At 62.6% G+C, this 44549-nt stretch carries 47 protein-coding genes, 1 tRNA gene and 5 pseudogenes; 19 read left to right on the top strand and 34 right to left on the bottom strand.

Annotated elements, in window-relative coordinates; translation table 11 throughout:
• The 3 genes and pseudogenes from Q8N40_RS19505 to trxA all read left to right on the top strand — a co-directional run.
• On the top strand, nt 1-798 hold a 798-nt coding region (locus Q8N40_RS19505), incomplete at its 5' end, for a PD-(D/E)XK nuclease family protein (RefSeq protein ID WP_305712960.1).
• A pseudogene (gene addA, locus Q8N40_RS19510) lies at nt 792-4323 on the top strand (double-strand break repair helicase AddA). The gene Q8N40_RS19505 and the pseudogene addA, both read left to right, overlap by 7 nt.
• Nucleotides 4324-4388: 65 nt before the next feature.
• Nucleotides 4389-4709: a thioredoxin gene (trxA, locus tag Q8N40_RS19515; protein ID WP_016847387.1), complete on the top strand. Its 321-nt coding sequence runs from the start codon at nt 4389-4391 to the stop codon at nt 4707-4709.
• Between the two features lie 179 nt (nt 4710-4888).
• On the opposite strand, the gene Q8N40_RS19520 is transcribed toward trxA, so the two are convergent.
• Nucleotides 4889-5107, bottom strand: coding sequence for a hypothetical protein (locus Q8N40_RS19520; protein WP_305319962.1), 219 nt, complete (start codon nt 5105-5107; stop codon nt 4889-4891).
• A gap of 149 nt (nt 5108-5256) precedes the next feature.
• Here Q8N40_RS19520 and Q8N40_RS19525 point away from each other — a divergent pair, with 149 nt between their 5' ends.
• Both Q8N40_RS19525 and Q8N40_RS19530 read left to right on the top strand, forming a co-directional pair.
• The gene (locus tag Q8N40_RS19525; protein WP_305319961.1) at nt 5257-5718 is read left to right on the top strand and encodes a mobile mystery protein A; all 462 of its coding nucleotides are present in this window, start codon (nt 5257-5259) and stop codon (nt 5716-5718) included.
• The gene (locus Q8N40_RS19530) at nt 5715-6308 is read left to right on the top strand and encodes a mobile mystery protein B (protein WP_305712961.1); all 594 of its coding nucleotides are present in this window, start codon (nt 5715-5717) and stop codon (nt 6306-6308) included. The genes Q8N40_RS19525 and Q8N40_RS19530 overlap by 4 nt, the downstream gene beginning before the upstream one ends.
• Before the next feature lie 20 nt (nt 6309-6328).
• On the opposite strand, the gene Q8N40_RS19535 is transcribed toward Q8N40_RS19530, so the two are convergent.
• From Q8N40_RS19535 to aroA, 12 genes and pseudogenes are all read right to left on the bottom strand, one after another.
• Nucleotides 6329-7075: a metallophosphoesterase gene (locus tag Q8N40_RS19535; protein ID WP_305712962.1), complete on the bottom strand. Its 747-nt coding sequence runs from the start codon at nt 7073-7075 to the stop codon at nt 6329-6331.
• An 18-nt stretch (nt 7076-7093) separates the two neighbouring features.
• On the bottom strand, nt 7094-8437 hold the full coding sequence (locus tag Q8N40_RS19540) for a folylpolyglutamate synthase/dihydrofolate synthase family protein (protein ID WP_305319958.1): 1344 nt from the start codon (nt 8435-8437) through the stop codon (nt 7094-7096).
• Nucleotides 8434-9375 carry an acetyl-CoA carboxylase, carboxyltransferase subunit beta gene (gene accD / locus Q8N40_RS19545; protein WP_305712963.1) on the bottom strand — a complete coding sequence of 314 codons (942 nt, stop codon included), beginning with the start codon at nt 9373-9375 and terminating at the stop codon, nt 8434-8436. Before accD ends, Q8N40_RS19540 begins: the two co-directional genes overlap by 4 nt.
• A gap of 166 nt (nt 9376-9541) precedes the next feature.
• Nucleotides 9542-10378 (bottom strand): tryptophan synthase subunit alpha, encoded by an 837-nt coding sequence (gene trpA, locus Q8N40_RS19550; protein WP_305712964.1) that lies wholly within the window; start codon nt 10376-10378, stop codon nt 9542-9544.
• Nucleotides 10379-10433: 55 nt separating this feature from the next.
• Nucleotides 10434-11651 (bottom strand): tryptophan synthase subunit beta, encoded by a 1218-nt coding sequence (trpB, locus tag Q8N40_RS19555; protein WP_305712965.1) that lies wholly within the window; start codon nt 11649-11651, stop codon nt 10434-10436.
• Between the two features lie 187 nt (nt 11652-11838).
• Nucleotides 11839-12480: pseudogene (locus Q8N40_RS19560) on the bottom strand (phosphoribosylanthranilate isomerase); the annotation flags it as partial.
• Between the two features lie 80 nt (nt 12481-12560).
• Complete coding sequence (locus Q8N40_RS19565; protein WP_305318039.1) at nt 12561-12953, bottom strand: LapA family protein; 393 nt, start codon at nt 12951-12953, stop codon at nt 12561-12563.
• A gap of 74 nt (nt 12954-13027) precedes the next feature.
• Nucleotides 13028-13333, bottom strand: a complete 306-nt coding sequence (locus Q8N40_RS19570; RefSeq protein WP_305318040.1) for an integration host factor subunit beta — start codon at nt 13331-13333, stop codon at nt 13028-13030.
• Nucleotides 13334-13504: 171 nt separating this feature from the next.
• Nucleotides 13505-14485: a signal peptide peptidase SppA gene (gene sppA / locus Q8N40_RS19575; protein WP_305318041.1), complete on the bottom strand. Its 981-nt coding sequence runs from the start codon at nt 14483-14485 to the stop codon at nt 13505-13507.
• A 325-nt stretch (nt 14486-14810) separates the two neighbouring features.
• Complete coding sequence (gene rpsA, locus Q8N40_RS19580; protein ID WP_305712966.1) at nt 14811-16514, bottom strand: 30S ribosomal protein S1; 1704 nt, start codon at nt 16512-16514, stop codon at nt 14811-14813.
• Between the two features lie 247 nt (nt 16515-16761).
• A complete protein-coding gene (gene cmk, locus Q8N40_RS19585; protein WP_305319816.1) occupies nt 16762-17400 on the bottom strand; it encodes a (d)CMP kinase in 639 nt (212 codons plus the stop codon).
• The gene (gene aroA / locus Q8N40_RS19590; protein WP_305319817.1) at nt 17397-18734 is read right to left on the bottom strand and encodes a 3-phosphoshikimate 1-carboxyvinyltransferase; all 1338 of its coding nucleotides are present in this window, start codon (nt 18732-18734) and stop codon (nt 17397-17399) included. The genes cmk and aroA overlap by 4 nt, the downstream gene beginning before the upstream one ends.
• Before the next feature lie 146 nt (nt 18735-18880).
• Between aroA and Q8N40_RS19595 the strand changes: the two genes are divergently transcribed.
• The 3 genes from Q8N40_RS19595 to Q8N40_RS19605 all read left to right on the top strand — a co-directional run bounded on the left by Q8N40_RS19595 (nt 18881) and on the right by Q8N40_RS19605 (nt 19876).
• A complete protein-coding gene (locus tag Q8N40_RS19595; protein ID WP_305319818.1) occupies nt 18881-19306 on the top strand; it encodes a TIGR02300 family protein in 426 nt (141 codons plus the stop codon).
• 65 nt (nt 19307-19371) lie between these two features.
• Nucleotides 19372-19447: transfer RNA gene (locus Q8N40_RS19600), tRNA-Ala, on the top strand.
• 150 nt (nt 19448-19597) lie between these two features.
• Nucleotides 19598-19876: a GIY-YIG nuclease family protein gene (locus Q8N40_RS19605; RefSeq protein WP_305712967.1), complete on the top strand. Its 279-nt coding sequence runs from the start codon at nt 19598-19600 to the stop codon at nt 19874-19876.
• 31 nt (nt 19877-19907) lie between these two features.
• On the opposite strand, the pseudogene Q8N40_RS19610 reads toward Q8N40_RS19605, so the two are convergent.
• Nucleotides 19908-20207 (bottom strand): annotated as a pseudogene (locus Q8N40_RS19610) (MarR family transcriptional regulator); the annotation flags it as partial.
• Between Q8N40_RS19610 and Q8N40_RS19615 the strand changes: the two are divergent.
• The 8 genes from Q8N40_RS19615 (at nt 20157) to Q8N40_RS19650 (ending at nt 27491) form a co-directional block, all read left to right on the top strand.
• On the top strand, nt 20157-20561 hold the full coding sequence (locus tag Q8N40_RS19615) for an organic hydroperoxide resistance protein (RefSeq protein ID WP_305712981.1): 405 nt from the start codon (nt 20157-20159) through the stop codon (nt 20559-20561). The pseudogene Q8N40_RS19610 and the gene Q8N40_RS19615 sit on opposite strands and share 51 nt — an antisense overlap.
• Nucleotides 20562-20732: 171 nt before the next feature.
• A complete protein-coding gene (locus Q8N40_RS19620) occupies nt 20733-21938 on the top strand; it encodes a CaiB/BaiF CoA-transferase family protein (protein WP_305712968.1) in 1206 nt (401 codons plus the stop codon).
• A 300-nt stretch (nt 21939-22238) separates the two neighbouring features.
• Nucleotides 22239-23552, top strand: coding sequence for a sn-glycerol-3-phosphate ABC transporter substrate-binding protein UgpB (gene ugpB / locus Q8N40_RS19625; protein ID WP_305712969.1), 1314 nt, complete (start codon nt 22239-22241; stop codon nt 23550-23552).
• A gap of 110 nt (nt 23553-23662) precedes the next feature.
• Nucleotides 23663-24547, top strand: a complete 885-nt coding sequence (ugpA, locus tag Q8N40_RS19630; RefSeq protein ID WP_305712970.1) for a sn-glycerol-3-phosphate ABC transporter permease UgpA — start codon at nt 23663-23665, stop codon at nt 24545-24547.
• A complete protein-coding gene (ugpE, locus tag Q8N40_RS19635) occupies nt 24547-25395 on the top strand; it encodes a sn-glycerol-3-phosphate ABC transporter permease UgpE (protein WP_305318047.1) in 849 nt (282 codons plus the stop codon). The genes ugpA and ugpE overlap by 1 nt, the downstream gene beginning before the upstream one ends.
• Before the next feature lie 7 nt (nt 25396-25402).
• Nucleotides 25403-26497, top strand: a complete 1095-nt coding sequence (locus tag Q8N40_RS19640; protein WP_305712971.1) for a sn-glycerol-3-phosphate import ATP-binding protein UgpC — start codon at nt 25403-25405, stop codon at nt 26495-26497.
• 251 nt (nt 26498-26748) lie between these two features.
• Nucleotides 26749-27174: an Hsp20 family protein gene (locus Q8N40_RS19645; RefSeq protein ID WP_304741791.1), complete on the top strand. Its 426-nt coding sequence runs from the start codon at nt 26749-26751 to the stop codon at nt 27172-27174.
• Between the two features lie 50 nt (nt 27175-27224).
• Complete coding sequence (locus tag Q8N40_RS19650) at nt 27225-27491, top strand: DUF1150 domain-containing protein (protein WP_304741789.1); 267 nt, start codon at nt 27225-27227, stop codon at nt 27489-27491.
• Between the two features lie 187 nt (nt 27492-27678).
• Here Q8N40_RS19650 and Q8N40_RS19655 read toward each other — a convergent pair whose 3' ends face one another.
• The 8 genes from Q8N40_RS19655 to Q8N40_RS19690 all read right to left on the bottom strand — a co-directional run bounded on the left by Q8N40_RS19655 (nt 27679) and on the right by Q8N40_RS19690 (nt 34726).
• On the bottom strand, nt 27679-27975 hold the full coding sequence (locus Q8N40_RS19655) for a nucleotidyltransferase family protein (RefSeq protein WP_305712972.1): 297 nt from the start codon (nt 27973-27975) through the stop codon (nt 27679-27681).
• A 56-nt stretch (nt 27976-28031) separates the two neighbouring features.
• Nucleotides 28032-28493 carry a PTS IIA-like nitrogen regulatory protein PtsN gene (gene ptsN, locus Q8N40_RS19660; RefSeq protein ID WP_305318043.1) on the bottom strand — a complete coding sequence of 154 codons (462 nt, stop codon included), beginning with the start codon at nt 28491-28493 and terminating at the stop codon, nt 28032-28034.
• A 262-nt stretch (nt 28494-28755) separates the two neighbouring features.
• Nucleotides 28756-29367, bottom strand: a complete 612-nt coding sequence (gene hpf, locus Q8N40_RS19665; RefSeq protein WP_305318263.1) for a ribosome hibernation-promoting factor, HPF/YfiA family — start codon at nt 29365-29367, stop codon at nt 28756-28758.
• A 59-nt stretch (nt 29368-29426) separates the two neighbouring features.
• Entirely contained in the window at nt 29427-31088 is a 1662-nt protein-coding gene (gene rpoN, locus Q8N40_RS19670; protein ID WP_305712973.1) for an RNA polymerase factor sigma-54, read from the bottom strand.
• A gap of 156 nt (nt 31089-31244) precedes the next feature.
• The gene (gene lptB / locus Q8N40_RS19675) at nt 31245-32261 is read right to left on the bottom strand and encodes an LPS export ABC transporter ATP-binding protein (protein ID WP_305712974.1); all 1017 of its coding nucleotides are present in this window, start codon (nt 32259-32261) and stop codon (nt 31245-31247) included.
• A gap of 208 nt (nt 32262-32469) precedes the next feature.
• Complete coding sequence (locus tag Q8N40_RS19680; protein WP_371135753.1) at nt 32470-33195, bottom strand: LptA/OstA family protein; 726 nt, start codon at nt 33193-33195, stop codon at nt 32470-32472.
• 8 nt (nt 33196-33203) lie between these two features.
• The gene (gene lptC / locus Q8N40_RS19685) at nt 33204-33974 is read right to left on the bottom strand and encodes an LPS export ABC transporter periplasmic protein LptC (RefSeq protein WP_305712975.1); all 771 of its coding nucleotides are present in this window, start codon (nt 33972-33974) and stop codon (nt 33204-33206) included.
• A 125-nt stretch (nt 33975-34099) separates the two neighbouring features.
• Nucleotides 34100-34726: a ribonuclease D gene (locus tag Q8N40_RS19690; RefSeq protein ID WP_305318833.1), complete on the bottom strand. Its 627-nt coding sequence runs from the start codon at nt 34724-34726 to the stop codon at nt 34100-34102.
• A gap of 377 nt (nt 34727-35103) precedes the next feature.
• Between Q8N40_RS19690 and Q8N40_RS19695 the strand changes: the two are divergent.
• Nucleotides 35104-35331 (top strand): annotated as a pseudogene (locus tag Q8N40_RS19695) (type II toxin-antitoxin system ParD family antitoxin); the annotation flags it as partial.
• 23 nt (nt 35332-35354) lie between these two features.
• Here the strand turns inward: Q8N40_RS19695 and Q8N40_RS19700 are convergent.
• The 12 genes and pseudogenes from Q8N40_RS19700 to dps all read right to left on the bottom strand — a co-directional run.
• Nucleotides 35355-35522: pseudogene (locus tag Q8N40_RS19700) on the bottom strand (sigma factor); the annotation flags it as partial.
• A gap of 32 nt (nt 35523-35554) precedes the next feature.
• On the bottom strand, nt 35555-35875 hold the full coding sequence (locus Q8N40_RS19705; protein WP_305318834.1) for a hypothetical protein: 321 nt from the start codon (nt 35873-35875) through the stop codon (nt 35555-35557).
• Between the two features lie 370 nt (nt 35876-36245).
• Nucleotides 36246-36920: a sigma-70 family RNA polymerase sigma factor gene (locus Q8N40_RS19710; protein WP_305712976.1), complete on the bottom strand. Its 675-nt coding sequence runs from the start codon at nt 36918-36920 to the stop codon at nt 36246-36248.
• 88 nt (nt 36921-37008) lie between these two features.
• Nucleotides 37009-37416, bottom strand: a complete 408-nt coding sequence (locus Q8N40_RS19715; protein ID WP_305318836.1) for a DUF2177 family protein — start codon at nt 37414-37416, stop codon at nt 37009-37011.
• Between the two features lie 33 nt (nt 37417-37449).
• The gene (locus Q8N40_RS19720; RefSeq protein ID WP_305318837.1) at nt 37450-38106 is read right to left on the bottom strand and encodes a ChrR family anti-sigma-E factor; all 657 of its coding nucleotides are present in this window, start codon (nt 38104-38106) and stop codon (nt 37450-37452) included.
• Nucleotides 38103-38882 carry a sigma-70 family RNA polymerase sigma factor gene (locus Q8N40_RS19725; protein ID WP_371135751.1) on the bottom strand — a complete coding sequence of 260 codons (780 nt, stop codon included), beginning with the start codon at nt 38880-38882 and terminating at the stop codon, nt 38103-38105. Before Q8N40_RS19725 ends, Q8N40_RS19720 begins: the two co-directional genes overlap by 4 nt.
• A complete protein-coding gene (folE, locus tag Q8N40_RS19730; protein ID WP_305712984.1) occupies nt 38879-39442 on the bottom strand; it encodes a GTP cyclohydrolase I FolE in 564 nt (187 codons plus the stop codon). Before folE ends, Q8N40_RS19725 begins: the two co-directional genes overlap by 4 nt.
• A gap of 313 nt (nt 39443-39755) precedes the next feature.
• The gene (locus Q8N40_RS19735; RefSeq protein ID WP_305712977.1) at nt 39756-40118 is read right to left on the bottom strand and encodes a helix-turn-helix transcriptional regulator; all 363 of its coding nucleotides are present in this window, start codon (nt 40116-40118) and stop codon (nt 39756-39758) included.
• Between the two features lie 81 nt (nt 40119-40199).
• Entirely contained in the window at nt 40200-40667 is a 468-nt protein-coding gene (locus Q8N40_RS19740) for a DUF3429 domain-containing protein (protein WP_305712978.1), read from the bottom strand.
• A gap of 64 nt (nt 40668-40731) precedes the next feature.
• Nucleotides 40732-41952, bottom strand: coding sequence for a tryptophan synthase subunit beta (gene trpB, locus Q8N40_RS19745; protein WP_305712979.1), 1221 nt, complete (start codon nt 41950-41952; stop codon nt 40732-40734).
• 150 nt (nt 41953-42102) lie between these two features.
• Complete coding sequence (locus Q8N40_RS19750) at nt 42103-42819, bottom strand: SDR family NAD(P)-dependent oxidoreductase (protein ID WP_305712985.1); 717 nt, start codon at nt 42817-42819, stop codon at nt 42103-42105.
• A gap of 66 nt (nt 42820-42885) precedes the next feature.
• Complete coding sequence (gene dps / locus Q8N40_RS19755) at nt 42886-43365, bottom strand: DNA starvation/stationary phase protection protein Dps (RefSeq protein ID WP_305320459.1); 480 nt, start codon at nt 43363-43365, stop codon at nt 42886-42888.
• Nucleotides 43366-43764: 399 nt separating this feature from the next.
• Between dps and Q8N40_RS19760 the strand changes: the two genes are divergently transcribed.
• Together Q8N40_RS19760 and Q8N40_RS19765 are read left to right on the top strand one after the other, a co-directional pair.
• A complete protein-coding gene (locus Q8N40_RS19760; RefSeq protein WP_371135752.1) occupies nt 43765-44283 on the top strand; it encodes a thiol-disulfide oxidoreductase DCC family protein in 519 nt (172 codons plus the stop codon).
• 84 nt (nt 44284-44367) lie between these two features.
• The coding region (locus Q8N40_RS19765; protein WP_305712980.1) for a DUF4149 domain-containing protein at nt 44368-44549 on the top strand (182 nt) is incomplete at its 3' end.

A 44549-nucleotide genomic window follows, 5' to 3' on the forward strand; every position in this document is an offset into this window, starting at 1 on the left:
ATTCTGAAACTGGCGCCACTCGATCCCGTCGACATGCCGCTGTCGGCCGCCGACCGCGGTTCGGCGATTCACGACGCGCTCGGCGAATTCACGCAAGTGTACGCCACCGCGCTGCCACCCGACCCCGCGGGCGCGCTGCGCGTCATTGGCGAGAAATATTTTGCGCCGCTGATGGAGCCGCCGGAAGCCCGCGCGCTGTGGTGGCCGCGCTTCAACCGGATCGCCGGATGGTTCGCGGCCTGGGAACTCGTGCGGCGCGGCGATGTCAGCGCCATCGAGGCCGAGATCCGCGGCGAAATCCCGATTCCGCTCGACAATGCGCGCATCTTTTACCTGTCGGCCCGCGCCGACCGGATCGAACGCCACCATGACGGCAGTTTTGCCATTCTCGACTACAAGACGGGTCAGCCGCCGACCGGCAAGCAGGTCCGCATGGGGCTGTCGCCGCAACTGACGCTGGAGGCGGCGATCCTGCGCGAAGGCGGTTTTGCTGGCATTGCGGCGGGCGCCTCGGTCAGCGAACTCGGCTATGTCAGGCTCAGCGGAAATAATCCGCCGGGCGAAGCGAAGCCGCTGGAGTTGAAGATCAACAAGAGCGATCAGGCACAATCGCCCGATGTGGCCGCGGACTATGCGCGGCAAGAGCTGGAGAAATTAATCCTCAAATTCGAGAACGAGAACGAGCCCTATAGATCGCTCAATCTGCCAATGTGGACGCGCCGCTATGGCTCTTACGACGATCTCGCCCGCATCAAGGAATGGTCCGCGGCGGGCGGCATGGAGATCGAGGAATGGTGACCGCGCTGCGCCCCATTCCCGACGCCGTCCGTGCCACGCAGGAGCGTGCCTCGGATCCCACGGCGTCCGCCTTCGTCTCGGCCAATGCCGGCTCGGGCAAGACCCATGTGCTGGTACAGCGGGTGATCCGGCTGTTGCTCGGCAATGTGCCGCCGGAAAAAATCCTCTGCATCACCTTCACCAAGGCCGCCGCCGCCAACATGGCGGAGCGGGTGTTCTCCACCCTCGGCCACTGGGTCACGCTCGATGACAGGGCGCTCGATGCCGCGATCGCCGAGGCGGGCATCGGGCGCGTCGATGCCAAACTGCGCATGCGTGCCCGCGAACTGTTCGCCTCCGCGCTGGAGACGCCGGGCGGGCTGAAGGTGCAGACCATTCACGCGCTGTGCACCCGGCTGCTGCAGCAATTCCCGTTCGAGGCCAATGTGCCGGCGCGCTTCGCCGTGCTCGACGACCGCGACCAGACCGCGATGATGGAGCGCGCCAACCTCGCGGTGCTGCTCGACGCCTCCAGCGATCCCGACAGCCCGACCGGGCGCGCGTTGACGGTGGCGATGGCCAGTGCGGCCGACGTCACCTTCAAGGATGTCGTGCGCGAGGCCTGTCTCAGCCGCGACCATTTCATGGCCTGGACCGACGACGCCGGCTCGGCCGTTACAGCGGCGGCGCAGGTGTCCGACGCGCTCGGCGTCGATCCCGACGACGATATCGAGAGCGTCGAGCGCGAAATTGTCGACGGGCCGCATCTGCCGCGATCGCGGTGGCAAGAGGTCGCCGCCATTCTTGGCGCCAGCAGCAACGCCGATCAGGCTCAGGCCGGGCGGCTGCGTGAAGCGCTGCTGCTGTCCGGCATCGAGCGGGTGAACCGGTATCTCGACGTGTTCCTCACCGACGCCAGCACGCCGCGCAAATCGGTGCTAACCAAAAAACTTTGCGACGCCAGGCCGCAGCTCGCCCAATGGTTCGACGCCGAAGCCGGCCGGCTCGAAGCCCTGATCGAGCGGCGCCGCGCGCTGACCACCCGCGACCGAACAACAGCGCTGCTCCATATCGCCACCGCGGCGGCGGCGAATTACCGCCGCGAGAAGCAGGAACGCGGCCTGCTCGATTATGACGATCTGATCGACAAGACGCTGGAAATGCTGGACCGGGTGTCCTCCGGCTGGGTGCATTACAAGCTCGACCGCGGCGTCGACCATGTGCTGATCGACGAGGCACAGGACACCAGCCCGCGGCAATGGGACATCGTCGACCACATCATTTCCGAATTCACCTCCGGCGAGGGCGCGCGCGACGGCGTCTTGCGCACCGTGTTCGCGGTCGGTGACGAGAAACAGTCGATCTTTTCGTTTCAGGGCGCAGCACCCCGCGAATTCGACGCCCGCCGCAGATCGCTGCACCGGAAGTTCGTGGATGCCGGCCTGAAATTCGATCCGATCTCGTTCACCTATTCGTTCCGCTCCGGGCCGTCGATCCTGCAATCGGTCGATCATGTGTTCCGCGACCCGGAGATTTACGGCAGCATTCATGCGGTCGAAACTGGCTATCCGATCCACCATTCGCTCGACGACGCCGGGCCGAGTCTGATCGATCTCTGGGAACTGGCGGAAGCCGACGACCGCCAGGACATCGAAGGCTGGCGCGCGCCGTTCGACGGAGTGTCGGCGACATCGCCGGAAGTGAAGCTTTCGAAGCGCATCCAGGCCGAGATCAAGTCGCTGGTCGAAGGCGGCACCATGACCGGCCACACCGGCAAGCGCCGGCCCTTGCGTTACGGCGACGTGCTGGTGCTGGTGCGGCGGCGCGGCAACGCCTTTGATGCCGTGATCCAGGCGCTGAAGCACGCCAATGTCCCGGTCGCCGGCGCCGACCGGCTGAAATTGACCGAGCATATCGCGATCATCGACCTGATGAATCTGGCGGACGCGCTGCTGCTGCCGCAGGACGACCTGGCGCTGGCGGTGGCGCTGAAGAGCCCGCTGTTCGGACTTGACGACGACGACCTGTTCACGCTGGCGTGGCAGCGCAAGGGATCGCTGCGCAACGCGCTGAGCCTTCATGCCGCGGCGGACGGGAAGTTCGGCGACGCGTTGAAGCGCCTCGAAGCCTGCGAGCGCCGGTTTGCCACCGAGCCCCCGTTTGCCTTCTATGGCTGGCTGCTTGGCGGCGACGGCGGCCGCAAACGGATCCTGAAGCGGCTCGGCCATGAGGCCAACGACGCGCTCGACGAATTTCTCGAACTGGCACTGGGCTATGAGCGCAAGGCGCCGGCCTCGCTGCAGGGCTTTATGGCCTGGCTGCGCGCCGCCGACACCGAAGTGAAGCGTGATATGGAAATTTCGCGCGACGAAGTCCGCGTCATGACCGTGCACGGCGCCAAGGGGCTGGAAGCGCCGGTGGTGTTCCTGGTCGACACCACCTCGTCACCGGCGGATACCCAGCGCCTCAAGCTGATCCATCTGCCGCGCGGCAATGCGCAACCTCACGCGCCCGGCGTCGTGGTCTGGGCCGGCAGGAAGGCCGACGATCCCGCTGCGGTCGCCGCCGCCCGCGCGACGATGCTTGACGAGACCGAGGACGAGTATCGCCGGCTGCTGTACGTGGCGATGACGCGGGCGGCCGACCGCCTGATCGTCGGCGGCTGCATGCCGGGCAACATGAAGAGCGTGCGCGAATTCTCCTGGTACGATCTGATCGTCAAGGGCCTCGGCAATTCCGGATTGCAGCTGCAGGAGTTCGAGAACGCCGACGGCCTGGTGGTGAAGCGCTATTCGCGGCCCGAGGATGCCACGGCTCCCATCGCCGGGGCCGCCGCTCCGGCGACCAGTCCACGGGCTGAACTGCCATCATGGCTGTATGGAGCCGCGCCCGCGGAACCCGCCGCCGACAATCTGCTGCGGCCGTCCGATCCCGCCACGGGCGAGGGCCATCCGGTCCGATCAGGCGAATCGGTCCAGTTGCGGGCGCGGGCGCGGTTGCGCGGCACGCTGGTGCACCGGCTGCTGCAATCCCTGCCTGACGTTGCCGCCCAAGGCCGCCGCGACGCAGCGCTGCGGTATCTCGCCCGCAACGCCGGAGGCTGGAGCGAAGGTGAGCGCGAGGCCCTCGCGAAAAGCATGCTGGCCCTGATCGAGGATCTGCGCTTTGCCCCGGTATTCGCGCCCGGCAGCCGGACCGAGGTCTCGATTGCCGGAAGGCTGGAGCGGCCTGGACGGCCGCCGGCGCTGGTTTCGGGGCAGATCGACCGGCTGGTGGTGACCCCGGCCGAGGTCCTGATCGTCGATTACAAGACGAATCACGCCCCGCCGGCAGCCTTGGCCGGAGCTCCCGCCGGCTATGTCAGGCAGCTTGCGCTCTACCGGGCGGTATTGCAGAAGCTTTATCCCCGGTTGCCGGTCCGCGCGGCGCTGCTTTGGACCGAAACCCCTGAATTGATGGAGATTTCTACTCCTGCGCTGGACGCGCAACTGGCAACCGTAATCCAAAGGGATGAGCGAGCTTGACCCGGCAAGACCGCGTTCATAGGTTGACTGCATGATCCGGCGGCGATTCTTATCCCGCATCTTCCCCAACCCGAACGAGGTATTCCCATGGCCGTTGGCAAGGTTTCTGACGCCGATTTCGAAGCCGAAGTGCTCAAGGCGACCGGACCGGTCGTGGTCGATTTCTGGGCCGAATGGTGCGGTCCCTGTCGCATGATCGCGCCCGCGCTCGACGAGATTTCCGGCGCGATGGGCGACAAGGTCAAGATCGTCAAGCTGAACGTCGACGAGAGCCCGAAGACGGCCTCGAAATACGGCGTGATGTCGATCCCGACCTTGATGATCTTCAAGGGCGGCGAGATGGCCTCGCGCCAGGTCGGCGCCGCGCCGAAGGCCAAGCTGCAGCAGTGGATCACGGCTGCGGTCTGAGCTGCGTCTTACGCATTCATCTGATTTTGACGGCCGGCGCCTCGCCGGCCGTTTGCGTTTTGCCGCGTGCCATCCGGCGGTCATGGTCACGTGATCCCACCTTGGATTGATGTTGAGGCGGGTGTCTCGCACGTCGAAGCCTGCATCGGTCAACTCACGCGCCAGATCATCCAGCGGCTTCAGCGTCCGATGGGGCCGGCCATCCAGTACGACGACGACGACATGCCATTGCCGCAACCGAGTTCGAGCACCCGTGCCGGCGGCTTGGGAAAGTGATCGCGTTCCAGCCGCTCCAGCGTCGCGGCCGGGCGCGCAAAATTGCGTTCGTGCTGATCTCCCGCCCAGCCCTGCGACCCCGCCGTTTTCAGGCGGCGGTCATGTGCGTCATAGTCATACATTGGCAGATCGGCTGTCGCTTCGCCTTTCACGGCCCCCAGAATCATATTATAGCATGTTTCTAGTATAGGAATAATCATATTGAAGCATGATAATATAAATGGTACTGAAGTCTATGAGCTGAGCACCCAACCTCTGATCAGGCTGAACCATGAAAGATGATGCCCGCCAACGTGGCCGTAAACGCCTCGATGAACGCTTGTCGGCGCTCAAGCCCGCAGACAGATTTGGCGTCCCCCCGAAAGGCTGGGTCCGCGCTATCCGCGATGCTCTCGGCATGACAGGTGTCCAGTTCGCCCAGCGGCTCCAAATCCGGCCCCAAAGCGTCAGCGCACTGGAAAAATCCGAAGCGAACGGTTCAATCCAGCTCAAGACGTTACGCCGCGCGGCGGAAGCGCTCGATTGCACGCTGGTCTACGCCCTCGTACCGAACACGTCGCTTGACGACGTCATGCGTGCACGCGCGCGCAAGATTGCCATTCGCGAACTGGGGCGTGTCGCCCATACGATGAAGCTGGAAGCGCAAGGCACCGACGGCGCCAATCTCGAAGCGCGCATCGAGACGCATGTCCGCGACGTGCTTAGGGATCGCGATCTGTGGAACGAGCCGTGACGGATCTCTTCCAGGAGCCTGACGATGCAACGCCGCTCGATCCCGCACTGCGCGGCGACCTGCTGCAAAGCTGGATCACCAGCCGCGCCGACCTGAACGAAGCCGAAGAGGAAAATATCGTAAGGGGCGCGACCTGGGGCCGCCGTCGTCGCGGCGAGGCCGCCGATCTTCTGACCGAGCATTTCGTCAAGACGCTGCACAAGCAAATGTTCGGCGAGGTCTGGAAATGGGCGGGAGCCTACCGGAAGGGCGAACTCAATATCGGCATAGCGCCACACCTTATCGTCGCACAGATACCGGCGATGCTCGACGACGCGCGCTATTGGGTCGAGCACAATACCTATGCGCCCGACGAAATCGCGGCCCGCCTGCATCACCGCCTGACGCAGATACACGCTTTTCCAAATGGCAATGGCCGTCACGCGCGCATGATGGCGGATCTGTTCATCGAACGGCTCGGCGGCACAGCCTTTAGCTGGGGAGGCGGAACTCTCGCAGACGCAGGAACATTGCGGGATCGGTATGTAGCGGCTCTTCAAGGAGCGGATCATCACAACATCGAGCCGCTACTGGCTTTCATGCGGTCATAACGAAGGATGCGCCGAGCGCGTTAGCGGGCTCGTACCCACCCCGTCGCCAGCGCGGAGGCGAATTCGGGATAGCCGTTGCGGCGCGCCAGCGCGGCCATCGCTTCGTGATCGTAGGGCACATGCCGGAAGGTGACGTGCCATGCGCCGTCGACCAGTTCCAGCACCGCGTAGCGCGCATCCGGCGTGCCGGCCTCGATCAGATGCGGATAGGGCACGTTGTAGGAAAAGCCGGGAACGCCGACACTGCCGGGATTGACCACCATGCGGCCGTCGCTGAGCCGGACCGCGCGCGCGATATGGGTATGGGCGCACAGAACAAGCGACTGCGAAATGCCTTCCGCTTCCTTCTCGATGGCATCCAGCGCCGACAGCGTGACCGAGCCGTCGGGCATTACCGTCTCCAGCCAGTAGAGATCGTCATTGCCGGGCGTGGCGTGGCAGAGAAACACCTGATCGCGGAAGATTCGCGTCGGTGGGATGGTCCGCAACCAGGCGAGATGTTTCTCGTTAAGCTGCGCGTAGGCGGGCCGGTCCCACGATCCCATCCGCTCCGGCGGCCGGTCGATCAGACAGCGGTCGTGATTGCCCAGCACATGGACGGCGTCGAGCGCCATCAGCGCATCCATCGTCCGCCCCGCTTCGAGCGGGCTGCTGGCCATGTCGCCGAGGTTGACGATCGCATCGATGCCCTGGACGCGGATATCGGCGATGACAGCTTCGAGGGCGAGATGGTTTCCGTGCACATCGGCGATCGCGGCAAAGCGCATGGCTGCTCCTGTTCGGGTCTAGCCCGGCGGGGTGCCGTTGGCCTCAAGCACGTGTCCTGCCAGATACAGCGATCCCGTGATCAGGATACGCGGCGGCACCTCATAGGCCAGCCGCGCCAGCGAGCGCAAGGCGGCCTCGACACCGCCCAGAGTTTCCACCCGCATCCCGAGCGCGCGGGCGGCGTCCGCCAGCCGGTCAGGCGACATCGCGTTGTCGACACCCGGAATCGGCACCGCGATGATGTGGCGGGTGAGGCCGGCGAAATTGGCGAGAAACGCGCCGGCATCCTTGTTGGCCATCATGCCTGTTATCACCACCAGCGGCCGCGATACCCGCTCTTCGAGATCGCCGAGCGCATCAGCGACCACGCGTCCGCCCTCGGCATTGTGTCCGCCGTCGAGCCAGACCTCGCAGCCCGGCGGCGCCTGGTCGACCAGCGCGCCGGACGCCAGCCGCTGCATCCGCGCCGGCCATTCGGCGCTGACGATGCCGGCCTCGAACGCTGCGCTGTCGACCTTCAATGTATCCAGCGCGCGCAACGTGGCGATGGCGAGCCCGGCATTGTCGAACTGATGCCGTCCGAACAATTTTGGCGCCGCCAAATCCATCAACCCGCGTTCATCCTGATAGACCAGTCGCCCGCGCTCGACCCCGACATGCCACTCCTGCCCCGCGCTATACAGCGGCGCGTGCATGCGCCTGGCCTGCGCCTCGATGATGGTGGCGGCGTCGGGCGATTGCTCCGCGCAGATCACCGGCACGTGGCGCTTGATGATGGCGGCCTTTTCCCCGGCGATCGTCGTCAGCGTGTCGCCGAGAAACTCGGTGTGGTCCAGGCTGACAGGCGCGATCACGGTCACCAGCGGCGACTCGATCACATTGGTGGCGTCGAGCCGGCCGCCGAGGCCGACTTCCAGCAGCACCAAATCGGCCGGATGCTGCGCGAACAGGCAGAACGCCGCCGCGGTTTGGATTTCGAAAAAGGTGATGGGCGCGCCGGCATTGGCCTGCTCGCAATGCTCCAGCACCGCGCGCAGTTCTTCGTCGCCGACCAGCGCGCCCCCGCCGGCTGCGCCGAGGCGAAAGCATTCGTTGATCCGCACCAGGGAGGGCGAAGTGTAGACGTGAACGCGCAGGTGGGCGGCTTCCAGGATCGCGCGCAAATAGGCGATCGTCGAACCCTTGCCATTGGTGCCGGCGACATGAATCACCGGCGGCAGATTGCGTTCGGGATGGCCGAGCCGCTGCAGCAGCAGCTGCATCCGCTCCAGACCAAGATCGATGCGGTTGGGATGCAGTGCGGACAGCCGCGCGATCAATTCGCCGAGCGGCTGACCCCGTCTGGCCGCTTGTGCGTTCACGCCTGGGGTGCTGCCGGCGCCGCATCCGCACCGGAGGCGATCTGGGCGGGCTCGATCACGGGGGTTGCGGGCCTCGCGGCGGTTTCCACCGCCGGCGCTTTCGTCAGCAGCCGGCACAGCCGCGCCAGCGTCGGGCGAAGGTCATGGCGATGCACCACCATGTCGACCATGCCGTGGTCTTTCAGATATTCGGCGCGCTGAAACCCTTCCGGCAATTTCTCGCGGATGGTCTGCTCGATCACGCGCGCGCCGGCAAAGCCGATCAGCGCGCCGGGCTCGGCGATCTGCACGTCGCCCAGCATGGCATAGGAGGCGGTGACGCCGCCGGTGGTCGGGTTGGTCAACACCACGATATAGGGCTGTTTGGTTTCGCGCAGCATCTGCACGCCGACGGTGGTGCGCGGCATCTGCATCAGCGACAGGATGCCTTCCTGCATGCGGGCGCCGCCGGAGGCCGCGAACACGATGAACGGCGATTTCTTTTCGACCGCGAGTTCGAGCCCGCGCACGATCGCCTCTCCCGCGGCCATGCCGAGCGAGCCGCCCATGAAATCGAAATCCTGCACCGCGATCACGACACCGGCGCCCTCGAGCTTGCCGTAGCCGACCTTGATGGCGTCGTTCAGGCCGGTCCGGGCGCGCGCATCCTTGATGCGGTCGGCATATTTGCGCTCGTCGCGGAATTTCAGGGGATCGGCCGTCACCTCGGGCAGCGCCACGTCGAACCAGGTCTCGTTGTCGAACACCGATTTCAGCCGCGCCACCGCGCCCATGCGCATGTGGTAGTTCGAGCCGGGGATCACGAACTGGTTGGCCTCGACGTCCTTGTAGAACACCAGCTGGCCGGAATCCGGGCACTTGATCCACAGATTCTCCGGCGTCTCGCGACGCAGGATGTTGCGGATCTTCGGCCGGACGACGTTGGTGAGCCAATTCATGCTTCGCTCCGAAATGCGGTCTCTATCGTTTTGACGCGTTTTCTTGACGCGAACCGGTACCCACTTCGCTTGAAAACGCTATGGGACGCACTGCCTGGATTATATGGCGGTGCGGGCATTCCCCGGCAAGCCGCCGCTAAAGGTCTATCTCCACCGCAATTGTGGCTTATTCGGCGGCCTGCTTGGCTCCCCGGACCCCTTGGGCCAGAGCGGACACCAGATCGGCTACCGCCCGAACGGTTTTCGCGGTCGCCTTGCCCTCGGCATCGAGGCTGCCGGCCAGGGCATCGACCAGCGCGGTGCCGACCACGGCGCCATCGGCGGTCTCCGCGATGCCGCGGGCGGCCTCCGGGGTTCGGATGCCGAAGCCGACGCAAACCGGCAATTTGGTGTGCCGCTTGATGCGGGCGACGGCTTCGCCGACCACGGCGGTATCGGCGCTGGCGCTGCCGGTGATGCCCGTGATCGAGACGTAATAGACAAAGCCGGAAGTGTTGGCGAGCACCGCGGGCAGCCGCCTGTCATCGGTGGTCGGCGTCGCCAGCCGGATGAAATTCAGTCCCGCCTTCATCGCCGGCAGGCACAATTCGGCGTCTTCCTCCGGCGGCAGGTCGACGATGATCAGCCCGTCGACCCCGGCGGATTTCGCGTCGACGAGAAACTTGTCGACGCCGTAGATGTAGATCGGATTGTAGTAACCCATCAGCACCAGCGGCGTCGCGTTGTCGCCTTTGCGAAACTCGCCGACCATCGCCAGCGTTTTCTTCAGCGTCATGCCGGCCTTCAGCGCACGCAGGCCCGCCGCCTGAATCGACGGACCATCCGCCATCGGATCGGTAAAGGGCATGCCGATCTCGATGATGTCGGCGCCGGCTTTCGGCAGCGCCGTGATGATCTCGAGCGCGGTCGCGGGATCGGGATCGCCGGCCATCAGGAAGGTGACAAAGGCCGAACGGCCCTGCCTTTTCAGCTCGGCGAAGCGGGTGTCGATGCGGGTGGTCATGATCGAGTTCCAAAACCGCGCAGCGCGCCGTGTGAGAGACCGATGCAAGAAGCGATCATATCTTCTGGCCCTTCAAAATCTCCGCCACTTGCGGAATGTCCTTGTCGCCGCGGCCGGAGAGGTTGACCACCATCAGGTGATCCCGAGGCCGCTTCGGCGCGAGCTCCATCACCTTGGCGATGGCGTGCGCCGTTTCCAGCGCGGGGATGATACCTTCCTGCCGCGACAGCAGCTGGAACGCGGCCAGCGCCTCGTCGTCGGTGGCGCTGAGATAGGTGACGCGCTTGGTCTCGTAGAGCCAGGAATGCTCCGGGCCGATGCCGGGATAGTCCAGTCCCGCCGAAATCGAATGCGCGTCCTGGATCTGGCCGTCATCGTCCATCAGCAAATAAGTGCGGTTGCCGTGCAGCACGCCGGCCCTGCCGCCCGCGATCGAGGCCGCGTGCAGCTGCGTCAGGCCGTGACCCGCCGCCTCCACGCCGAAGATCTCGACGCCGGGATCATCGAGAAACGGATGAAACAAGCCGATGGCATTGGAGCCGCCGCCGATGCAGGCGACCAGCGAATCCGGCAGCCGGCCCTCGGCTTCCTGCATCTGGGCGCGGGTCTCGACGCCGATGATCGACTGGAAGTCGCGCACCATCATCGGATAGGGATGCGGGCCGGCGACGGTGCCGATGCAGTAAAACGTATCATGCACGTTGGTGACCCAGTCGCGCAGCGCCTCATTCATCGCGTCCTTCAGCGTGCGCGTGCCCGACTGCACCGGGATGACCCTGGCGCCCAGCGTCTCCATCCGGAATACGTTGGGCGCCTGACGCGCGACGTCGACCGCGCCCATATAGACGATGCATTCGAGCCCGAACCGCGCGCACAAAGTGGCGGTGGCGACACCGTGCTGGCCGGCGCCGGTCTCGGCGATGATGCGCTTCTTGCCCATCCGCCGCGCCACCATGATCTGGCCGAGCACATTGTTGACCTTGTGCGAGCCGGTGTGGTTGAGCTCCTCGCGCTTGAAATAGATCTTGGCGCCGCCAAGATGCCCGGTCAGGCGCTCGGCGAAGTAAAGCGGCGACGGCCGCCCGACATAATGCTTGAGGTAGCCGTTCATTTCGGCGTGGAAGGCCGGATCGGCCTTGGCCGCGGCATAGGCCTTTTCCAGCTCGAGGATCAGCGGCATCAGCGTTTCCGCGACGAAGCGGCCGCCGAAATTGCCGAAATGCCCGGTGTCGTCAGGGCCGCTGCGGAAGGAATTCGGAAGATTGGGATTCATCGGACCATCAACTCTTGTTGGCGCGTCGCGCTGCCTCTGCTCCCTCTCCCCGCCCTTGCGGGGAGAGGGTTGGGGTGAGGGGCTCTTTCGGCAAATTCGGTGACAGATGTGAACGCTGTGAGTCCCCCTCACCCGGATCGCAAGCGCGATCCGACCTCTCCCCGTAAACGGGGAGAGGTGAAGTAAGTTCGGTGGCGCGCGCGGCGCGAATGAAATGGCGGATCATCTCGGGATCCTTGATGCCGGAGGCGCGCTCGACGCCGGAGGACACATCGACGCCGCCGGCGCGGGTGACGCGGACGGCTTCCGCGACATTGCCGGCATGCAGGCCGCCCGAGACCATGAAAGGCAGCTTGAGATCGAGATGTTCCAGCACATGCCAGTCGAACACCGCGCCGAGGCCGCCCGGACGCGTGGCGTCCCTGGGCGGGCGGGCATCGAACAGGATGCGATCGGCGACCGCGGCATAGCCAGGCAACGGCGCGAGGTCGGCCACGGTCTCCACCGCCATCGCCTTCATGACCGGCAATCCGAAGGCCTGCTTGATGTCGCGCAGCCGCGCCACGGTCTCCTTGCCATGCACCTGCAAAATATCCGGCCGCAGCGCCTCGACGATATTGGCGAGCGTGGCGTCGTCGGCATCGACCGTGAGCGCCACCTTTGTCGCGCGGCCCCTGGCCTGCTGGCCGAGTTCGCGCGCGGCTTCCAGGCTGATGTGCCGGGGCGAGGGCGGAAAGAACACGAATCCGACCATGTCCGCGCCAGCCCGCAGCGCGACGTCGAGCGTCTCGCGCGTGGACAGGCCGCAGATTTTGACGATCAGGGACATGGTTTCAAAGCAGGCCGGTTTTCAAGGCACGGATACGGGCGCCAGCGACAGGACAGGCAAGGAAGCTGACGGGGCGGGTTCTACAACGTCGCGCCCTGCTTGTCTCGCCCGCCGGTCCCATAGGCGCCGCCCTGCGTCAACGCGGGAAGCCGCTGCAAATCGCCGCGCGGGGCCGTCACGCTCGCGCGCAGATCGGCCAGTTGCGCCCGCGCCGCCCGGGCGTCGGCCTCGTGCCGGCGCGCGGAACGCCGCCAGTGGCTCTGCCGGAACCAGGTCGCCGTGCCGCCCGCCGCCACGCCAAGGATCGCCACCACGATGATGACCACGAACAGCGGCAGCGTCACCGCGACCGTCGGAAAGGCGGAATTGAACGGATCGAACGACACCGTCACCAGATGGCGATTGGCGACCGCAAAGATCACGAAGAACAGGCCCAGCGGAATCAGCACCAGAGCGGAGAAGAATTTTCGCATGGTCATCTCTCGCGTTGACGGAGGCGGCCTGTGTCTCCCGCACCCTCGGCGGACTGAGTGCCGGTACGCGACGCCTAGGCGCCGGCCTCGGGAGCCGCGCCGTCGCGGTTCAGCCGTTCGCGCATTTCCTTGCCGGTCTTGAAAAACGGAACGCTCTTCTGATCGACCGGCACGTGTGCCCCGGTGCGCGGATTGCGTCCGGCGCGGGCGGGGCGATGCTTGACCGAGAACGCGCCGAACCCGCGCAGCTCGACCCGGTCGCCGCGCGCCAGGGCTGCCACGATCTCATCGAGGATCGCGTTCACGATATTCTCGACATCCCGCTGGTAGAGGTGCGGGTTGTGCTCGGCGATACGCTGAACAAGTTCGGATTTGATCATCGAGATTGGGACCCGGGAACATGCGGAAATGCATTTCCGTGAAAATGCCTTGAACTGTCAAGCCGCTAAATCGAATTTGGGCCTCGCGAAAGGGCGTGACAAACGGCCGGATTCAGGATTGCGAGGATACCCGCAGTGCGGGAAACGGGGCCGGCACCCGACCGAGGGTGATCAATTGGCCCCCGCGGGTTGCCACAATGCCAGCATTCCGTCGAGACCGAGGCGATCGACGGCCTGGACCAGGCCGGCATGCTCGACCTGACGCGCGATCACGCTCAACCCCAGCGCGTCCAGCGTAAAAGAGGCCGCCGTTCGCAAAAAAGTCAGATCGCCGAGTCGCGGTGTCAGCTTGAAGTCGCGCACCGGCAAATCGGGCTTGACGTTTTTCTGGGCAACCAGCCAGGCAATGGCGGTCTTCTCGTCGCCGAGCGCATCGACCAGCCTGAGTTCGACCGCCTGGCGGCCGGTGAAGATCCGCCCGTCCGCGACTTTTTCAAGCAAGGCATCGTCCATGCCGCGCCGTTGCTTCACGAGGCCGCGGAACCAGGCGTAGGAATCCTTGACCAGCGAATCCAGTGCAGCGCGCGCTTCCGGACTGGTCGGCTCAAATCCGTTGGGCGCGGCTTTCAGCGGCGAGGATTTCACCTCCTCGACCTTGATGCCGACGGTTTTCATCAACTCGCTGAAATTCGGATACTGGAACAGCACACCGATCGAGCCAACCAGCGAGCTTTGCTGCGCCACGATGTGATCGGCCGCGATCGCGGTGATGTAGCCGCCGGATGCCGCCAGTCCCTCGACCACCACCACCACCGGCTTCTTCGCCTTCAGGCGCACCAGCGCGTCGTAGAGTTGCTCGGAGCCGGCGGTGGTGCCGCCGGGTGAATTGATATGCACGACGACGGCCGCGGCGCTGGATTTTTCCAGCCGCTCCAGCGCCTCGACGCGTCCACTGTCGCTGCGAATCAGGCCATCGATCTTGACCCGTGCGATCGAGCCCGACGTGGTGAACGCGCCGCGGCCGGCCGGCGTCGCCACCACCGCAACCGTGACGATGGCCGCGATCACGACCAGGGCTGCGAGCACTCGCCAGAACGTCAGCTTGCGGCGAATCCGGCGGCGATCGACGATCACGTCTGAATCAAGCGACATCGAGAATTCTCCCAGCGAGCAGTCGTTGAGGGGCCGCACGGTATTCTCCGCGCAGCCCTAATATATCGTGCCTCAATTACATCAATTGCGATGCAATATGAAGAAAACAAGGCCCCGTCGTCGTTCCGGCGGACGCCGGAACCCATACTCCGCGGCAGCAATTGTCGCAGTAGGCGTCTGCCACGGCGTCCGTATCGACAGGACACGGCGTATGGATCCCGGCTCGCGCTCGCAAGGGCTCGCTTGGCCGGGACGACACCGTGGATACAAAAAAGGGCCCCGGTCGAAACCGGGGCCCGATTGATCGGAAACGAACAAGCGGAACTTACTTGTCGGTACGCTGCTTGAGCGCGGTGCCGAGAATGTCGCCCAGCGTCGCCCCCGAATCGGAGGAGCCGTATTGCGCGATGGCTTCCTTCTCTTCGGCGACTTCCAGCGCCTTGATCGAAACCTGCACCTTGCGGGCCTTCTTGTCGAACTGGATCACCCGCGCATCGACCTTTTCGCCGACGGCGAAACGCTCGGCGCGCTGATCTGAACGCTCACGCGCCAGTTCGGACCGCTTGATGAAGGTATTGAAGTCGGTGCCGGCGATCTTCACCTCGATGCCGCTTTCCTTCACTTCCAGCACTTCGCAGGTCACGACCGCGCCCTTCTTGACGTCGCCCGGCTCGGCGAAGGGGTCGCCTTCGAGCTGCTTGACGCCGAGCGAGATGCGCTCCTTTTCGACATCGACATCGAGCACGATGGCCTTGACCATGTCGCCCTTCTTGAAGTTGTCGATCACCTGCTCGCCCGGAAGCTTCCAGTCGAGGTCGGACAGATGGACCATGCCGTCGACATCGCCATCGAGACCCAGGAACAGGCCGAACTCGGTCTTGTTCTTGACTTCGCCTTCGACCGTGGCGCCGACCGGGAACTTCTCGACGAACACTTCCCAGGGATTGCGCATGGTCTGCTTGAGGCCGAGCGAAATGCGGCGCTTGACCGAATCGACCTCGAGAACCTGCACTTCGACTTCCTGCGAGGTCGAAACGATCTTGCCGGGATGCATGTTCTTCTTGGTCCACGACATTTCCGAGACGTGGATCAGGCCTTCGATGCCCGGCTCCAGTTCGACGAACGCGCCGTAGTCGGTGATGTTGGTGACGCGGCCGGTGAAGCGCGCATTGAGCGGATACTTGGCCTCGATGCCCTGCCACGGATCGTCCAGCAACTGCTTCATGCCGAGCGAAATGCGGTGGGTCTCGTGGTTGATCTTGATGATCTTGACCTTGACGGTCTGGCCGATGGTGAGCACTTCGGTCGGGTGATTGACCCGGCGCCAGGCGATGTCGGTGACGTGCAGCAGGCCGTCGATGCCGCCGAGGTCGACGAACGCACCGTAATCGGTGATGTTCTTGACGACGCCGTCGATGACCTGGCCCTCTTCGAGGTTCTGCACCAGTTCCTGGCGCTGTTCGGCGCGGGTCTCTTCGAGAACCGTGCGGCGCGACACCACGATGTTGCCGCGGCGGCGATCCATCTTGAGAATCTGGAACGGCTGCGAATTGTTCATCAGCGGCGCGACGTCGCGGATCGGGCGGATGTCGACCTGCGAGCGCGGCAGGAAGGCCACCGCGCCGTCGAGGTCGACGGTGAAGCCGCCCTTGACCTGGTTGAAGATGACGCCGTGAACCTTCTCGTTGTTGTTGAAGGCCTTCTCGAGCTTGCCCCAGCTCTCCTCGCGGCGCGCCTTGTCGCGCGACAGCACGGCTTCGCCGAGCGCATTCTCGATGCGGTCGAGGAACACCTCGACCTCGTCGCCTACCTTGAGTTCGCTTTCCTTGCCGGGCCCCGCGAATTCACGCAGCGCCACGCGGCCTTCGGTCTTCAGGCCGACGTCGATGACGGCCATGTCCTTCTCGATCGCAACAACGATGCCCTTGATGACGGAGCTTTCCTGCAGATTGCCGCCGGCAAAGGATTCATCGAGCATCGCGGCGAAATCGTCGCGGGAAGGGTTATAGGAAGTAGCAGTCGAAGCCATTTGTTCTCCAGATGCGGGTATCGCCGGCCATTCGGGTTAAAGGGCGTATCGGAAGGTGAAGTGTCAGGGTTCCGCAAACCCTGACGACCGCCCCGCAAAAAATCGCGAGAGCGGGCCGGCAGCATGCCTGCACGTTCGATACGTTGATTATCCGGAACCTGAACGAGGCAAGCGGCCTCGGGATCGATGTTCAAGACCTGGAGCGGGCTTTCCTCCAATGACGGCAGCGGTTTCGTTTGAGGAGCACTCAAACCCGATGCCGGCCCGCTCGGACGGCCTCGACAATGTCGATGGCGGCCCGGACGCCGCTTTCTATATCCAAATGCGAGTTATCGAGCAAGTGTGCATCCGCGGCCGCTTTCAGAGGCGCCGCGGCCCGGTTCTGGTCGCGCTCGTCGCGCCTGAGGATATCCGCCAGCACCGCGGCCTCGTCGGCGGGTTCGCCTCGCGCCAGCGCTTCCAGGGTCCGGCGCCGGGCCCGGACTCTGGGGTCGGCGATGACGAAAATCTTCACGTCGGCATGCGGGCAGATCACGGTGCCGATATCGCGGCCATCGAGCACCGCGCCGGGCGGATCGGCCGCGAACTGCCGCTGAAAATTGATCAATGCTTCCCGCACCCTGGGGATGGCCGAGACGACCGAGGCGGCCTCGCCCACCAATTGGGTTTTTAAAGCCGGATTTCCGAACTTTTCGGGATCGAGTTCCAGCGCGGCGGCGACCGCGAGGTTCTCGTCGGTGAGGTCGGCGCCGGCATCCAGCAGGGCCTTGGCCACCGCGCGGTAGATCACGCCGGTATCAAGATGACGGTAGTGGTAATGATGGGCGAGCCGTTTGCCGAGCGTGCCCTTGCCCGAGGCTGCGGGTCCGTCGATGGCGATGATCATGAGAACTCCGCGCCAAGCCCGCGCATCATCGGGATGAAATCCGGAAAGCTGGTGGCGATGAAGGCGGTGTCGTCGACCTTGACCGGCTTGTCGGAGGCAAGCCCCATCACCAGCGCCGACATCGCGATGCGGTGATCCATGTGGGTGGCGACCAGGCCGCCGCCGGGCACATGGCCCTTGCCTTCGACAATCAGATCATCGCCCACGATCTCGACCTGGACGCCGTTGACGCGCAGCATGGCGGCGGTGGCTTCCAGCCGGTCGGATTCCTTGACCCGCAGTTCCTGCAGGCCGCGCATGATGGTGGTGCCTTCGGCGAAGGCGGCCGCCACCGCCAGCACCAGATATTCGTCGATCATCGAGGGCGCGCGCTCCGGCGGCACCTCGACGCCACGCAGTTTCGAGGCGCGGACCCGGAACCGGGCCATCGGCTCGCCGGCGTCGCCGCGAACCTCGCTTTCCTCGATCGACGCGCCCATCTCGCGCAGCGTCGTAAACAGGCCGGTGCGCAGCGGATTGGTCATGACGTCGGACAGAATGAGATCCGAGCCCTCGACGATCAGGGCCGCCACGATCGGGAACGCCGCCGACGACGGGTCCGCCGGCACCACGACACCGGCGCCGTGCAGCTCCGGCTGGCCTGTCAGCGCGATCTTGCGGCCGTGGCCGCCCTCAGGCGTTGAGACGATCTCCGCCCCAAAGTGCTTCAGCATCAGTTCGGTGTGGTCGCGGCTGGCTTCGGTCTCGATCACGGTGGTGATTCCCGGCGCGGCCAGCCCCGCCAGCAGCACCGCGGACTTGATCTGGGCCGAGGCCACCGGGGTGCGGTACAGGATCGGCAGCGGATCGCGCGCGCCGGTGAGGGTCAGCGGCAGGCGGCCGCCTTCCCCGCTGCTGCCGACGGTGGCGCCCATCAGGCCCAGCGGATCGAGTATCCGCCGCATCGGCCGCGAGCGCAGCGAGGCGTCGCCGTCGAAGATCGCCGTGATCGGGCTGCCGGCGACCGCTCCCATCACCAGCCGGCAGCCGGTGCCGGAATTGCCGAAATCGAGCGGCGCTTGCGGCTGCGCGAACCCGGCCACGCCAACCCCGCGCACAACCCACGCAAACGGGCCGGTCCGTTCCACTCTTGCGCCCAGCGCCCGCATCGATTTGGCGGTGTTGAGTACGTCTTCGCCCTCGAGCAGGCCGGAAATCCGGGTTTCGCCGACCGCCAGTGCGCCCAGAATCAGGGCCCGGTGCGAAATCGATTTGTCGCCGGGAACGCGGACTTTCCCGGTCAGGGGACCGCTGGCGCGGGATTCAAGCGGCGTGGGCTGGTCAGATTGGGTCAAGATTGTGTCCTCTGCGCGGGCGCAGGTACCACATGACCCGCGCCGCGTCACGCCGCCGTCGGAATGCCCGCACAGCGCTATTGACAGGGCCGCGTCAACTAGCCAAGTGAAGCACCGTTTTTCGACAAATTCCCAGGACTCCCCACGTGGCCAAATCCGATCTCGGAACCAAACGCATTTGCCCGACGACGGGTAAGAAGTTTTACGACCTCAACAAGAACCCGGTGATCTCACCCTACACCGGCGAGGTGGTGCCGATCGCGCCGATTCCGCCGCCCCGGACCCGTGCCGACGCCGCGGCGCGCGCCGCTGCAGCCGCATCCGCCGCTTCAGCCGCCGAAGCTGTGGAGCCCGCCGAAGCCGAAGAATTGGTGCCGCTCGAGGAGGCCGATGCCGAGGAAAATACCGGCAAGGTGAAGGCCGCCGTTCCGGAGTCCGAGGACGACATCGAGATCGACGAGACCATCGAAGACGACGATGATGACGATTCGACCTTCATCGCCGACGAGGAAGAAGGCGACGAGGACGTCACCGACATCATCGGCGACGTCGGCAGCGACGAAGAGACTTGAGATCGACCCTGAACTGTGTTCAGGGTTTTTCCCCGCGAGTCGCCCAAGGCACGCGGGAAAGTTAAGGGGCCATAGCTCAGCTGGGAGAGCGCTTGCATGGCATGCAAGAGGTCGGCGGTTCGATCCCGCCTGGCTCCACCACGCTTCGCCCTTCGGGCTACGCGTGGCGCAGCCACGCAAGAGCCTGAAGGGCGAAGCGTGGTGCCCGGCGTAGCCCTCTTGGGCGAAGACGGGCTGGAAGTACCCACCCGACACCATCTACCATCCAGGCTCACCTTCATGTGAGCGCCCATGTGGTACGTCTACATCATCCGCAGCATCAATTCTCCGGAACAGGAATACATCGGCGCAACCGCCGATCTGAAGCGACGGCTGGCAGAGCATAATGCCGGCAAATCCGCGCACACCGCCAAATTCAAGCCTTGGCAGATAGTCTGGTATTGCGCTTTCCCGGATAAGTTCAAGGCACTGGAATTTGAGAAATATCTCAAATCCCACTCCGGACGCGCCTTTGCGAAGAAGCGCCTGAGTGGCGCAGCCATGAAGTCGGAAGCGCCGAACGTACGCTGAAAACACCGGCCTGCGCGAATGACCGCCCCGCCTACTCCCCCAGCACCACATTGAGCCGGTCGCGCAGCGCCACCAGTTCGTTCTTCATCGCCAACAGCTCGGCGACCGAGCAATTTGAGGCCGCAAGGATGGCCTGCGGCACCGCCCTGGCTTTTTCCTTGAGCGCCTGCCCCTTCGGCGTCAGTGCGATCAGCACCTGGCGCTCGTCTTCGGTGCTGCGGGTGCGCCTGACCAATTCCGCCGCTTCCAGCCGTTTGAGCAGCGGGGTGAGCGTGCCGGAATCCAGCATGAGCCGTTCGCCGATATCCGTGACCGGGACGCCGCCACGCTGGACGGCGCGCTCGACGTCAAGCTCGCTAACCCGAAGGAACTGGGCGGCGGCGGCGGCGCCGGCAATAATCCCGAGCAGCTTTTCGCCGCCGGCTATGCCGCCTGCTTCATCGGCGCGATGAAGTTCGTCGCTTCCCAGGGCGGCCCGAAGGTGCCCGCCGATGCGTCGGTGACCTCGACGGTCGGCATCGGACCGCGCGCGGCCGGCGGTTTCGGCCTCGACATCGACCTCGAAATCTCGCTGCCCGGCGTTTCGCGCGCGGAAGCCGAGGCGCTGGTGGCGAAGGCGCACCAGGTGTGCCCCTATTCCAACGCCACCCGCGGCAATGTCGATGTGCGCCTGAAGGTCGCGTAACTCCGACGCCGAATGGCCCGCCGACGTCGATCGGCGGGCCGCCGCACCGGCATTCGACATGCATCCCGGTGCGGGAAGGCATTCGCCTGCGCATTTGCGCAGCAGCCCGCCTGATGCTTAATGGCCGCGACGTTCCCTTAAAACCTCGCAAGAAACGGCCAAGAAGCCCCCATGACGACTGAACCTGCTCCCGGCGCGATGACCGGACTCCGCGTGATCGATTTGACGCGCGTGCTCGGCGGACCCTATTGCACCCAGATCCTCGCCGACCACGGCGCCGACGTGATCAAGGTCGAGCCGCCCGCCGGCGACGAGGTGCGCGACTGGGGCCCTCCGTTCCACGGCGAAGACGCGGCCTATTTCGTCGGCATCAATCGCAACAAGCGCTCGATCGGGCTCGACCTCGCTTCCGAAGGCGGCCGCGTGGTGCTGCTGAAGATGCTGGAGAGCGCCGACGTCCTGATCGAGAATTTCAAGCCGGGCACGCTCGACAAATGGGGCATCGGCAACGACGTGCTGCGCGCGAAATTTCCGAAGCTGGTGCACTGCCGGATCTCCGGCTTCGGCGCCGACGGCCCGCGCGGCGGCAATCCCGGCTATGACGCCATCATCCAGGCCATGACCGGCATGATCGCCGCGACCGGCTCGCCGCAGAGCGGGCCGATGCGGATCGGCGTCCCCCTGGTCGACATCACCACCGGGCTTTATGCCGCGATCGGCATCCTGATGGCGCTGTCGGAGCGGCAGCGATCCGGCGTCGGGCAGTTTCTCGAGACCACGCTGTACGAAACCGGCCTCGCCATCATGCATCCGCATGCGGCGAATTATTTCATGCACGGCAAGCCGCCGAGCCTGACCGGCAACGAGCATCCCAATCTGGTGCCCTACGCGATCTTCCCCACCCGGACCGACAATATCTTCATCGGCGTCGGCAATGACGGCACCTTCCGCAAGCTGGCCAAGGAGATCGGCAAGCCGGAACTCGGCACCGATCCGCGCTTCGCCCGCAACAAGGACCGCATCGCCAACCGCGATGCGCTGCGCGCCGAGCTCGCCGCCGTGTTCAGCCAGCACGACGCCGGCCCGCTGTGCGATCGCCTGCTCGCCGCCGGCCTGCCGGCGGGTCCGGTGCAGTCGATCGACCAGGCGCTCACCAGCGCCCACACCCTGCACCGCGGCGATGTCATCGAAAAGGACTGGTACAAGGGGGTCGCCTCGCCGATCCGCCTGTCGCGCAGCAAGCCGAGCCTGCGCCGCACCCCGCCGAAATTCAGCCAGCACACCGCCGAGGTGCTGGGCGAGTTCGGGTATTCGACAAGCGAGATCGAGACCCTGGTCGCCGGGGGCGCGGTCTGCGGCAGCGAACGGAAGCGCTGATAACCCACCCTCTTTTGTCGTCCCTGCGAAGGCGGGGGGACCCATCATCCCGGACGTCGGTTGTTGCCGGAGGTGTCCGCCTCCGCACCCGAACGACGGGCCGGGACGTATGGATCCCGGCGCGCAACTCACAAGCGTTCGCTTGGCCTGGACGACAGGAGAGATTGACCCGCCTATTTTCCGACTTTCCCTCGCCGCCGCTTCCCCCATAACGCGCTTTCGCATATACGGTCATTTGCACGTCATCCAGCGCTGTTAACGCGCGAAACGAAGATGATGATCCAACCGGGAGGGATTCTTATGATGCTACGACATTTCGGCCTTGCCACGACGCTGTCGGCCACGCTGGCGCTCGCAACGCCCGCTTACGCCGCGACCGAGCTGCAGTGGTGGCACGCCATGACCGGCGCCAACAACGATGTCGTCAACAAGCTCGCGGCGGAATTCAACGCCAGCCAGTCGGACTACAAGGTGACGCCGTCCTTCAAGGGCGGCTATCCCGACACCATGAACGCCGGTATCGCCGCGTTCCGCGCCGGCAATGCGCCGCACATCATCCAGGTGTTCGAAGTCGGCACCGCCACGATGATGAGCGCCACCGGCGCCATCAAGCCGGTCTATCAGCTGATGAAGGACGCCGGCGAACCGTTCGATCCCAAGGCCTACCTGCCGACCATCACGGGCTACTACTCGACCTCCAAGGGCGACATGCTGTCGTTTCCCTTCAACTCGTCTTCGGCGGTGATGTGGATCAACAAGGATGAACTGAAGAAGGCCGGCATCGCCGAGATCCCGAAGACCTGGCCGGAAGTGTTCGCTGCCGCCAAGAAACTGAAAGCGGCAGGTCATGACACCTGCGGCTTTTCCAATGCCTGGGCGTCATGGGTTCATATCGAGCAGTTCTCCGCCTGGCATAATGTGGCGATCGGCACCAAGGCCAACGGGCTCGACGGCTTCGACACCGAGCTGAAGTTCAACTCGCCGCTGCACGTCAAGCACCTGCAGAACCTGATAGACCTGCAGAAAGACAAGACCTACGACTATGCCGGCCGCGCCAACGCCGGCGAGGCTCGCTTCGGCTCGGGCGAATGCGCGATCTTCCTGACTTCGTCGGGCTATTACGGCACTGCCAAGGGTACCGCCAAGTTCGACTTCACCTCGGCGCCGATGCCGTATTATCCCGATGCGACAGGAGCTCCACAGAACTCGATCATCGGCGGCGCTTCGCTGTGGGTGATGGGCGGCAAGAAGCCCGAAGAGTACAAGGGCGTCGCAAAATTCTTCGCGTTCCTCTCGGACACCAACCGCCAGGCCAGGCTGCACCAGGAATCCGGCTACCTGCCGATCACCAAGGCGGCCTATGAAAAGACCAAGGCCGACGGCTTCTACGAGAAGAATCCGATCCTGCAGACGCCGCTGCTGGAACTGACCAACAAGGAGCCGACCGAGAATTCGCGCGGCCTGCGCTTCGGCAACATGGTGCAGATGCGCGACGTCTGGGCCGAGGAGATCGAGGCGGCGCTCGCGGGCAAAAAGACCGCGCAGGAAGCCCTCGACGCGGCCGTATCTCGCGGCAATGCGATGTTGCGGACGTTTGAAAAGACGGCAAAGTAAGCCTTCGATAACAGCTCCCTCTCCGGTTCGGAGAGGGAGCTGTCGTCAGAATCCGGAACTCGCCAGCGAGTCGAGTCGACAAACCGCCCGAAACGGACAAGACTCCCTGAATGGAAAAGTCCGCGGTCTTCAACAACAGCAAGCTGCTTCCCTACGCGCTGCTCGCGCCGCAGCTCATTATCACATTCGTATTCTTCTACTGGCCAGCCAGCCAGGCGGTCCTGCAATCGTTCAAGCGCGAGGACGCCTTCGGCCTCGTTTCCGAATTCGTCGGCCTGGAGAATTACCAGGCGCTGTTCGCGCAGCCCGAATACTACAAATCGATGCTGACGACGCTGGTGTTCTCGACGCTGGTCGCGGCGCTGTCGCTCTCGATCGCGCTGTTGTTCGCAACCCAGGCCGACAAGAACCTCAAGGCGGCGCCGGTCTACAAGACCTTCATGATCTGGCCCTACGCGGTGGCGCCGGCGGTGGCCGGCGTGCTGTGGTTCTTCATCTTCCACCCGTCGCTCGGCACCCTGGCGCGGCCGCTGCGCGGAATGGGCCTCGACTGGAATCCGCTCCTGAACGGCAACCACGCCATGACCCTGGTTGTGATGTCCGCGGTGTGGAAACAGATCGCCTACAATTTCCTGTTCTTTCTCGCCGGACTGCAGTCGATCCCCAAAAGCGTGATCGAGGCCGGCGCGATCGACGGCGCGGGCCCGATGCGGCGGTTCTGGACCATCATCTTCCCGCTGCTGTCGCCGACCACCTTCTTTCTGCTGGTCGTGAACATCGTCTACGTCTTCTTCGACACCTTCGGCATCATCGACGCGGTGACCGGCGGCGGCCCGGCCGGGGCGACCACCACCATGGTCTACAAGGTCTATGCCGACGGCCGGCTCGGCGGCGATCTCGGAGGCTCGGCGGCGCAATCGGTGGTGCTGATGGTCATCGTCATCGCGCTGACCGCGATCCAGTTCAAGTATGTCGAGCGCAAGGTGCAGTACTGATGGTCGAGCATCGCCCGTGGAACGACATCATCGCCTACGCCATCCTCACCCTCGGCGTCTTCATCGTCGCGTTTCCGGTCTATGTCGCAATGATCGCCTCGACCCATGACGCCGCGACCGTGGTCGGCGGACGGATGCCGATGTCGCCGGGCGGCCAGGCGCTCGAAAATTACTACCGCGCCATCTTCGTCGGCGGCTCCCGCACCGCGCCCGAGCCGGTCGGCCGTCTGCTGATGAATTCCTTCATCTCCGCGATCGGCATCGCGGTGGGCAAGATCTGTATTTCGATCCTGTCCGCCTACGCCGTGGTGTATTTCCGCTTTCCGTTCCGCAAGACCGCGTTCTGGATCATCTTCGTTACCCTGATGCTGCCGGTCGAGGTCCGCATCTATCCGACCTACAAGGTGGTCGCCGACCTGCGCATGCTCGATACCTATGCCGGGCTGATCCTGCCGCTGATCGCGTCGGCGACCGGCACGCTGCTGTTCAGGCAGTTCTTCATGACGGTACCGGACGAGTTGCTGGAAGCCTCGCGCATCGACGGCGCCGGACCGTTCCGGTTTTTCTGGGATACCCTGCTGCCGCTGTCGGTCACGACGATCTCCGCTCTGTTCGTGATTCAGTTCATCTATGGCTGGAACCAGTATCTGTGGCCGTTGCTGATCACCACGCAGGATTCGATGCAGACCATCGTCACCGGCATCAAGAAGATGCTCGTCACGACGGATGAACTTGCGGAATGGCAGCTGGCGATGGCGACCGCCGTCCTCGCCATGCTGCCGCCGGTGGCGGTGGTGGTATTCATGCAACGGCTGTTCGTGCGCGGCCTGGTCGAGACCGAGAAGTAGGACCGAGATGGCCAACGTAGTTCTCCGCGACGTCCGCAAAACCTACGCCGGTGGCTTCGAGGCCATCAAGGGCATCGACTTCGAAGTCGGCGACGGCCAGTTCTGCGTGCTGGTCGGCCCCTCCGGCTGCGGCAAGTCCACGCTGCTGCGCATGGTCGCCGGCCTCGAAACCATCACGTCAGGCGACATCGATATCGGCGGACGCATTGTCAACCAGGTCGAGCCGGCCGACCGCGACATCGCCATGGTGTTCCAGAACTACGCGCTCTATCCGCATATGAGCGTCTACAACAACATGGCCTACGGCCTGCGCAACCGGCGCATGCCGGAGCCCGAGATCGACACCAGGGTGCAGGAAGCCGCCCGCATTCTCGAACTCGGCACCATGCTCGATCGCAAGCCGAAGCAGCTCTCCGGCGGCCAGCGCCAGCGCGTCGCGATGGGCCGCGCCATCGTGCGCCAGCCGAAGGTGTTCCTGTTCGACGAGCCGCTGTCGAACCTCGATGCCAAGCTGCGCATCGCCATGCGCGTCGAGATTCGCAAATTGCAGCGGCGATTGAAGACCACCTCGATCTACGTCACCCACGACCAGCTCGAGGCGATGACGCTGGCCGATATTCTCGTGGTCATGAACAGCGGCCGGGTCGAGCAGATCGGCAATCCGCTCGACATCTATCAGAAGCCCGCCACCACTTTCGTCGCCTCCTTCATCGGCGCGCCGCCGATGAATCTGATGCCGCTGAGGGCCGACGAAATCAGGGCGCAATTCGCCGGCGACAGCCGCGCCGGCAGCGAAGCCGGCATCCTCGGAATCCGGCCCGAGGATTTTGTCATATCGAGCGAGACCATTGCCGGCGGCATCGCGCTCGACCTCACGGTGGAAGCGATCGAGCGGGTCGGGGCCGAGACCTTCATCTACGGCACCCGCCAGCACGAAATCCAGGGCGTCGCCGCCAACCCCGGCGACCTGCCGCCGGGCGAGGTGATCGTGCGGATCCCCGGCGCGGTCGCGCCCGCCATCGGCGAGCGAATCAAGGCGGTGGCCCCGCGCGAGAACCTGCATCTGTTCAGCGCCGACGGGCGGAAGCGGATCGATCTCTGATTGTCATTCCGGGGCATCGCGCAGCGATGAACCCGGAATCTCGCGGTACGATCTCGTCATTCCGGGTTCGCACTTCGCGCGCCGCGGAATGACGATAAAGAGCCAATTTGTCGCGGTTCCCCAAGAGCTTGAACGCTCCGCAAATATGCCCATATTGTTGAGGACCGGAGGGCAAACACGCCAGCCGGTTGCCATGGGGCGCCGCAAGGGCCCTGAAATGCCAAAGTCGCTTCGAGAGGGCTTTGTAAACTATGTCTCGTGTTCCATCGTTATCCAGTCCGTTCCTGCTTGGCTTCGACGAGATCGAGCGTGCGCTCGATCGCGTCGTCAAGGGTGCCGACGGTTATCCTCCCTACAACATCGAGCGCTGCGACCGCAGCAATGGTGCGCCCGAATGCCTGCGGATCACGCTGGCTGTGGCGGGCTTCACCCGTGATCAACTCGATGTAACCATTGAGGAAAACCAGCTCGTCATCCGCGGCCGCCAGCAGGACGACAAGGTCCGGCAATACATCCATCGCGGCATCGCCGCCCGCCACTTCCAGCGCACCTTCGTGCTGGCGGAGGGGATGCAGGTGCTGGGCGCGGACCTGAAGAACGGGCTGTTGTCGATCGACCTCGCCAGGCCGGAACCTGAAAAGGTCGTTAAGACAATTGCTATCAATGAGCACGAATAATGGAACGAGTAGCGGACTCGACCGCTTAGTCTGACAGAGGAGTCGAGACCATGACTGATGCTGGTGTTGTGTTTGAAACCGAAACCGTCTCCACCGAGACGCTGGCTACCCTGGGCGAGGGCCATATCGCCTATGTGAAGCAGATCCGTTCCGAGGACGTCCCGGGGCTGTTTCCGCAGGCGCCGAAGATCGCGCCGGGCCTGAAGCTGTTCGCGCTGCATGCCGCCGACGGCACGCCGATCATGCTGACCGATAGCCGGGAAGCTGCGATCGCCAACGCATGGAGCAACGAATTGCAGGCTGTCAGCGTTCACTGACGGAGCGCTTGCTCCGTCCTGAACGCGACGCTTGCAGGTGTCACTGACGCAGCCGTTCGCGGCCGTGGAGGACAGATAAGAATTCACGATACGCGGGCCTTGCCTCGATTATATCGAGCCGATGTCCGCGTATTTTGTTTTGGGATTACGCCGCGCTCGTTGGCAGTAATCGCGAGCGCGTGGCCATCTAGAAAACCCGCGTCGCTTCGGCCTCGACCTGTTCGCGTATCAGCGGATGCAGCCCTTTACGGGTGGTGAGATCAACCTCGACACCGAGACTCTTCTCGAGCAATCGCTTGGCTGCCACCAGATCCAGCATGTTGAACCGTCCGCGCGGGTCATAATCGATGAACAAATCCACGTCGCTTGTGGTGCCGGCCTTGTTGCGAGCGGTCGAACCGAACAGGTAAAACGACGTCGCACCGAGCGCCTTGATGGCGGCGGCCTGATGGCGCAGTTTCCTGGGTGTTTCGGCCTTGGTCATGGGATGAGCATAGCACAATCTGTGCAAAACCCGGCAAAGCGCTTCGCGCCGCCTGCCTACGCCGCGCTCGCCGGCGGCAGCGCCAGCACCGAATAGATCGCCTGGGCATCGCGCGAGGCGCGCAGCTTCTTGGCGACGTCCTGGTCGCGCAGCAGCCGGGCGATCCGCGCCAGCGCCTTCAGGTGATCGGCGCCGGCGCCTTCCGGCGCCAGCAGCAGGAACACCAGATCGACCGGCTGGCCATCCATTGATTCGAAATCGATCGGGCGTTCAAGGCGTGCGAAAAGTCCGAACAGCTTTTCCAGCCTTGGGAGCTTGCCATGTGGAATGGCGACGCCATAGCCGACGGCGGTGGTGCCGAGCTTTTCCCGCTGCAGCAGGACCTCGAACACTGCGCGTTCGTTCTGCCCGGTCAGGCTGGCCGCCCGCGCCGCCAGTTCCTGCAGCGCCTGCTTCTTGCTGTTGACCTTCAACGCCGGGAGGATCGCCTCGGGTGCGACCAGATCGGTAATCATCATGGAACGTTCCGAGGTGAATTAAGCCGTCAGGTTGCGAAATAGGGTTTAGCGGGGCGACGTCAAGAACTTGGATCGCGGTAGCAGGCCTGTACCCGGCTGCCCATCAGGGCTTCTACGGGTCTTCTCCTACTCCACGCAACACCGGTGCCAACACCCTGGGCAGTTGTCCCCGGGGTCTCCTGCCCTTGAAGGCGGCGGACCATAGGGAGGCTCCCCGGGGGCGTCAATGCCGGTTGTGGCCGGCTTCTTGCCGGTTTCCCGGCTATCCCCCGGACGGTAGCACCGGAGGATCGATCCAGCCAACATTGCCGTCCGGGCGGCGGTAAATGATGTTCACCCGCCCGCTGGAGCCGTGCTGGAAGACCAGGCAGGCGGCGCCGGTCAGGTCCAGTTCCATCACCGCCTCGCTGACGGAAAACCGCTTCAGCGACGTGGTCGCCTCGGCAATGATGACCGGGCTGTAGCCGATCTCGTCGTGCTCGTCTTCGCCAGCCGGCGCCTCGATCACATAGCTCGGGACGTCGAAGGTCGGCGCGGTCAGTTCGGCCATCGCCACCGCTTCGGCATGCGACTTTCGCGCCGAACGATCCTTGAGCCGGCTCTTGTAGCGGCGCAGGCGCTTCTCGATCATCAGCAGCGCCTGGTCGGCGCTGGCATAGGCGTCGGCGGCATTGGAATCGGCTTCCAGCGTGATGCCGGAATCCAGATGCAGCGAGCAGTCGGTGCGGAAACCGAAACCGTCCTTGCTCAGCGTGATGTGGCCGGAATAGTTGCCGTCGAAGTACTTGCGCAGGACTTCATCGGTGCGTTCGCTGACGCGCCCTCGCAGGGCGTCGCCGACGTTGATGCTTTTTCCCGAGATCCGGAGAGTCATTTGATGCCTCGATTGGTCTGGAACGATACCGACACTATCCCGATTTGGCCGGGACGCAATCAGGCCGGGGCGGTGTCCCGGGACCGGTCGGAGGATGCGGCAGGCGCCGAAAGGGCATTACCGATCATGCTTTGCTTGTCACGGCGGCGTTGTACCGACGAGGGGATACGCATCGCCTCGCGGTACTTCGCAACCGTGCGACGGGCGATATCAATGCCGGAGACGCGCAATCGTTCCACGATGGTGTCGTCGGACAGAATTACGGCCGGATCTTCCGCATCGATCAGCTGCTTGATGTGATGCCGGACGGCCTCGGCCGAATGGGCTTCGCCGCCATCGGCCGACGCGATCGAGGCGGTGAAGAAATACTTCAACTCGAAACTGCCGCGATTTGTCGCCATGTATTTGTTGGCGGTGACCCGCGACACCGTCGATTCATGCATCTGGATGGCGTCCGCCACCGCTTTGAGATTGAGCGGCCGCAAATGCGCGACGCCGTGGGTAAAGAAGCCGTCCTGCTGGCGCACGATCTCGGTCGCGACCTTCAGAATGGTGCGGGCGCGCTGATCGAGCGCGCGCACCAGCCAGGTCGCGTTCTGCAGGCAATCGCTGAAATACGACTTGTCGCCGTCCTTGCGGATGTTCCTGGCCAGCTCGGTGTAATAAATCTGGTTGACCAGCACGCGCGGCAACGTGTCGCTGTTGAGTTCGACATGCCAGCCGCCATCGGGGCCCGGCCGCACATAGACATCCGGCACCATGGTCTGGGTCCGGGCCGAGCCGAATTTCAGGCCGGGCTTCGGGGTGAGTCTGCGAATTTCACCGATCATGTCGGTGATATCCTCATCATCGACGCCGCACAGTTTGCGCAGAGCGGCGATATCGCGCTTGGCCAGCAAATCGAGATGCTCGACCAACGCCCGCATCGCGGGATCGTAGCGGTTGAGCTCGCGCAGCTGGATTGCCAGGCATTCGCTGAGAGAGCGCGCACAGACGCCGGGCGGATCGAATTTCTGCAGCACGGCGAGCACCGCCTCGACGTCCGCCTGCGATGCCCCCAGTCGCTCGGCGGCCTGCCCCAGATCCGGCGGCAGATAGCCGGCCTCGTCGACCAGATCGATCAGATATTGCCCGATCATGCGCTGCGCCGGCGCGGTAAAGGCCACCGACAGCTGTTCGGCGAGATGGCTGCCGAGCGTCACTTCGGCGGCGACGAAGGCTTCCAGATTGTAGCTGTCGTCGTTGGAGGCGCCGCCGCCCCATTCGGTGTAGGCGGTCGGCGCCGCGTCCTGCGCGGTGCGCGCGGCGGCCTCGGCCGGCTCTTCGGTAAACACATTGTCGAGCGGGGTATCGAGGGTCTGCTCGATCTCGGAGCGGCTGCCGAGGTCGCGGTTCATCCAGTCTTCCTGCGGCGCCTCGAAGCCATCGCCGGCAGCCCCGCCGGTCATGTCGGACCGCTCGACGCCGCCATCGTCGCCGTAGCTAGCGCCCTGGTCGTCATGGCCGGAATATTCGCCGCGCTCGGCCGCGGGCTCGCCCGCCACAGGCGGTTCGGTGCCCTCGCTGGCGCGCTCCAGCAGCGGATTGCGCTCCAGTTCGTCTTCCACGAAGGCCGAAAGGTCGAGATTGGACAGTTGCAGCAGCTTGATCGCCTGCATCAGCTGCGGCGTCATCACCAGCGACTGGGACTGGCGGAACTCTAATCTCTGCGACAACGCCATGGCGAAAAGAACCGATCCACGAAAAGTTGGTCCGATTCTTGCTTAAACTAGTCCAAAGCCGATGTACACGGCTTGACGGACGGGAAAAAAGCACTTGAGGCGAAATCCAAAGCCAAGGTTAAGCTCAAGGTCAGGGTGCGGCTTTTAAAGCCAGGCTTACAGCCGGAATTCCTCGCCCAGATACAACCGCCGCACATCGGGATTGTTGACGATCTCTTCCGGATTGCCCTCGGTCAGAATCTCGCCAGCATAGACGATATAGGCGCGGTCGGTCAGCCCCAGCGTTTCCCGCACATTGTGGTCGGTGATCAGGACGCCGATGCCGCGATTGGTGAGGTGGCGGACCAGGGCCTGAATGTCACCTACCGCGATCGGATCGATGCCGGCGAACGGCTCGTCGAGCAGCATGTAATTCGGCCGGGTCGCCAGCGCGCGCGCGATCTCGACGCGGCGCCGTTCGCCGCCGGACAGCGCAATCGACGGGGTTTTACGCAACCGCGTGATGTTGAACTCGTCGAGCAGCGAATCGAGTTCTTTCTCGCGTTTTTTCTTCGAGGGCTCCACGACCTCCAGCACGGCGCGGATATTCTGCTCCACGGTGAGACCGCGGAAGATCGAGGCTTCCTGCGGCAGATAACCGATTCCGAGCCGGGCGCGCTGATACATCGGCAGCTTGGTGACGTCGTGGCCATCGAGCTCGATGGCGCCGCGGTCGGCCTTGATCAGGCCGGTGATCATGTAAAATACCGTGGTCTTGCCGGCGCCGTTCGGGCCCAGCAGGCCTACGGCCTCGCCGCGGCGGACATAGATGCTGACGCCGCGCACGACCTGCCGGCTGCCGAAACTCTTTTCCACGCTATGCACAGCCAGATAGCCGGCCCGTTTGGCCAGCCGCGGCGCGGTCGCGCCATTGACCTTGGCCTTGCCCTTTTCCTTGGCCTTCGGCGGTCGCGGCTTTTCCGGTTCGGGAGCCGGCGCGCCAGGTTGCGGCAGCGCGACGTCGTGGGCAATCGGGATCGCTTCTCGGGCCATCGGCGGCGCATCGCGCACCGGGCTGGTGAGCATGTCGCCGATGGTGTCGCCAAGCGCGGTAATATCCTCACGCGAGCGCGCAAATCCCCCCGGACCACGCTTGGCCGGCCGTCGACGAAACATGCCGAGTAAATCCACCATCCCCCGCTTCGCTCGAGCCTTTCACGGTGTCCCGCGGTGTGCCGCCGGCCCATCGACGGCCTCGGCAACATGAATGAACGGATGTCCCTTGTGCGGTGAAACACCCTCGATCTCAGGCATGGATCGCGCCGCCAGCCGAGCGGTAGATACAGGCTTGCCCCGCGAGCTTCAACCTCGCCACCGAGGCCTATCGTACAAGTGATTGATGTTATTTTGGTTTATTTGAGGGACCGGGCGCGAGCGCCGGCGCTGAACCCGGCATTCCGGGGATGCCCGGCGCTCCGCCGCCGCCGGAGGAAATGAACAGGCCCTGCACCCGGCCGCTGTCGGATTCGACGCGCGAGACACCGGTCGCCATGTCCACCATCAGCCGGTCGCCGCGCAGCACGTTCTTGCCCTGGGTCAGCACGATGCCGCCGAGCATGGTGATCATGTTGGCCCTGGTGTCGAACACCGCGGTTTCCCCGGTCACAACCTGGTCCTTCTGGGTCACCACCACATTGCCCTTGGCCTCGAGCCTGCGGATCGAGGAACTGCCGCCGGGACCCGGGCTCGCAGCCTGCATCGGCGCCGATTTGGCCGCCTTCGCATTGGCGCCCTTGGCGCCCGCGGCCGGCGCCGGGGCGGGCGTCGATGCCGAATCGTAGAACACCACGAGGCTCTTCGACGTCATCACGGTGTCGCCCTGGATCACTTTCACATTGCCGGCGAACGTCGCTTCCTTTTTCTTGTCGCGCATTTCGAGGCTGGCGGCCTCGATCTGGATCGGCTGGTCGCGGTTCTGCGAAAAACCCTGCATGGCGTTGGGCACGCCTGACATCGCGCTTTGCGCGGCGGCTTCGCCGGCGGCAAGCAGCGCCAGCGCGCAGGCGGCCATGCCGGCATAATGCGCGATCCGCTTCGTCGAAGTGCTGCGCTGTAAAAGCATCATCATCATCAGGATCATTTCGGGTTGGCCGACTTGCCGGACACCGATCGTGTCTTGGCAGATGAATTGGCAGATGAATTGGCAGATGGATTGGCAGAAGCCGCGGACTCGGGCGTCGCCGCCGCCTCCTCGGGAGCACCCAGATTATCCAGGTTCAGCACGACATTGCCTTCAAACCGCACCACCTCGCCTCCGTCGGTAATCCGCAGACGGTCGGCGCTCAGCGTGCCGTTGAGCAATTTGACGTCGACATGTTCTTCCGACGTCACCGTGCTCTTGCCGATATCGACCAGCGCCTGCGACATCCGGGCTTCATAGCCGCTGGAAGACTGCAGGAAGATATCCTTGCGCAGTTCCAGAAGCTGCGTCTTGGAGTTGAACAGCCCGCTGCGGGCATCGAGCGTGATGGACGTGGTGCGGTCTTCCATCAGCACCTTGGCGCGCAGCGTCCTGAGATCGACCTTGTCCGGATCGGTCACGTCCTGGGTCGCGGTCTTGGCCCAGACCTCGTAGGGCCGCTGATCCGGCGTGTAGCCGGCCAAATGCGGCGCTTCCATCGTGATCTTGGTGCCGGAAACCACCAGGTTTCCGATGTCGAGCGGCAGTTTCGGCAGCAGCATGCGGAATGGATTGTAGACCGAGATGAAGACGATCGCCGCCATCGACACGATCACGGTGGCCGGCACCGCGACGCGCAGAAACCGCACCATCCGGCTGTGGCGCGCCGCGATTCGAAAGCGGGCATCCATTCCGGCCTGATAGGGTGGATTTTGCACCGAATTCACCGCTGCTCCAGAACGCTGGGATATCAGGTCATCCTACCCGAAATCGCCGGAATTTGCAGCCCGACACTCGCCAGCAGTGTGACCGAAACGGGGCGGAGCGCCGCGGCATAGCGCCGTTGCAATCCTCAGGAATGGGCGAAAATGTCCTCGGTGTCCCAGCCCAGCAGGTCGAGCCTGACCCGCGCGGGGAGGAACCCGAAACAGGTCTGGGCGAGTTCCGTGCGTCCCTCGCGCGCCAGCATGCCGTCGAGCCGCTCGCGCAGGCCATGCAGATGCAGCACGTCGGAGGCGGCATAGGACAGCTGCGCCTCGCTCAGGCTCTGCGCGCCCCAGTCGCTCGACTGCTGGTGCTTCGACAGATCGATGTTGAGAATTTCACGCACCAGATCCTTCAGGCCATGACGGTCGGTATAGGTCCGGCACAGCCGCGAGGCGATCTTGGTGCAGTACACCGGCTGCGGCATCACGCCGAAGGCGTTGTAAAGCGCCGCAAGGTCGAACCGCGCGAAGTGGAAGATTTTCGTCACTTTCGGATTGCCCAGCAGCGCCTTCAAATTCGGCGCGTCGGTGTGATCCTTGCCATGATCTTTGGGGATCTGCACCACGTCGGCGCTGCCGTCGCCATTCGACAGCTGCACCACGCAGAGCCGGTCGCGGTGCGGATGCAGCCCCATGGTCTCGGTATCGATCGCCACCGAATCGGTATAGCGGGACAAATCGGGCAGATCGCCGCGATGCAGGCGGATGGTCATGATGTTGAAAACCTCGTCGAATCGGGGTGGGCCAAACTAACGCTGAAATCCTCAACAAACGAGGGGCGCGTGCAGCCTTGCCTGTCGCAGGGACCGGCCGGCGGCCATTGCTGGCCACGGCAACCCCTGTCGCTTCCCACAAACCACTGAAAGCCATCCGTTTTCAATAGGCCGTCAGGCGGACCGTTGCGATACATGCTTTCCGGCGGTTTTCCCCCCGCCGGGCGTCTTCGGTGGTGCACGGCAAGGCCTTGGCAAAAAACACGAAAACGACCCCAAGCACAGAACAGGGCCCCCGGCGCCGGCGCCGTTTGAAAATCAAGGTGTCCAATAATAGTTATTGACCAACCCCGACGAACCGACGGGAGCAAGGACCTATGGCCACGAGTGCGGACTTGGGAAAAGCGCTTGAAGTGTTCGTAACGAAATTCGTGGCGACTGGCCGCTACCATTCGAAAATCGAGGTGCTCCACGAGGGCGTCCGGCTCGTTCAGGAACGCGAGGCGCGGCTGGCAGCTCTCGATGCCTCGATTGCACGCGGTGTGGCAGATGCCGATGCGGGACGCGTGAAATCAACATCTGAAGTTCTTGACCGTCTGGAAGCGATACCGACGCGCTTCAATCCCTATTCGGGCTCAAACCGCCTCACTGCCTGCATCAGACCCACATTGCCCTCTGAAATTACCTCTGCAAGAGGTAGGCCATAACCACGGAAGCCCATGGCAAGTTTGGCTACCAATCCCAGATGGCCCGACACGAGCTCGTGGGCTGCGTCGCGATCGTGAATGGGGGACAAGACGTTGCCCTGTTATCAAATCTGCCTTGAGATCATCCGCCCCACACATCGTCGTAACGTGCGGTTCCGTCCTTAAGCGGATAATCCCGATACGTCCTCACCACGCTCGCCGAACGAAATTTAACAACCGTGGTCAGCGCGCCCAGAGCAAAAAGGGCGTGGGCGATAAGAAGCTCGCCATACCAAAACCAAACGCCAAACGATCCGCAGAAAATGGCCGTCCACATGACGGATAGATAGACCATCGTCTGGAATCTCTGTGCGGGTGGCAACGCGAATAGCGGGTTCTTATCCGCATCCATGATCAATCCATAATTTCTCTTTATGATTGCAAACAAGCCGGTAGTGAGCATTGCATTGGTTCCTCTTTGATAACTGTATTTCTTGTACGCTGCGGGTCGCATTCTGGATCATCAGATAGCCTGACGAAACGCTGAAATCTGCGCCTCGAATATCGACTGCAGCGTGATGTGGCGGGCCCTAAGTTGGCTGTGGCAGTCGTCCAAGCTGCTTGGCTTGCTGACTGCATCGCGCCTTCGCCAATATTTCCAACGGACCCGTACGCGATATGACGTGTTCCAGATCCACTCGTCGGGATCAAAGGCCGAGCAATCAATGATTTGAGTTTTATAATGAGTCGATATGTTCCCAGGCATCTTTGCCGTCGTAAGCGCCCGAGACAAAGCTGGAATGTCGTCGTATGGCGCTTATCCTCGGGAAAGGTCACGCCATCGCCGCCCCTGGTTCAAGCTGGTCCTCTCGGGCAATTTGAGGAGCCCTGCTGAAAACCTGTTCGTGTTCTTTGTCCTTACCCCGGAGTATCGACTCTATTTCCAGCAAAGATCGCCTGATCCAGGTTTTGATGGTGTTTACAGGTATTCCAGTCCGTTTTGAGAGCTGTTCCCGACTTTCACCGTGAATGTAGGCGCCGATGATCAGGTCGCGTCTTGTTGGATGAAGAGCCTGCAAAGCGGAAAACAAATCCTGCTGTTCCTGCATCGCCGTTTGCTGATCTTCCGAGTCCTCGATTATTTCAAGAGCCGTGGGACCGTCGGCAGGCAGCTCCAGCAACTCTGAATCGTCGGAATAAATTTCTCGCGTCGGTTTTCTGACCATGTCGATCGCCAGATTGCGGGCAATGGTGATCATCCAGGTCATCGGTGACCCACGTGACGAACGATAAGAGCTCGCGCTGTGCCAGATGCGCACGTAGGCTTCCTGGATAACTTCCTCCGCGAGATCCGAGCGCTTGACGATCAGCAGAACGGTGGAAAACAGCTTTCGTTTGCTGGCGTAGTATAGTGCCGCAAAAGCGGCCTGGTCTTTCCGAGTGCCCACAATCGCCAACAGGCGTTCCAGCTCTTTTGATCCCGATTCGGTCGCGGTCACCGTGAGCATGTATTTTTCCTGAATTGAGAAAGTACCAAAAACCGCGTTGAAACCCAGTCGGAGTGGCTCGTCTATTCCAAAAAATACCGAAGATACCTCACTCGATGGGTGCGAAGGTCCGGATTGCGACGAAGCCGGCCAGGGATGCCAGAGCGGTGACAAAGGTTCCCCAAACCATATCGACGGCAACGACAACCAGAGGCCACCGGCTCAACGTCGCAAGATTGGTCAGGTCGTAGGTCGCATATGCAACTAGCCCAAGCAGACCGCCCAGTGATAACGCCGAGACCCATCCGCCATTTCTGGCTGCTGGCATGACTGCGAACACAACGATCCCGACGAAGTAGATCAAATAGAACGCTGCTGCCGCGAGGAGATTGGGCTTCTCCGCCAGCAAATCCCCAAGTGAACTCCTGTAGAAACCCATGGCACGACTAAGCCAGATGTAGTCCACGGCAAGAAAGACGACGGCCGTCACGGCATAGGCAATTAAATAGCGGATCATATCGAGCTCTTGGCTTCTGTTCGCGGGGGTTATCTAAATTCCGAAGAGCGGCTGCAACAAACGCGCAAACATGCTCTTGAACCGCAGCGGAGCGTCGGTCACCGCCAGGCAAACGCAATCTTCCCCCGGACCCGCAAATGGCTGATGCTCAGTGCGTTCATCCGTTTCTGCGATGTCGCCTCGATACAGAACGGTATCGCGATCGCACAGACTTCCGGTCAGGATAAGCGTGAGCTCGCGACCGTTGTGACCGTGAGACGGGACCTTCAAGCCACTTTGAAAACGCAACAACCGGGCTTGAGAACGTTTGTCGAGCGTATCGATGGAAATTTGCTGGACACGAGGTGCGAGCCTTTTCCAGTGCAAGTCGCTCAGATCCCCGCCGAGGTAACTTCGGAGCGGATCTGGAATGATTGCATTTGAAAAACTACGCGACGGCTCCCTTGGCTCGGGAGACGTCGTATCGCTTCTGACCTGCGACAATACGGACGCCATCATTGTCGGCAATACCGCCGTTGCTTCAAGCGAATCGAGCCAATAGCCACCCAGGGCGTCGGCCGAGCTGTTGCGGGCACGACACTGCGGACATAGAGCAAGGTGGGTGGCAACAAGCAAGCTTGACGCTTCATCCAGCGTTCCCGCCGAATAGCTCAACAGGATATCATTGCTGATATGAAATTTAATCGTCACCTGTTTGCTCCGTCTTGGGCATCGAGGGTGGAACGTATCTTGGCGAATGCCAGTCGTATTCGGGACTTCACGGTTCCAAGGGGAAGACTGAGTCGTCGGGAAATTTCGAAATGCGAAAGGTCCTCATAAAAGGAAAGCATCAGAACATTTCTCTCATTGGGAGAAAGCGCATCCATTATCTTGCGAACGTTCTCTTGCTTCTCAGTCTGCTCAACCAAAAGATCGGGCGGCGGCTGGTCGTCAGGGACCAGCGCCGGGTCATTTGGATCGAATTGAGGTCGGCGCGTCTTACGAAAACGATCGATGGTCAGATTTCTTGCGATCGTGAAAATCCAGGTGGACGGCGATGCCTTCGACGGATCGAATTGTCCTGCATTGCGCCAGATCGAAACCATCGCCTCTTGCGTGATTTCCTCTGCGCCGGAAGGATCGGCGCCCAACCTCAGACAATAGGATTTGATGCGAGGCGCAAAATATCGGAACAGGACTTCGAACGCCGCCTCGTCTCGGTCATTTGCGATCTTTGAAATAGATTTGGCAAATTCCGATGCATTCGGTCGTGGGTCACCCTGCAGAATTTCTTTGGCGACCATAATGTCCTCAGGCCTGCTCCGCGCCGGCGTGGCTCCGTATGGCAGTCTTGCGAACCGGACGGCGAATGCAATATCGAATATCGACCTCGCCAGTGGATTATCATCGAAGTTCACGAGCCTGTTGGCCCAATTTGCACGCCCTTGCGAGCCGTCTACAATCAAACATGTGTCATTAAAGGTCATTGTTTGGTCATAGCCAGGAATTCCTGGCGAGTTGCGGCGTTGTCGCGAAAGCAGCCAAGCATGCAGCTTGTCACCATTTCCGCTCCGACCTTGTGAACGCCTCGGCTCGACATACAGTGGTGTACAGCCTTAATCACCACGCCAACGCCCTGTGGTTGCAGGACTTCCTGGACCGCAGAAGCGATCTCCGAAGTCATCCGCTCCTGGATCTGCATCCGCTTGGCATAGGCGTCGACAACGCGAGCCAGCTTGGAGAGTCCTACGACCCGGCCGTTGGGAACGTAAGCGACCCACGCCTGGCCGATGATGGGCGCGAGATGATGCTCGCAGTGGCTCTCGAAAGATATCCCGCGAAGGACCACCATTTCCTCGTAACCGCCGGTTTCGTCGAAAGTCTTATCCAGGATCGCCAGCGGGTCCTGCTGGTAGCCGGCGAAATACTCCCGGAAAGCACGAGCGGCCCTGGACGGCGTTTCGAGCAATCCCGGGCGATCGGGGTTTTCGCCCGCCCAGCGAATGATGGTCCGGAATGCGGCCTCGGCCTCTTCACGAGAAGGCATGCCGCTGGATTGCTGCGAAAAGTCATTGATCTGGATATTCACACTCGCGTTTCCTTTTCAGCATGCATGCTCGGCCTCAAGCATCTGATCCGCGGTAAGCAATGGGAATTGCTTGCCTTTAAGAAAAAGTACCCCGGTCGAGGGGGCTTATCGACCGGGGACTTGTTACCGGGTGGGGCGCAGCGGCGGCGCTGCAGTCCCGGTAACAACTGGTACGAGACCGAGCAAAAATTGGATCACAGGAACTGAACAAAATTCCCGCGGTGCGGAAACCTTGCCGGAAACCTTGCCGGAAACCTTGCCCATGTGTTGCTCATGATGTCGGGGAACGACGCGCGTTGATGACCTTGTGGGAAGCGATTCTCAGGTCCAACGGGGGCGTGTTACGTGGGCCAATATCGGCCAATTCGAGCACTATTCGGCAGCGATAACCAAGCGCCCGCGCTATTCGAAGGTAGTTGGTGAGAGTGACGCTGGAAGTGCCGTTCAGGTAGCGCGAGACCTGACTCGGGTCTGCTCCAAGCAGAAAGCCAATCGCCTCCAGGCTTATCGTATTTGTCCGACGAAGTTCCAGGATCTCGTTGATGATGGCTTCCTCATCGCGGGCGACATCCAGCGTAAGTCGTTCGTTGGTCTCGCGATCGGCACCAGGAAAGTCTCGTGTACGCGTTCTCATGATTGTTCTCGCCGCATCTTGAACTGTTTTACGAGTTCAAGCCGGCGCCGGATCACCTGGTCGCCGTTGTGACCGGCCGCATCACGAAAACGTTCCCAGAAGAAGTGCCGCGACTGCGCCGCATGACAGCGGCCATCTAAGCTTCAGATACCAAGCCGGGGCTTCGTGAATGCGGGAGGCCCGGATGTCTACCAACAGCATCGCGACGAATGCTGCTGCGAGGACCAGGAAGCTAATCCTGGACGGCGCGAACAGCGCCGCCCAGGCAACGAGCGAAGGCAGGATACTCAGGGCAATCCGACGCCACAGCATGTTATCGGATTGGGGAACCGCACCGATCGCAAGGCCCCAGTGAATGCCACCCAGGAACGACAGAATGATTGCGCCATATGCCATCAGCGCGAATGACAGCCGCGCTTCCAAAACATCGTTTGCGAATGGTGTCGCAAGCGAAAGTCCCGCAAAGGGTATAATGCCGAGGCCCCCCAGCCAGGCCGCGGCCGGGGGCACGCTCGAAGCATCAGATCTGGCCGTCTCGTTCGAATTCAAGATGCCCGCCCGCTCGCCCGTGAAATGCCGGCTTGTCCGCGCCTGAAGAGACCGACGCACCCGATCATCGCTTGCTGCCTCCGAGATAGCTCACGATATTCGCGAGGTCCTTGTCGCCCCGACCGCACAGGTTGATTACCATGAGATGATCATTGGGCATTTTCGGAGCAAGCTCGATTGCCTTGGCGATCGCGTGCGCAGGCTCCAGCGCGGGGATGATCCCCTCCAGCCTCGCGCAGAGTTGCAACGCGCAAATGGCTTCCTCGTCGGTGGCGGAGAGATACTTCACCCGGCCTACGGAATTGAGCCATGCGTGCTCGGGACCCACGCCCGGATAATCGAGCCCTGCTGAGATCGAGTGCACATCCTCGATCTGTCCATCGCCATCCATCAGGAGGTAAGTCCGGTTGCCATGGAGGATCCCGGGGCGACCCGCAGCCAGCGAAGCGGCGTGCAACCCGCTGTTCAGCCCGTGACCCGCCGCCTCAACGCCATACATCAAGACCTGGGTTTCATCGAGAAACGGATGGAACAGGCCTATCGCGTTGGAACCGCCACCAATACAAGCAATCAGCGAATTCGGCAGCCGTCCCTCAGACTGCATCATCTGATCTCGCGTTTCCCTGCCGATAATGCATTGGAAATCACGGACCATCACCGGGTACGGATGAGGGCCGGCTACCGTACCGATGCAATAGAAGGTATTTTCCACATTCGTGACCCAGTCACGCAAGGCCTCGTTCATCGCGTCCTTGAGCGTTCGGGAGCCGGAATCAACCGCTCGAACGTCGGCGCCAAGCATCTTCATGCGAAGGACATTGGCCTCCTGCCGCTCCACATCGACCGAGCCCATGTAGACGATACATTCGAGTCCAAAACGGGCGCAGAGTGTGGCGGTAGCGACGCCGTGCATGCCTGCGCCGGTTTCAGCGATGATCCGCTTCTTGCCCATTCGCCGTGCGATCATGATTTGGCCAAGCACATTGTTCACTTTGTGGGCGCCAGTGTGATTGAGCTCATCGCGTTTGAAGTAGATTTTGGCGCCCTTGAGATGTTCGGTCATGCGCTCCGCAAAATACAACGGGCTGGGACGGCCAATGTAATTGGTAAGATAGCTTGCCATTTCATTCTGGAATGCGGGATCCGTGCGCGCCTCGGCGTAGGCAAACTCCAGTTCCAAAATCAAGGGCATCAGAGTTTCCGGCACAAAGCGGCCGCCGAACGCGCCGAAGTGGCCACGCTCGTCAGGTCCGGCACGCAGGGTTTCAGTTTGCTGGAAAGTCATGCATCCTCTCATATTGACTGGGCGACATTCAATATGCAGCTCAGCTACGGACGCCGCCCCTCATGTTGCACAAGCTGATACGCGCCAGCACCGAGGTTGGATCATTCGCGAAGCGGATTTATCAACGCCAGGGCCCTGCCATACCTGCGCTCACCATGGAAGGCGTTCTCCGCGGTGATCCAGAAAGCCGCCGGAGTCTCCGGGGCTGAGACGATCAATGACCGCCAGAAGCCGACCGGCGGCAGCATCCGGCGATTGCACCTCAAGGCCGGTCTTGTTGAAAGGGGACGTCAGGCCGGTGTCCACCGTCCCCGGATGAAGCGCCACGCAGATCGAATCGGGCCGGCGACGCCCGAGCTCAATTGCAGCAGTTCGGACCAACTGGTTCAGCGCAGCCTTCGAGGCCCGGTAGCTATACCAGCCACCAAGTCTGTTCTCGCCGATGCTACCCAGCTTAGCCGACAAGGTCGCGAATACCGACTTGCCCTGGCGAGGCAATAGCGGGAGCACATGCTTCATGATCAGCGCAGGGCCGATTGCATTCAGCGCAAAGGATCGGGCCAGATGAGAAGGCTGGAGCTCCCGCCAGCTCTTTTCCGGACCATGCGCGTCGTCATGGAGAAAGCCGGTCGCATCCAAGACAAGCCTTATTTCCCCTTGCGATGTGGCAAAGTCAGCCGCTTCCTTGAGGGTCGTCTCTATCAGCAGATCTATCGCTGGCGTGCTGGCCCGGCTGAAGCCCACCACATGCTTGAAATTCTGGCCCGCTTGCAACTGGCCCACCAAAGCTCTGCCGATGCCGCCGCCGGCACCGAATACAACGGCAATTCCGCCCTCGGGAAACGGGATAGCTGTTTTTTGAAACATCAACGCAGTTTCTGCCGGTGAATGAGCGATGTCAGAATCGGCGTCGCGGTGTGCCGCCCGGATTTCTCATGCCTCATGGGATTCCAAAAACCACAGAGCCTTGTCGAGTGAACGCGAAAACGCTGTTAGAATATCTGCGGTACCGGCGTCGCCCAATTCATCCGCCGTTTTGATGGCGGAACGAGTGAAATTGGCGAGATCGCCGAAACGCTCGGCGAGCGCGAGCATATGGTCTTCGACGCGCACGAGATCCGTCGGATACGCCTGCAGCCTGGAGGCTTGCACGACAATCTGGGCTGTACCAAGGGCTGTTCCGCCAAGCTGCACCACCCACTCGGCCAGGGTATCCGCATGAGTATCGATTTCGTCGCGGAACCCGTCGAGCATTTCATGCACGGCTATGAACTGGCGTCCTCGCAAATTCCAATGCGCCTGCTTCGTCGCCAGAGCAAGGTCGATGGCGTCGGCCAGACGGGCATTCAAAAGTGCGCTCACCATAGCCTTGGTGTTCGATTCGAGACCGTTACGGCTGTTGTGGAGCTTCATGAGGTCAATCTCTTTGGCAGCAACGCAGCAATGGTGCCGCACCGCTGCTTTAAAGGCACGGCCATCGTCTGGCTGTCTGCTTGCTCTTACGATTCATCTTTGCAGATGGATCACTTGAAAAGCTGATGCACGATACTTTTTCTTAATCGGCCCGGCAGGCAGGACCCGATGCTGGATATCGTGTCGGCAGCGGCGCCACACGCAAATCCGTTCAAATCAAGGCATTTTTATTCGGGCGCAACTGATCCAACCCGACGGCAGGGTCGTATTGGATGGATATGAGCAGGCTGTCTCGCAGCTTCCTCGATATCGATAATCGATACCGCCGTGCCGCGGGATATGTGGCACGAGCGCGAGGGGGGCTGGCAGGCGCGCTGCCTGGCTGAATGGAGGTGGCGCGTGCAATCCGACAGACAACCATTGACGGTGTACTTTGACGGAGCCTGCCCGCTTTGCCAGGCGGAGATAAATCACTATCGCAAGCAGGAAGGTGCCGGCGCTATCTTCTTCGTGGATGTCTCTCGATCCGAAGAAACGCTTGCAGTGGATCTGACCAAACAGCAAGCCATGAAGCGGTTTCACGTCCGCGCCAATAATGGATTATTGTTGTCTGGTGCGGCGGCATTCGTTGCTGTTTGGAGCACCTTACCGCGGTGGCGTCTGGCTGCGCGTCTGGCGGCACTACCCGGAATTCTCAAGGTTCTTGAGGTCGCATACCGTTTGTTCCTGCCAGTGCGGCCGGCCGTGTCAAGACTGTTCGGGCTCGTGCATGCCTGGCATCGGTCGGACAACGCGGCGCTGGCAGACATGGCCGGCAGCATCGACCTCCCTCACAAATCTGATGAAGAATCGCCCTTACGCAGTCCCCTTGACCGTGGCGGAGGGCATACTGAGGTTACTCCAGCGCGGAAGCGATGATCCCGCACTCGTCCTTCGTTCACCTGACTGCATGAAAACCTGCCGCAGTCTCGTGGTTACGACTCGCAAAGGAAATGTCATCCGATGAGATTTCTGTCTCTACTGGCGACTGCAACGCTTTTCGGCGGAATGATACTTTTCTCCTTCGGGTTTGCGCCGCTCGTCTTCAAAACGCTTGATGTCGGCGAAGCAGGGCGGATGCTGCGTCGGGCTTTCCCCTGGTACTATCTCTTCGTCCTTGCAATCGCGGCTCTTGGCGCAGCCCT

It is taken from the genome of Bradyrhizobium sp., assembly GCF_030693485.1.
Classification (GTDB): Bacteria; Pseudomonadota; Alphaproteobacteria; order Rhizobiales; family Xanthobacteraceae; genus Bradyrhizobium.

Coding starts and splice junctions, on each gene's coding strand:
- trxA (WP_016847387.1), top strand. CDS start 4,389: ATGGCCGTTGGCAAGGTTTCTGACGCCGATTTCGAAGCCGAAGTGCTC.
- Q8N40_RS19520 (WP_305319962.1), bottom strand. CDS start 5,107: ATGTATGACTATGACGCACATGACCGCCGCCTGAAAACGGCGGGGTCG.
- Q8N40_RS19525 (WP_305319961.1), top strand. CDS start 5,257: ATGAAAGATGATGCCCGCCAACGTGGCCGTAAACGCCTCGATGAACGC.
- Q8N40_RS19535 (WP_305712962.1), bottom strand. CDS start 7,075: ATGCGCTTTGCCGCGATCGCCGATGTGCACGGAAACCATCTCGCCCTC.
- accD (WP_305712963.1), bottom strand. CDS start 9,375: ATGAATTGGCTCACCAACGTCGTCCGGCCGAAGATCCGCAACATCCTG.
- trpA (WP_305712964.1), bottom strand. CDS start 10,378: ATGACCACCCGCATCGACACCCGCTTCGCCGAGCTGAAAAGGCAGGGC.
- trpB (WP_305712965.1), bottom strand. CDS start 11,651: ATGAATCCCAATCTTCCGAATTCCTTCCGCAGCGGCCCTGACGACACC.
- Q8N40_RS19565 (WP_305318039.1), bottom strand. CDS start 12,953: ATGCGAAAATTCTTCTCCGCTCTGGTGCTGATTCCGCTGGGCCTGTTC.
- Q8N40_RS19570 (WP_305318040.1), bottom strand. CDS start 13,333: ATGATCAAATCCGAACTTGTTCAGCGTATCGCCGAGCACAACCCGCAC.
- sppA (WP_305318041.1), bottom strand. CDS start 14,485: ATGTCGCTTGATTCAGACGTGATCGTCGATCGCCGCCGGATTCGCCGC.
- rpsA (WP_305712966.1), bottom strand. CDS start 16,514: ATGGCTTCGACTGCTACTTCCTATAACCCTTCCCGCGACGATTTCGCC.
- cmk (WP_305319816.1), bottom strand. CDS start 17,400: ATGATCATCGCCATCGACGGACCCGCAGCCTCGGGCAAGGGCACGCTC.
- Q8N40_RS19605 (WP_305712967.1), top strand. CDS start 19,598: ATGTGGTACGTCTACATCATCCGCAGCATCAATTCTCCGGAACAGGAA.
- Q8N40_RS19620 (WP_305712968.1), top strand. CDS start 20,733: ATGACGACTGAACCTGCTCCCGGCGCGATGACCGGACTCCGCGTGATC.
- ugpB (WP_305712969.1), top strand. CDS start 22,239: ATGATGCTACGACATTTCGGCCTTGCCACGACGCTGTCGGCCACGCTG.
- ugpA (WP_305712970.1), top strand. CDS start 23,663: ATGGAAAAGTCCGCGGTCTTCAACAACAGCAAGCTGCTTCCCTACGCG.
- ugpE (WP_305318047.1), top strand. CDS start 24,547: ATGGTCGAGCATCGCCCGTGGAACGACATCATCGCCTACGCCATCCTC.
- Q8N40_RS19640 (WP_305712971.1), top strand. CDS start 25,403: ATGGCCAACGTAGTTCTCCGCGACGTCCGCAAAACCTACGCCGGTGGC.
- Q8N40_RS19645 (WP_304741791.1), top strand. CDS start 26,749: ATGTCTCGTGTTCCATCGTTATCCAGTCCGTTCCTGCTTGGCTTCGAC.
- Q8N40_RS19650 (WP_304741789.1), top strand. CDS start 27,225: ATGACTGATGCTGGTGTTGTGTTTGAAACCGAAACCGTCTCCACCGAG.
- Q8N40_RS19655 (WP_305712972.1), bottom strand. CDS start 27,975: ATGACCAAGGCCGAAACACCCAGGAAACTGCGCCATCAGGCCGCCGCC.
- ptsN (WP_305318043.1), bottom strand. CDS start 28,493: ATGATGATTACCGATCTGGTCGCACCCGAGGCGATCCTCCCGGCGTTG.
- hpf (WP_305318263.1), bottom strand. CDS start 29,367: ATGACTCTCCGGATCTCGGGAAAAAGCATCAACGTCGGCGACGCCCTG.
- rpoN (WP_305712973.1), bottom strand. CDS start 31,088: ATGGCGTTGTCGCAGAGATTAGAGTTCCGCCAGTCCCAGTCGCTGGTG.
- lptB (WP_305712974.1), bottom strand. CDS start 32,261: ATGGTGGATTTACTCGGCATGTTTCGTCGACGGCCGGCCAAGCGTGGT.
- Q8N40_RS19680 (WP_371135753.1), bottom strand. CDS start 33,195: ATGATGATGCTTTTACAGCGCAGCACTTCGACGAAGCGGATCGCGCAT.
- Q8N40_RS19690 (WP_305318833.1), bottom strand. CDS start 34,726: ATGACCATCCGCCTGCATCGCGGCGATCTGCCCGATTTGTCCCGCTAT.
- Q8N40_RS19705 (WP_305318834.1), bottom strand. CDS start 35,875: ATGCTCACTACCGGCTTGTTTGCAATCATAAAGAGAAATTATGGATTG.
- Q8N40_RS19710 (WP_305712976.1), bottom strand. CDS start 36,920: ATGCTCACGGTGACCGCGACCGAATCGGGATCAAAAGAGCTGGAACGC.
- Q8N40_RS19715 (WP_305318836.1), bottom strand. CDS start 37,416: ATGATCCGCTATTTAATTGCCTATGCCGTGACGGCCGTCGTCTTTCTT.
- Q8N40_RS19725 (WP_371135751.1), bottom strand. CDS start 38,882: ATGACCTTTAATGACACATGTTTGATTGTAGACGGCTCGCAAGGGCGT.
- folE (WP_305712984.1), bottom strand. CDS start 39,442: ATGCCTTCTCGTGAAGAGGCCGAGGCCGCATTCCGGACCATCATTCGC.
- Q8N40_RS19735 (WP_305712977.1), bottom strand. CDS start 40,118: ATGAGAACGCGTACACGAGACTTTCCTGGTGCCGATCGCGAGACCAAC.
- trpB (WP_305712979.1), bottom strand. CDS start 41,952: ATGACTTTCCAGCAAACTGAAACCCTGCGTGCCGGACCTGACGAGCGT.
- Q8N40_RS19750 (WP_305712985.1), bottom strand. CDS start 42,819: ATGTTTCAAAAAACAGCTATCCCGTTTCCCGAGGGCGGAATTGCCGTT.
- dps (WP_305320459.1), bottom strand. CDS start 43,365: ATGAAGCTCCACAACAGCCGTAACGGTCTCGAATCGAACACCAAGGCT.